Consider the following 57,671-nt stretch of genomic DNA (forward strand, 5'->3'; position numbering starts at 1 on the left):
TATCATTACTTTGAATAACAGCACCAGCTTCGATTGAAACGTGTATTGTATTAGGGTTGTTTGGATCAACTGTAATCCAGCGTACGTGATGGGTAAAAGGTCTAGGCGGGAAAGCCCACGTATAAGAAGATAATAATGATTTCATATTTTTAAGTTCAGTCCACGTTTCACCACCATTTTCAGAGCGAAATAAAGCGCTCGGTTCTGTGCCGACATAAATGACCCCATATCCGTTCACTTGTTCATTTGAGCTTATTGTTATGGAAGTGATAGAGGAGTGTAAAATACCATCTTCTTTAGGGAAATCAAAGTAACGATAAGAATCTCCAATTGGTCTCCATGAATCCCCGCTATAGTCACTTAACCATAGACCTCGTCCAAATGTTCCGCAATATACACGGTTTGGGTGGAACGGATCAACAGCGATACAGGTAGGTTGCATATTTTGTAAGTGGTAAGTCGTTTCATAGTTATCATATTGTTCTTTCACTACAACAAGTTCACGTTCCATACAGAGAAATAAACGTTTCATTTAAGTAACCTCCTTAAAATTCTTTCATTAGTAAACAATATGAAAATAAAAAAGAAGTAGTCTTGTTTTATTTGAGAAAAAGGGATTGTCTAAAAAATAGCGAAGTGTGTATACAGAGGAAGCGGGCGTTTACAATCAGTCGATTCGGGATAAAGATGGGGAGTTTGTTTCATACTAACATACAGATATTGTACTTAAAGGAGTATAAGTATGGGACATTCGCATGATCATGGTCATTCAAAAAATAAAAAGGCGTTACTAATTGCCTTCCTACTAACAACAAGTTTTATGATTGCAGAAGTTATTGGTGGATTTGTAACAAATAGCTTAGCACTACTATCTGACGCGGGGCATATGCTAAGTGATGCAGTATCTTTAGCTTTAAGTTTACTTGCGTTTAAGCTCGGAGAAAAAACAGCAACTACTGTGAAAACATATGGATATAAGCGAGTCGAAATGTTAGCAGCATTATGTAACGGTGTCGTTCTTATTGTCATTTCGGTATACATTTTTATTGAAGCAATCCGTCGTTTTAAAGAACCAGTTGAGATTGCTAGTAATGGGATGCTCATTATTGCAGTCCTTGGTCTGCTTATTAATATTTTATCAGCTTGGATATTAATGAGAGGCGGAGATGTGAAAGGTAATTTGAATTTAAGAAGTGCTTTCTTACACGTACTAGGCGATCTATTGGGTTCCGTCGGAGCGATTATTGCTGCGTTACTTATTAAATTTTTCGGATGGACTGCTGCAGATGCGATTGCTAGTATTCTTGTGTCTATTTTAGTCATTATTAGTGGATGGCGTGTAACACGTGATACGGTTCATATATTAATGGAAGGTGCACCACAGCACATAAATGTTGAAGAGGTAAAAAGTACGTTATTAAATATTCCGATTGTCAAAGAAGTTCATGATTTGCACATATGGTCTGTCACATCAGATTTTCAAGTATTAACATGTCATCTTATTATTAAAGGGAATGAAACGCAAAGTGTATTAAAAGAGGCTACGTATGTATTAAAGGAGAAATTTCATGTAAAACATGTCACCATTCAAGTAGAAATAGATGGTGAATTTCATCATGATGAGACAACTTGCAAAGTATGAAAGAAAAAGGATAAGAAAAAGTGTCATAACATTTTTTGCACGGCATACATATATATAATGTGGCCACAAATACTTTGCAAGGTAAATATTTCATGAAATTACTTTACTTATAAAGAGTCATCTTTTATAATCAAAAGTGGTAATTGATAAAGATTATCATTTTCAATGATCGTAGAAAGGAGTTTTTTAAAAGATGAGTAGTCAACTCCGTTTTGCTGTTGAAAATCGTAAGAGGCATTTAATTGATGAGTTAATTGGAGCAGGTGTGTTTAAGATTCGCGACCGACAATTATACGAGCTGTCTTTAGAGGAATTGGAAAAAGAGTACGAAGATATGGAAGATTATGCAAATATTCAGGCGTAGCTATATAGATTAGTAAAAGGAGAGCTGGTTACGATTTTGTGTAACCAGCTCTCTTTTTATTTCGTAGAAATTATTTTTTGTATTTCTTTCATGGGACGGAGCCAGTTTTGAGTCATTATTTGTTCCATTTGTTTTTCGTCCTGCTTCTGCAATGCTTGAATGATAGAGTGATGTTCTTCAATAGATTGACTTGCTGGAACAAAGTTTTGGAAAAACAAATATTCAAGACGTAAAACGTGAAGTTGCATATTTTCTAGAAAGGGTTCAATATATTGATTTTTAGCAATAGAAGAAATTGTATTGTGGAATTGTATATCTAATTCTAAAGCTTGTTTTGCGTTTTTTTTCTCTATAGAGTGCTGAAAATGATCATTTATTTCAGAAAGTAGTTGAATATCAACGTCTGTAATGTTTTGAAGAGCTTGCTTTCCTATAATAGAGTGAAGACCAGCCATCGTTTCATAAATGATAGATACGTCGTCTAACTTAATAGGAGCAATTTTCGTTTTTTGCCCTGGTACCATTTCCACTAATCCAGAAAGCTCTAATATTTGAAGTGCTTCCCTTACAGGTGTTCTGCTTACTCCTAGTGCCTCAGCCAATTCCCCATCATTAATTTTTTCATTGGGCTTCAGTACACCTTCAATAATCCAATTTTGTAGTTGATTTAAAACGAGTGATTTTGCTGAAATTCTTCCTGGTTTTTTATAATTTTGAGGGACAGGCATAGTGAATTCAATCCTTTCATTGTATATTTTCCTTTTTTGCATGAACAAGCTTTAATTTTTCTTTCCCTTCATCCGGCTTTTGGCTTAAGATGAGCACCATTACAATGACACAAAAAGCGCCTAATAACTGAAAAGATTGAAATGGCACGTGCAATATAAGTATAGAAGAAATAATAGCTGCGAGTGGTTCTGTGCAACCAAATAATGTTGTTTCTTTCGGAGTCAGGTATCTTATGCTGTCTAAGTATAAATAAAAGGCAATAAGTGTCCCGAAAATGACGACAAATGTGATGAGCGGTAGGGTACTTAGTTTTACATATTTCATAGTTGATAATAAAATGAATTCGTTTGTAGAAATAAAGTGTACAATCGTTACACCAATACCCCCAATAATCATGCCCCATCCAACGATAACGGAGGAAGACCATTTTTCTAACAATTCCTTTGAATATAAACTATAAAAAGCGAGAGATAATCCAGATAAAACACCCCAAATAATAGCTGGTGTAGAAACAGCCAAGTTATGAACAGACCCGTTTGTTAGTAAGAGAAAAGTGCCTACTAATGAAAGGGTAATTGAAATGAAATCAATTTTTGATGGACGAACGTTCCATTTGAAAAGTAAGTATACAGTGATGAATATAGGAGCTAAATATTGTAATAATGTTGCCACGGCAGCATTTCCTTCTTTAATTGAAGCGAAATACGTATACTGTACAGCAAGCATACCGAATAGACCAAACAAAATCATTTTAATAGCATCAGATTTTTGTTTCCAAATGCCAAATATCTCTTTTTTTCTCGTTCCGAATGAGGAAATAATGAGCAAAATAATTCCAGATATAAGTAAACGGATCGTAACTAACCATTCGGTTGAAACATTGTCATATTGAAAAAGTTGTTGTGCTACTGTACCAGACAAGCCCCATAAACAAGCACCGATTATGACCATTATAATTCCTTTTAATCGATTCGAATCCATATGATCTAAAATTCTCCTTTCTACAAATACAAATTGAATACAATATGCAATATATCACAGAATGACTTGTTAATAAACTGAAATTTCTCATTAAAAACTTTTTTATGTGCAGTAAAATATTGTAGAGGAGGGGAAGGAGATGTTAGCTGGATTTTTAGTTTGTTTATTTGTTGGGTTACTTATCATTTTTTTAGGGTATCAAATACATGTGAAAAAGAGGTTGTTTTTGCTAGCAGGATATCAAGAAGAAACGTTTGTTGGAGATAAAAATAAATTAGCGAAGCTTTCAGGAGCATTTTCTTATATAGTCGGAGTTGCTACTATAATATTACCGCTCGGCTTAGAAAAAATAGGTGATGTAGTTGGTATCGTATATGCTATATTAATTGTTTTAAGTACAGTTGTATTTATAATTAAAGCAAACCTATTAAATAAGAGTGCTATAAAATAAAAAGGCTTCATTCTACTGAAGCCTTTTATTAATTATTATGAAGTATAAGTAAAAGCCGGAATAGGATCAATAAATGTATTCCACTTTTGTTCCATTTCCTTTTCTGTTAATAGACAATCATCTAATGATTGTTCAATCACAGAACGATTCATATCAATACCGATAAATACGAGCTCAGTTATTCGATCTCCATATCGCTCGTCCCAGTTTTTTAATACTTCTGGTTCTTCTGCAATCATTTGATTTCTTTCAGTTTCAGGTAATGCGGCTATCCATTCACCGGCTCCTTGAATTGTAATAGAGGAACCTGCTTGAGATAGAAGCCCTATCATATTATTACGAGATGCGAGCCAGAAGAATCCTTTCGCTCTTACAACATCTAAAGGCCATTTTTCTAGCCAATTCATAAGGCGCTCGGGATGGAAAGGATATTTGCGACGGTAAACAAAGGAATTGATACCGTATTCTTCCGTTTCCGGTGTATGATGTTCACTATTTAATTCTTGTATCCAGCCGGCCGATTGACTAGCTTCTTCATAATTAAATAGATTTGTGTTTAAAATTTCTTGTAATGATACTTTGCTAAACGAAGCTTCAAGAATTTTTGCATTAGGATTTAATTTTTTTAGTAAATGATGAAGCTCTATCACATCTTCTTTTTCTAGCAAATCTATCTTATTAAGAATAATTACGTTTGCAAACTCAATTTGATCTATTAATAAATCAATAACTTCCCGGGTATCATTTTCATCGATTGCTTGTTTTCGGTCTAATAAACTTTCTCCGTCTGCAAAATCATCCCAAAATCTATTTGCATCTACAACTGTAACCATCGTATCGAGGCGGCAATTTTTCGTTAAATCAATGTTAAGAACTTCGTCTGTATAAGTAAACGTTTGAGCAACTGGAATAGGCTCACTTATGCCAGAAGATTCAATAATAATATAGTCAATATCACCATTTTCAACAAGACGATTCACTTCTATCATTAAATCTTCTCGTAGTGTACAACAAATACAGCCATTTTGAATTTCTACTAGTTTTTCCTCCGTACGTGAAAAACCACCCTTTTTTATAAGAGATGCATCAATGTTTACTTCGCTCATATCATTAACGATAACAGCTACTTTTAAGTTATTCTTATTAGTTAAAATATGATGTAGTAAGGTAGTTTTTCCAGATCCTAAAAAACCACTTAATACAGTGATAGGTACTTTTTTCATGAAATGATCTCTCCTTTAAATCGTAATCATTACGTTTTATAATAAATGATGGGAAAGGAAAAATCAATAATAAATCATAATGATTACGATTTAAGAATAGAAATAAACTATAAAATTTGTGCTGTAGTATGAAGCATTTGGACAAGCACATGCTTACATATAAATAAAATGGAGGCGAGAAGGTTGGTTTTTAATAGAGTTTCAAAAGAATTAGCAGGCATAGCTCTTATCACTATGTTTCTCTTTTTATTATTTTTTGTAGATTTTACAAGTCTAGTAAATTTGCACAAAAATATGCCGCAGGAATGGTTGAATGTGAATACGGTATTTTTAAGTATCATTTTTGAAGCAATACCTTTTATTTTATTAGGGGTAATTGTTTCTTCATTTATTCAAGTGTTTGTGACGGAAGATATGATTCAAAAAGTAATGCCGAAATCTCCAATTGTTGCAATGATTCCAGCAGTATTTGTGGGAGTTCTTTTTCCAATGTGTGAATGTGTCATTATACCAATTGTAAGAAGGCTCATTCAAAAGGGGTTACCACTTCATGTAGGCATTGTTATTTTACTGAGTGCACCCATTATGAATCCAGTCGTTTTTTTATCTACTGTATATGCGTTTCAAAAAAATGATTACGTTGTATATGCACGCTTTGGGATAACAATTCTAGTTGCTCTATTCATAGGTCTAATTGTGTATTATTGCTATCGCGAAAGAAATGTTTTAAAAGACGTAGAGGTTTCAGTTCAAACAAGCGAAAAAAAGAGTTGGAAAGATGTTATGAATCAAACTGTAGATGAGTTTTTTGATACTGGTAAGTATTTATTGATTGGTGCTTTTTTAGCAAGTGTATTTCAAACGTTTTTTGATCGGAATGTACTGGATGCAGTAGCACATAACGAAGTAATTGCTCCCGTTATTATGATGGGGTTTGGTTATGTTTTATCAATTTGCTCTGCAGCCGATGCTTTTATAGCGGCGTCTTTTGGACATGTTTTCTCGATAAAGGCACTTCTCGCATTTCTTGTGTTTGGGCCTATGCTTGATATGAAAAATACGTTAATGCTATTTGCATATTTTCAAAAGAGATTTGTATTCTTTTTGATGGGAATTGTGATTGTATCTGTGTATACCATCGTGCAAATCATAATGTTATAGGAGGTGAGAAAGAATGGAGAAAGAGGAGCAGAAGGCATATCATCGCTATATTCGTGGCATTATTTTAATTGGTTTAGCAATGCTCTTATTTAAGCTACTTGTAACAGGGAATATTTATAATTTTATCGCTCCAAAAATGATCAAATTTACGTATATAGCTTTTGTAGTAATTTTAATTTTTGGTACTGTGCAAGTTTGGGGAGATGGAAGAGAGAAACAGCATGATTGTAATTGTTGTAAACATCATACAACATCAAAATCAGGGATAAAAAGTTTCTTTGTATATGTTTTATTTGTTGTTCCGATAGTTAGTGCTTTTCTCTTTGGAAGTGTAACAATTGATGGAAGTTTAGCAGGAAAAAGGGGTATGAATCAAAGTGTACAGGCGAGAAGTCTAGAAAGGAACGAAAAAGAGGGGGAACAGGTTAAGTTTGATGGGCGAGAAGTATCCGTTGATCCAGAAGAAACATCAAATTTATCAACGACTTATAAAACGGAAGAGCAAGTAGTAAAAAGTATGTTAGGACAGCGTAAACTACAAGTAAAGGATAAGGACTATGTTCAAACAATGAATGTAATTGGTCAAAATGTTAATTGGTTTAAAGGGAAAGAAATTACATTCTTAGGGTTTATATATAAGGATAAAGATGTGACGGGTAATAAAGCAGTAGTGGCTCGATATGGTATAACTTGTTGTATTGCGGATGCATCAGTCTGGGGGATGATTGTTACCGGGAAAAATATTGAAAAAACTCCAGAAGAAACATGGGTGAAAATAACAGGATTATTAGATGAAACGACATATAAAGGAACAGTCTTTCCACTTGTAAAAGTAAACAAAATCGAGAAAATTAATAAGCCAACTGACCCATATGTATATGATGCTTTACCTTAATAGAAAAGAATAAATTCTTCATATTTTCATGAAATAGAATCATAATCAAGGCGATAAAAAAATAAAGATAAGAGTAATTTGGTTTGTTAAAAATATGTGCAGAAGGAGTTATGCGATGAACTGGGTTACTCATAAACCATCATTTGAATTTGAAACATTTAGTCCTATTATTCGGTCACAATCTGCGTGGAGTGGACATTTAGATTTTGCATATGACTTAGTACGATTTGAAAAACCAGAAACTTTAGTTGAGTTAGGTACACATCTAGGTGCTTCTTTCTTCAGTTTTTGTCAAGGAGTAAAAGATGGAGGGTTATCGACTAAATGCTTTGCAGTAGATACTTGGGCTGGAGATGGGCATACAGGTCCATATGGAGAAGGGGTTTTTCAAATAGTAGAAAAAGTAGTGAGCGATAACTACCTTAATATAGGAAATTTAATTCGATCTACTTTTGATGATGCTGTAGACCGGTTTCAAGATGAAACGATAAATCTTTTGCATATTGATGGCTATCATACGTATGAAGCTGTTTCTCACGATTATAACACTTGGCTACCGAAAGTCGCGAAAAACGGTATTGTATTATTTCATGATATTGAAGTTAGAAGTGGTGATTTCGGCGTATATAAGTTTTGGGATGAGGTAAAAGCGAAGTACCCTCATTTTCAATTTGCGCATTCATATGGACTGGGAGTGTTATTTCCGAAGGGTTGTAGTGATAAGTTTGAGGAAATACTTAAAAATAAAGAAGAAATACAAAATATGTATAAATAAAGGTAGGGCATGCATCATTTTAATGATGTGTGCCTTATTTTTTATGTAGAAAATAATGGTGTGAATTAAAAAGTTAAGATAGTTGTAAAAAGTTTTGTTGCAGCAAATATTAAAAAAGTTAGTATGGGATTGTTCTTTGTAAATAAAGTGAAGCTTTAATACGTTCATGTCAATCCGGGATTTTACAGTAGTTAATTTCTTAACTAGGTGCTTTGCACTTACTGAATTTTGATACAAGGGTCTTATTGACCGAAAATATCGGGATAAATAAAAATACAACATTTTTTATATTTTTCATTGCGAAAAACGTAATCTACTTTTACAATAGAAAGGGTTGTGAATATATTATACTGGAAAAATAAATCGAAATAATATGAAAATTTTGTTTTGTCTTCGCTAATTGTATATTACATACATGTAAGACGACATACGTCATGTTATCGACTTGTAAGGAGAGAAAAAAATGAAAAGTGTAAGATTACCATCGATGCTAGAAATCATAGTTCTTTTATTACTATTTCTTGCTGTTGTCTTTTCCTTCCAAACGATTTTTGATCTCCCAATTCAATTAGCGCTATTTATTTCATGGTTTTTAGTAATTGCGCTTGGATTAAGATTAGGATTTCGTTATCAAGAATTGCAAGATGCAATTACGAAAGGGATTTCTAACGGATTAGAAGCAATACTGATTTTAGTTGCAGTAGGTGCTTTAATTGGAACATGGATTGCTGGTGGGGTAGTACCAACATTAATCTATTATGGATTAGAATTTATTCACCCTAGCATATTCCTATTAGCAACATTAATTATTTGTTCTATAACTTCTATCGCAACAGGAACGTCTTGGGGAACAGTGGGAACAGCAGGTATTGCTATGATGGCGATTGGTGAAGGACTTGGTTTACCACTTCCGCTTGTTGCTGGTGCAGTTCTTTCAGGAGCTTATTTCGGCGACAAATTATCACCACTTTCTGATAGCACAGTTCTTGCAGCTTCTATGGCGAAAGTAGATGTTATTGCTCACGTTCGAGCTATGCTCGTATTAGATGTTCCGGCTTATATTATTACTAGTATTATGTTTACTGTAGCTGGTTGGATGTATGGCGGCGATAATGTAGATTTGAATCGAGTAGAATTTTTAAAAGAAGCTTTATTAAAGCAATTTGATATTAAAATATGGATGCTTGTTCCGGCGGTCATTGTTATCGTTCTATTAGCGATGAAGAAACCGTCTATGCCAACAATTGCAATGGGAGCTTTAATTGGTGCAATTTGGGCAACTCTTTTCCAAGGGATGAACTTTGGAGAGGCGATTGGAACAGCTTATAACGGATTCTCAATTCAATCTGGTGTTGAGTTTGTTGACAAGTTATTAAACCGTGGTGGAATTAACGGCATGCTTGGCTCAGTAGCCGTTATTATTTTCGGTTTAGGATTTGGTGGATTACTTGAAAAACTAGGTGTTTTAAAAGTAATCGTATCAAAATTCGAGAAGAAATTAAATTCTGCAGGTAATGTAACATTGTCTACATTAATCGTGGCATTCTTAGCTAATATATTTGGTTGTGCGATGTATGTATCACTAATTTTAACACCAAAAATTATGGAAGATAGCTATGATAAATTAAAAATAGACCGTCGTGTATTAGCGCGTAACTCAGAAGTAGGTGGAACATTAACTTCAGGTATGGTTCCATGGTCTGATAATGGTATTTTTATGGCTGGTATTTTAGGTGTAGCAACGTTCTCATACGTTCCGTTTATGTGGTTAAGCTTCGTATCGTTAATTTTAGCAGTTATTTACGGATATACAGGCAAATTCATCTGGTATGTAGATGATGCAGATAAAGGAAAGCAAGCATCATAAAATAAAAATCACCTTCTACAATATGTAGAAGGTGATTTTTATTTTTTAATAGCATTTGCTGAAGTTATTTCAATCTCATATTTAACAATTTTTTGTTGTATCTTTTTTAAGTTTTTTTCAGTGTCTTGAATGAGCTGTAAGACATTGGTCTCCTGTTGTTTCATTAATTCTAACCTTTGAAGGATGGTAGATTCTCCTTCCATAGACCAGTCGATAAATTGTTTTATTTTTTGAATTGGCATACCAGTGTTTTTTAAACACAAAATCATCTCTAAATATTTCAGTGCTTCTTCATCAAAAACTCGATCTCCTTTTTCGTTTCTTTGCAGAAAAGGAAACAGTCCTTGTTTATCGTAATAACGTATTTGAGAAATAGTTAAGTGTTGCATTTTGGCGACTTGCCCAATTGTATAATACATATCATTCATCCTTTTATTACCAAGGTATAATGCCATCTTTGTTAAATATTTTACCATTATAGTTTGTTTCACTTAATGCGTATTTAATAATAATTTTAGCACTTTCAGTGGTTGTATGGCCACCGGGGGAATTTCCATTAAGATCCGTAGTTGTAAAACCAGGAGTTACTCCAAATACTTCTGGACCGTTAGTGGAAAATTCTTTACTAAAAGCTAATGTTAAAGCATTAATAGCTGTTTTGGAAGAATTATATCCTAGTGTATTAATTGGATGTGTTTCACCATTAGCAAACATTGTTAGTGAGGCCATGTCAGTTGTTACATTTATGATTTTACTGTTGCTGGATTTCTTTAATAATGGTAAAAAGGCTTGCATCATTTGGAAAGTTCCAAAAAAGTTAACTTCAAATCCTTGGCGTAAAGTTTCAATATTTAATTCACTAGGTAGCGTATTGAAGTCTAGCGCTATGCCTGCGTTATTAATTAATAAATGTAAGTGGTCAGTCGTTTCGTAAATTTTCTTTGTTGCTTCTTGAATGGATTGTGAATTTGAAATATCTACTTGAATATAGGAAACGTTTGAAACATTTAAAGATTCTACGGCTTGTTGTCCAAGTTGTTCATTACGAGCACCTAAAAATACGTGATAATCTTTTTCTGCTAATTGACGAACAAGTTCATATCCAATTCCTTTATTCGCACCTGTTATAAAAGCATATTTTTTCATATTGAATTCCTCCAGTAGTGTTATAGTAGGTTACAATGGAAAGGATACAGCCTAAACTTAAGTTTAGGTCAAGAGGAATTTTTTAAAATAAATATAGAATATCTATATATAAGAGTGAGAATTCTTATCATTTAAGAGAAAGTCTGTTATTATAAGAGATGTAGGTATTATATTTTCAAGGGGATGAAAACATGGAGTACAGAATTGAAAGAGATACATTAGGAGAAATAAAAGTTCCAGCTGATAAATTATGGGCAGCACAAACACAACGTAGTAAAGAAAACTTTCCAATTGGAACAGAGCAAATGCCGCTTGAAATTGTAAAAGCATTTGCAATTTTAAAGAAGAGTGCAGCGCTTAGCAATCAAAAATTAGGAAAGCTATCAAAAGAAAAAGCAGAAGCAATTGTAGAAGCTGCGGATGAAGTGATTGCAGGGAAATGGAATGAACATTTTCCGCTTGTCGTATGGCAAACAGGTAGTGGTACACAGTCAAACATGAATGTGAATGAAGTAATTGCAAATCGTGGGAATCAAATTTTGAAAGAGAAGGGATCTGACGTACACATTCATCCGAATGATGATGTGAACATGTCACAAAGTTCAAATGATACATTTCCAACGGCGCTTCATGTAGCTTGTGTAATCGCAGTAGAAAATCACGTATTACCAGCAATTACGAAATTAAAAGAAACTTTAGCAGAAAAAGTAACTGCATTTGAACATATTATAAAAATTGGTCGTACACATTTACAAGATGCAACGCCGTTAACTTTAGGGCAAGAAATTAGCGGATGGCACCGTATGCTTGAAAAAACAGAGCGTATGATTGCAGAGAGCAATACATATATGAAAGAGTTAGCAATTGGTGGAACTGCGGTTGGAACAGGTATTAATGCTCATCCTAAATTTGGTGAGATGGTATCAGAGGAAATTAGTCAATTTACAGGTAAACAATTTGTTTCTGCACCAAATAAGTTCCATGCATTAACGAGCCATGATGAAGTTGTATATACTCACGGTGCATTAAAAGCATTAGCTGCAGATTTAATGAAGATCGCTAACGATGTGCGTTGGCTTGCAAGTGGTCCACGTAGTGGTCTTGGAGAAATTATTATTCCAGCAAATGAACCGGGAAGCTCTATTATGCCAGGTAAAGTAAATCCAACGCAAAGTGAAGCGTTAACGATGGTTGTAGCGCAAGTAATGGGGAATGATGCAACAATCGGATTTGCTGCGAGCCAAGGTAACTTTGAGTTAAATGTATTTAAACCTGTTATTGCTTATAACTTCTTACAATCAGCTCACTTATTAGCGGATGCAATTGTTTCGTTTAATGACAATTGTGCAGTTGGTATTGAAGCAGATGAAGAAGTAATTAATGAAAATGTGAATCGTTCACTAATGCTTGTAACAGCGCTAAACCCACATATCGGATATGAAAATGCAGCGAAAATTGCGAAGCATGCTCATAAAGAAGGGTTAACTTTAAAAGAAGCAGCATTGCAATCTGGGCTACTAACAGAAGAGCAATTTGATGAAATTGTAGATCCAAAGAAAATGATTGCTCCAAAAGAGTAATAGAGAAAGCCAAGGTTCTTAGTATAGAATCTTGGCTTTTTTGATGTTCATTTTTATGTTTCATCTACTTGCAATACTGCAAGCTTCAAAATATATTATTTGTTAGCAGGCGTATTCATTACTTTCATCTGTGGGCAGTTCTCTTTTAAGAGTGAAATGAATTTTTCTTCTTCTAGTGGTACGAAAGTGGTCACTGAGTCAAATAAATTGTAATGGATTTCTAATTGTTGTCTAGTCCATTTTTTTGAATGAAGTTTTTTGCCAGAGTACTTAATATGGCGAATGTCTTTAAATGGGATTTCAGTACGAAGTATGAAACCGTGTTTTACAACAAGAGATGATTCCGTTACGTTGTAGTGAGAGAAATAGAATGAAGAAAGATTCACGATATTTAGCAGCATCATGAGAGTGAAAAAAATAGAATTTTCATTTTGGAAGAATAACGAAACGAAAAAAATAATTATAAATAATGTAATGAAAATGACGTGGAATGGATTTTTTTTCGCTTTAAATTTCAAGTTAGTCACCTCGGTATACTTGTTTTTTAACTAAATTAAATCATAACATTGTGATAAAACGTGTGAATATGCAGAATTGCATATTCACACGTTTTATTATTCATGTAAAATTTCTTGATGGGATAAATTCAAAAGAAGTTTTGTAATAGTGGAGTGGCATGAAGTGACTTACAAGAATAGAAAGATAGCGTTAGTCATAATTAGTTGTATGATGATTATGAGTAGTTGTGCTAATAAATTTGTTGAAGATAGAAATCGAAAGCATACATTTGTACAAGCAAGTAAGGTTTTAGTAGAGACTGTAAATAGAATATATAAAAAGTAAAGGATGTTTTCTTATACGAAAACATCTTTTTTGTAGTTAAAATTGAATACTGAAGTTTTGGAATGAGTGAATACCAGTTCCATATTCACTAATCGCATATGTATTCTGTGCAATTTGTTTAACGGTAAACTAAGGGTCTTGAAGAATATTTATGTTCTATTTCACATCCTATAAAATGAATTTGTATAAACATATTCGCTTTTCGTTGTATTAAACCCTTTTGTTAGATGTTTTTATAAAAGTTTATAAAATGGGTAAACGAAACATTGAAATGTTTGTTTGCGTTGTGATAAGATGGTGAAGTGATAATAAACGTTATAGTGATTTGTTTGGTTTTAAATAAACATTTTAAAGGAGTGTTTAGTATGAGTGATATTTCAGAGAAGTTTTGGGATGCGTCAATAGAGGAATTAAAGAAAGGGTATGTGTTTGATGAAGAAAAAGAGGAGTACATTTGCTTAGCTTGTGGTGAAACATTTATTAAAGGTGTTATTTATCAAGATAATCAAATTTTGTATGAAGCAGAGAAGTTCGTCCAATTGCATATTCAAAATGAGCATACATCAATGTTCGATTATTTATTAAATATGGATAAGAAATTTACAGGTTTAACGAATTTACAAAAGAAAATGGTTCAGTTTTTCCATATGGGACTGAATGATAAAGAAATTGTAAAAGAAATGGATGGCGGAAGTACATCAACAATTCGTAATCATCGATTTACACTGCGAGAGAAAATGAAGCAAGCAAAAGTATTTTTAGCGCTAATGGAATTATCAGAAGAAAAATCAAAAGTACAAACGAAATTTGTGCCAATTCATAGAACAGCAACGATGGTGGATGATCGATACAATATTACGGAAGAAGAAAATGATGAAGTATTAAAAGCTCATTTTACAGAAGGATTAGATGGACCTCTCTCTAAATTTCCGAAGAAACAAAAGCGTAAATTAATTATATTGCGCCATTTAGTGAAGAAGTTTGATAGTAATAAAAAGTATACTGAAAAAGAAGTAAATACAGTGATAGCAAAAGTATATCCTGATTTTGTAACATTAAGAAGATATTTAATCGAATATGGATTTTTAGATCGAACAGCCGATGGAAGTCAATATTGGGTGAAGTTATAATCATACGAAAAGAAAATGAATAGAAGCACAGTATTATAACAACTATACAAAGAGATAGAGATTGAAAATAGATGTTTAATAAAAGGAGAAATGAAATTTGAAACCACCTGCAGATAACAATAAAGAAGGTGCGGAGTCACATAAGTTGGAAAGTGAGAGTAAACCGATTTGGAAATCGATGTCGATGTTTTTAGTACCGTTATTATTAAGTAATGTACTACAATCAGTTGGACAATTATTTGGTATGGTAGTAGTAGGAAGATGGCTTGGAGTTAATGATTTAGCGGCTATATCAGCATTCTTCCCATTATTTTTCTTGCTCGTTTCATTTGTAATTGGTATCGGTTCAGGGAGCTCTATTTTAATTGGTCAGGCGTTTGGTGCTAAAAACGAAGATCGTTTAAAAGCTATCGTTGGTACGACGTTGACGTTTACCTTTATTATTGGAGTTGTGTTGGCGATAATAGGCAGTATTTTTGCGATGGATATTATGCGTCTAATGGGAACGCCAGAAAATATTATTGAAATAAGTGTACATTATGCACGGATTTTATTTATATCGATGCCATTATTATTTTTATATTTCGCATATACAACATTTATGAGAGGTACAGGAGATTCTAAAACGCCATTTTACTTTTTAATTGTAAGTACAGCGCTAAATATGATCTTATTACCGATTCTTATTTTTGGATGGTTAGGAGCTCCGAAATTAGATGTGTATGGAGCGGCCTATGCTTCTGTTATATCTACAGTCATTACGTTTATTGTCATGCTTGTGTATTTAAAGAAGAAAAATCACCCATTACAACTAGATGGCACGGTTAGAAAATACCTTCGAATGGATGGGGAGTTATTAAAGCTATTGCTAAGGCTCGGTATACCAGCAAGTATAAATATGATATTAGTATCATTATCTGAGATTGCCGTAATCGCATTTGTAAATCGTTACGGTTCGGATGCAACAGCTGCTTACGGCGTTGTGAATCAAGTTGCAAGTTATGTACAAATGCCAGCAGTTAGCCTTGGTATTACAGTTTCCATTTTTGCGGCACAATCGATTGGTGCGAATCAATTTGATCGATTGCAGAAAGTTGTGAAGGCCGGAATTATTATGAACTACGTCATCGGTGGTGTGTTAATATCTCTTATTTACTTATTCTCAAGAGACATTCTATCACTATTTTTAACGAGTCAAACTACAATTGAAATTGCTCATAGCTTAGTTATGATTACGTTATGGAGTTATTTAATTTTCGGTCATGCACAAATTATTAGTGCGACAATGCGAGCGAGCGGTACAGTACTTTGGCCAACTGTTATTGGAGTTGTTTCAATTTGGCTTGTAGAAGTACCCGTAGCATATTATCTTTCTTACCATACAAGTCTTGGAATAGAAGGCATCTGGATCGGGTATCCAGCAGCATTTATTGTCAGCTTAATATTACAGTATGCATATTATAAGCTTTCATGGCAAAAGAAACGAATTACACGATTAGTTAGTTAAATAGAAAAAATGTCCCTAAGTTATTAGACTTAGGGACATTTTTTCGTAAGTGCAGGTTTACAAATAGCTTTTTAAAGTGATATCAAAATGTTGTCTAATGAGTGTTTTATCACTCATATAAAACTCCCACGCTTTTTCCGGTTCACCGATAATCTCAAAGGATTCTTCTGTAATATATAAAGCGCAATTATCCTCGAGTGCAATTCCTTCTATATTCCCTTGATGATTTTGTAAAAAGGAATGGAAGGCGTTCATTCTGTTTAATTGATTATAATGTGGACAAAATCTTTTATTAACAATCCCCCATCCGTTACTCTCTATATAACCAGAACCTTCATAATCTGATCGGATACTAGACGTGAACCAACACATAGCACCAGCGCTATAACCAGCAATAAGTGTTCCTTGCTGCAGAGCCAATAATAATTTTTCATCGAGTCTATGTTCTTTCCATTGCGTAAGCATGTGAATATAGTTCCCGCCACCTAGATAAATTAAATCGGCTGAATGAATCATCTCGTCTATTTCATACTTAGAAGGGGAATCTGTTGTAGTACGTAAAATTTGTACTTCACAATGTAATTGTTTTTCAAACGTGTCTAAAAATAATTTTATATAGCTTTCATCATCATGACTAGCCGTTGGAATAAACAATATTTTTGGGTACTGTTTATTTGTTAATTCTATAAGGCGTTCATTAATAGGCAAGTGATTTGAATCTTGTAAATCACCGCCACCAATGACAGCTAATTTCATAGTAAAGCACCACCTAATCATTTTTGTTATATAAAAATTCGATAGAAGAGAGTTACATTCCTTCCGTAATGTAATCAATAATTAGAAAATATAGCTTAAGTATATCGGAATAGTAAAGAAACTACTGACTATATATACCAATGTATTAGAAACCATTCATTGATATATAATATTTCATACTAATGTTTCAAAAAATGGAAAAAATATGTTTAAATAGATATAATGACGCATTAATTCATATTGAATTTATGCTTATATTTTAAAAGGGAATCGGAAATAGTAGCGATTTTCTAAAACAGTTTTTACTTTTAATAGGAAGTTGTATTACAATATGGTAAAATTATTTCAATATATTTATTTAATATGAAATACAAAGAAGGAGCGTGAAAAAAGTGGATTTTCGATTTGAATTTACAACGAAGCTAAAAGAATACTTAGACGATGAGAAGGATGAAAAAATAATAAAAGATGGACATAGAGATGTAATTTTTCACTATTTATATGCGTTAGAGACTGAAATTGGCGTTGTTAAAAATCCTAATTTTACTTTTTTTGCATCAGGAAGACGTTCACATATAGTGTTAGAAAACGTTGAATTTAAAACAGAAGTAAATGTAAAAAGTAATATAATTGAAATTACAAAAATCGTGGATAATGTAGCTATTCCATTAGATACTATCGTAGCGAAAGATCGGGAATTATTTGCCCTTGGGCGTAATGAGAAGTTTAGTGTACAAATATTAGAGCAGTACCTTTTTGATACATTTGGAGAAAAATTAGGTTTAAAATGAATGGAATAGCCTATGTATTTATAGGTAGTTAATTTTCGTATATATCATTTACGTTTGACCTTTCATTTAATTTATACTACAATTTGTAGTGTGAAAGGAGCCGTATAATGTTTACTCAAAACTATAAGTTAAATGAACACGGGTTAAATCATTTCTTTGGACCGCTTGAAGCGAAAATTATGGAGATTGTTTGGTCTAACGAAGGTATTACGATTAAAGAAGTGCAGCAGAAATTAAGTGAAGAATCACCTGTGAATTTTAACACTGTTATGACAGTTATGAACAGGTTAGTGGAGAAATTACACTTAGAAAAACAGACTGTAAAAAGAAGTGGCATATATCGTGCTGTACAAACAAAAGAAGAATTCTTATCCAATCAAACGAAGAAAATGACACAGGAATTGATGGGGGAATTTGGAGATTTAGTTGTAAATCATATGTTAGATGAGTTAGAGCAGGCTGATCCGGCTTTAATAAAAAAGTTAGAAGACAAATTAAGTCAGTTAAAAAAAGAGGATTAATGAAATGAAATGGCAAATGCGTAAAATCGTATTGTTAGCAGTAATTGTTAGTACCCTCTTTTTCAGTATGTTAGTGTATTACGTTACATATCCATTTCTGTTTCAAAATAAGATGTTCTTTCTTTCAAATTTTTGCTTGTTCCAGTTAGAAAAACATATGAAAGAATTATCGCTGATTCGTATTATAATCGCTGGATTATTATTACTTACTGTATTAATCGTGTGTAAAAGAATTTGGCGACAATTTTTTTATAGTAAAAAATTACAAAAAGTACTTATCCCTTTCATCCGAAAAGGAAAACAAATATATATATTGCCGACTACGGAAGTTGCGGCATTTACAGTTGGGCTATTTCGTCCGAAAGTTGTCATGTCAGAAGGGATGCTTCAGACATTTTCAGATGAAGAAATGGATGCAATTATTTTCCATGAAGAATATCATCAAAATAATCGTGATCCGTTAAAATTATTTTGTTTTACGCTATTAGCAGAAGGCATGATGTACATACCGATATTAAAAGGGTTGTTACAGCGATATCATACGTATCAGGAGCTAGCTGCTGATAAATATGCGATGCAAAAAATGGAATCTTCATTTGAGTTAGGTAGCGCGTTATTAAAATTAATTAAAATAAAGACAATGGAAAATCGATGTGTTACAGCTTCATTTGCAAAAACAGCAATAAATTTACGAATCGAGCAAGTGTTAAATGAAAAAGTTGTGAAATTTAATATCCCGTTACATACGAATTCGGTATATGTAACAGTAGGTTTATTCTGTATGTCGATTGTACTTATTGTCGGAGAGTGCATATAGCCTCTTTTTTTTTAGAATAAACACTACTTATTGTAGTGTTTTAGGGGGAATAAAATGAATGCAGCAGATTTAACAATTTGGCTTGTGGTGGGAGCGGGAGTATTGTCATTTATATCACCGTGCTCTTTACCGCTATATCCATCTTATTTATCTTATATTACAGGTGTGTCTATTCAAGATTTAAAAGAAAATCGTGGGATTATGCAAAAATCAGCGATTATACATACCATATTTTTTATGATCGGATTTTCCGTTATATTTTACGCGTTAGGTTTATCGGTAAGTTGGATTGGAATAACATTTTCATCTAACCAAAAATTAATTCAACAAATTGGTGGGATTTTTATTGTTTTAATGGGGCTATTTATGACGGGCTTGTTTCAGCCTAAGTGGCTTATGGGAGAGAAAAAGGTGCAGTATAGAAGTAAATCGACTGGATATATTCGCTCGATTTTAGTCGGTATGACATATGCAGCAGGTTGGACGCCATGTGTTGGACCGATATTTTCAGCTGTACTCATGCTTGGCGCGACGAATCCTGAAGGGGCACTTCTTTATATTACAGCGTATACTCTTGGATTTGCGGTTCCATTTTTCGTGATGGCATTCTTTATTGGGAAGGTAAAATGGATTGTTACATATGCCAATGTCATGATGAAAATTGGCGGTGGAATGATGATTGTAACAGGGATTTTATTGTATACAAATCAAATGACGAAAATTACAGCATTCTTTATTCGTCTATTCGGTGGATTTACAGGTTTTTAAAAATGAGGAGGAAGAAAAGTGAAGAAACTAATTGCTATTATACTAGTAGGTGCTCTCGTTTGGGCGGGGGTTAACTTTTATAATTCAAAGAAAGAAGAAAAGGAAAGAAAAGCGAAACAAGCAGAGCTACAGGAGAAAGAAGTATTACCACAAGTCGGTTTTAAAGCACCTAGCATCACATTAAAAGGATTAGACGGAAAGTTGCAGTCGTTAAATGATGCCAAGGGAAAACCATATATTATTAATTTTTGGGCATCATGGTGTGGGCCGTGTGAAATGGAGGCACCTGACTTAGTTCATATGTATGATAAATATAAAAAGGATGTTGAAATTTTTGCGGTGAATGCAACTGTTAGTGACCCAGTACAAGAAGCAAGCGCATTTGCTAATCGCTATGGGTTTGAGTTTCCTGTTCTATTAGATATGGACGGAGTAGCTGGACTAGATTATAAAGTATTCTCTTTACCGACGACATTTTTTGTTAATAAAGATGGAATTATAGTAGATCATGTACGAGGTGTATTACCACCAGATCAATTAGAAAAGAAATTTAAGAAATTGATTGAGAATTAAAAGGAGATTTCGTGACGATGGAGTGGATCGTGAGGTTACAACCCATATCTCTTATAATTGGAAGTCTATTTGGATTTATGTTGATGAAACGAAAGATGAGGCATCAAAATGTATCATATGAAAAAATGATGGATGCCGTAACAAATGCTTTTCTTATCATCGTATTTGTATGGAAGTTTGCACCAGCAATTTTAAATCCTGTATGGGCCTTTGGGGCGCCAGTGCAAGCAATATTAGCTGTTGGAAGTATGCAACATATTGTAGTAGGATGCGTGATTGCGAGTGTATACATTGTTTGGAAAAGTAAAAAGGAGCAATTTTCGCTTCGTATTTTACTGGATGCATTGCCTTTTGGTCTGTGTGTGAGTATTATCTTTTATTTTCTATTACATCATGAAGTAGGTGCACAAACGACACTACCATGGGGAATGAAAATATATGAATCTAAACTTTTATATCACCCTATATTCGTATACGAGATCATCTTTGCTCTTTGTATAATGGGCTTGTTATGGATGAAAAATGAAAGGCTCGGAAATGGAAAGAATATAAGTGTTTTTCTAATTATTGAGGGGTTTGCTCATATTATTATCTCGCTTGTTAGTGAACAAAATTCGGTTCTGTTTGGTTTATCGATGCAGCAAATACTAAGTTTTTGTGTTATGAGTTTAGGGATTTTGTACGTGCCGAAAAAATAAAAGATAGCCATGTACAGAGAGTATCTGTGTATGGCTATCTTTTATAAGCGTATTTCTTCATCATATGCTAAATCATTATATTGTAGAAATCTAAAAACCCCTTTATTAGGGGTTTTTAGATTTCTATAGGTCTGCATGTGTTTCTTGTTTATCTGTATCCCATTTTGGAAGTTGTTTTGCTTGTTGATTTTCAGTGAAATTATTAAAGCCAAAAGCAAGTATGCATGTAAAGGTTAAAATAGCTAAACTAATCTTTTTCATTATCTTAGTGCCTCCTTAGTTAATAATTTTTGTTTTGCTTCATAAGTTTTGAAAAAATATTTTTGAGATTTCTCTATTTTATTTACTTTATGAAATTCTACTGCTAATAATTCGTAATATTCTTGTGCATAATCGTATAATTCTTTACTGTTAAAATATGTAGTGCCTGCAATGATTGCGTTTTCTAAGTCGTCTAGAATACCAGTGTGTTGTGTTTTTAAGATAGTGAAATGGTGTTTATATTCTTGATTATTTAATTCATTACAAATTTCTAAGCCTTTTTGAACCCAATCGTTTGCAAGTTCTTTTTCATTTAAACTAAAATGTTCTTTGGCTTGTAGAAAATTGGCTTTTAGGTGTTTAGGTAATTTGTTTGTAACTATTGTAAGATGTCTAATAGCAAGGGTTGATAGATTTTGAGAAGAGTAGAGCCAACCTAAGTTATTTCGAACTTTTAAGATTAGTGTATCGTCTTTCAGCTTTTGTAAAATATTGATTGCTGAATTATAGTTCTCTTCGGCTTGTTCGAATTGTTTTAAATAAACAGAACATGAGCCTAAAATGTTTTCGCATAGAGCTATTTTAATTTCATAACGTGGATATTTTGAGAAAATCTCTTTAGCTTGATTTGCATAATTGATTGCTGTAAGTGGTTTGTTTGTATGGTGATTAAATATAGCAAATTTATATTTATATTCAGCTTCTTCTAGTTCGCCTGGTACATGTTTTAAAAGGGATTCAGCTTTTTCGTATTCTTTTTTTGCTTCATCATAATTTCCAATAATGGTAGCATGTTCAGCTTTAAAAAAGTGATAATAATAAGTAATAAAGTCTTCAGTTATTGGATTGTCTAAACGAACAATTTGACTAAAAGTATCATACTTAATGTTTGTCCAATCGGTTAGGACCTTATATTTAAAGTTTAGTAGGGAGTAGTAAAGCGATAGATTTTGATCAGCTTCAATTTTATTAATCTGTTTCTCTATTTTTTCTTTTAATTGTTTCGCTTCAATTAATTGCTCCGCTACCATTACTTGATATAAAATGTTTAGTTCGTTGACAATCTGTTCATGCCCTTTTAATAACACACTCATTATATATTCCCCCATCCGATAAAAGTATCCTAATTTAATTATTTCTATAATAGCAAAATAGAAGAAGTATAAGAGTCATTTTACCATATTTTTCAACAAAATTATGAAAAATCAATTATTTTTTCGTATTTCTTATTTTTATGTGAATATTACAAGTACCTCTGGTAGTGGTGGGATGAATCTGACTCATGATACGTTAGCATCAATGGGAGGGATAGTTTCACTTGTAAATATGTTTTTAGGAGGATTGTTCGGATTGGGTCCAACTGTTAAGTTTTTAACAAAAATTTCACTTTCTTATTTAATAAAAACAGGATAATCCTCATTTTATAAGAATCATCCTGTTTTTATTGATATATTAAAAAATCGGCGGAGTAACAGAAAATAAGACTATCGCGTTTTTTTCAAAATGATTCCCCCATTTATGCTTTAAATAAGCAGGTATCTTTACACTGTCGCCAGTTTCTAATACGTATTCTTCCTCATTTAAATATAATGTGATTTTCCCATCTAAGACAAATGCTAATTCTTCTCCTTTATGTTCTAGCACATTTTCTGATGAAGCTGTATTAGGCGGGACGGTCATAATTGCTGTTGCTAAATTTCCAGTGAAATCAGGTGAAAGCATTTCATATGATAAATTATCGATAATCATTTTCTTTCGTTTATGGGAACGTACAATTAAATCGTCTGTATTTGTATCTTCAAGTAAAAAGCTAAATGTTGGCACATCAAGAGCTTTAGCAAGCACTTTTAATGTTTGGATAGAAGGGTTAGCGGACCCGCGCTCAATTTGACTTAACATAGATGGTGTAATATCGGCCATCTTTGCTAGTTCTTTACTAGTTAAACCTTTTTTTTTTCTTTGTTTTTCAATTTTTTTACCAATATCTATATTTTCCATAATGAAAATCTCCTTAAGGGTTATTAAATTATATTTAAATAAATTAAATTTAAATTAACTAAAGTGAACAATTTGTGTTAAACTATATTAAAATTAATTTAATTATAATTTATTATATGGTGAGCTACAAGGATATAAGGAGGAAACAAAATGAAAGAAATAGGGGCATTACAAGCAGAATATCCATTAGTGAATAAACTTATTGCAACAGAAGAAGTACTTTGGATAAACCCAAACATAGAAAAGTATGAAACGGCGATAAAAGATACACCATTGAATGAAGAGGATGTAAAAGACGCGGAAGAGAGATTAAAGCGTTTTGCACCATATATTGCGAAAGTTTTTCCTGAAACGAAAGAGACGAACGGTATAATCGAATCACCTTTAGTGAAAATCCCTTCTATGAAAGAAGCTTTAGAGATAAATTATAAGCAACCTATTTTAGGAGAATTATTATTAAAATGTGATAGTCATCTTCCGATATCAGGATCAATTAAAGCTAGGGGCGGCATTTATGAAGTGTTGAAACATGCTGAACAACTAGCATTGCAGCACGGAATGTTAACAGAAGAAGATGATTATTCCATTTTAGATAGTGATACATGTAGAGAGTTTTTCGCGAAATATTCAATTGCGGTAGGTTCTACAGGGAACTTAGGACTTAGCATAGGGATTATGAGTGCGAATCTAGGTTTTAATGTAACTGTTCATATGTCAGCTGACGCAAAAGAATGGAAGAAAGATTTATTAACAAGTAAAGGTGTAAGCGTTATTGAATATGAAGATGATTATAGCAAAGCAGTAGAAGAAGGAAGAAGACAAGCGGATGCGGATCCTAGCTGTTATTTTGTAGACGATGAAAACTCACATGATTTATTTTTAGGATACGCAGTAGCAGCATCACGATTACAAAAGCAATTAGAAGAGTTAGAGGTTGTAGTAGATAAAGATCATCCTTTATTTGTTTACCTTCCGTGCGGAGTAGGAGGAGGACCTGGCGGAGTAGCATTCGGTTTAAAGTTATTGTATAAAGACAACGTTCATTGTTTCTTTGCAGAGCCAACACACTCACCATGTATGTTACTCGGCTTAATGACAGGCCTTCATGACAAAATTGCCGTTCAAGATATCGGAATTGATAATGTAACAGATGCGGATGGACTTGCGGTAGGAAGGCCATCTGGATTTGTCGGTAAAACGATGGAACCATTTTTGAGTGGGAATTACACAGTAAGCGATGAAGAGCTATATAGATTGTTAAAAGAACTAGCTGATACGGAGAATATTTATTTAGAGCCTTCTGCACTAGCAGGTATGATAGGGCCAGTGAAAGTATGTAAAGAAGATGAGTATTTACAAAAGCAACAGTTAACAGAGAAGGTGAAAAAAGGTACTCATATTGTGTGGGGAACGGGTGGAAGTATGGTTCCAAAAGATGTAATGAATGAATATTATAGGAAAGGTTTGGAATTAACGATATAAGAAAAATGAGGCTAGTTGTAGCCTCATTTTTTCATGTACATAAAAATCTTTGTTATTTTCCCAATAGTTCTTTATAGTATATATAAAGGATAACTAATATTGAATAAATACAACAAAAAAGCTTTATTTTACATAATAAGAGGATGTGTATACGATGTCATTACAGACTAAATATATAGCGGGTATTTCGCTTGGGGTTATGGGTGTCGGCTTTGCGGCTTCTATCCCTTTTCAAGGAACGGTAGCAGGAGAGATTATACAAGGGGGATTTGAAGCTGGATTGGTTGGTGGACTTGCGGATTGGTTTGCGGTTACTGCTTTATTCCGTCATCCGATGGGAATACCAATTCCGCATACAGCTTTGTTACCTAAAAACCGTAAACGGGTAACGAAAGGGCTCATTCATACGTTAGAAAATGAATGGCTGACAAAAGAAAGTATTACGAATAAAGTAAAAGAGATGCAGTTAGCACAAATGGTACTGCAAATTGCTGAGAGAGAGATGCAGTCTGATGCTGTGAAAAAGGGGATTGTAAAGATTGCTGAGAAAGCAATTGTTACAATAGATACAGAAAAGTTAGCTGTTATTATTGAAAAAGAATTAAAAACATATTTACATACAATTAATACAAGTAACATTTTACAAGTGCTTGTTGATCAATTAGTTGTGCAAGAATATGATGAAAAGACACTTGATTACATATTAGTAAAAGTGAAAGATTGGACAGCACAAGATGAAGCTCGTTACCAGCTCGGAAGCTTAGGTATGAAGGCAATGGAAAATATAAAAGTAGATGGATTCTTGCAGTTTACTTTGAAATCATTTATGAATATTGTAGATGAAGATAAAATTGGCGGCATTTTGCAGAAGTTTATTATTAGCAATATTAACAGCTTACAAGAGGCTGATAATAGCACAAGACAACTTATATTAGCGAAGATTCGTCAAGAAATTATAAATGTAAAAGAAAATGAAGCCTTATTAAAGGAATTAGAAAATTGGAAAGAAAAGTGGATTGCGAATTGGGATGCTACTGACAAAATAAAAGAGATGCTAGAGCAAGTACAACAAAGAGCAGTTACTTTTGTAAATAATGAAGAATTTGCTGATAAATATGTTATTCCATTTTTACAAAAACAAATGAATAAAATAAAAGAAGATGGACAGACAGTTCAAAAAATAGAAGAGTGGTTACAAAAACAAGTTGTGAATCTTGTTGAGAAGAACCATTCGAAAATTGGTAAGCTTGTACAAGAAAACCTTGATAAGTTAGATGATAAAACGTTAATCGAAATGATTGAAAATAATGTCGGTAAAGATTTGCAGTGGATCCGAGTGAACGGGGCGGTTTGCGGATTTATGATTGGATTAGTGTTAGAAGGAATTAAAGCGATTATATGAGAAAAACCTTCCGCAATTGCGGAAGGTTTTTCTTATTTTTCAATAACGCTCATATTTAAATTATAAGCTTTCTCAATATTTAACTTGTACGTGCCATTTCCAGTTTTAATCGAATTTTTATACCAATGTTCTTGGTTGTTTAATTCTGGATGTTCTTCTGAAGAAGTATTTTCGTTTTTCGTTAAATCTTCTACTTGTTCCCAAGGTGTGCTTCCGTGTGTTTCTTTTTGATTCGTTACTGCTGTTAAAGATACATCACTCTCTTTTGCAAGATGGACAGACACTCTTGAGCTTTCTTGTACAAACCAATTATTTTGTAATTGACCTGGATAAAGAGATAGTTCGTTATTTGAAGCACGGATTTCCACATTTTTATTTTGCGGAAGAACAAGCGTTGGTTTCACCTGTGGTGCTGAATTAAATAACGTATGCTGAACAGGTAATGATTTTAAAGTGATATACATCGTTTCTCCAGCCGTTTGAACTGAAAGGAAATCATCTTGTTTTAAATTGAGTTTTTCATTTGCTTTCGTCGTCATTTCATAAGTTCCCAAAAGATGAATTTGATTTGTATTATTTCCCTCTATCGTTAGAGGCTGATGTCCTGCATCTACTACGATTTTTTTGATAGATTCAGGTATATCAAATTGTCCGTCTGGAATATTACTCGTTTGCCTCGTTGTGTTAATAGAGTGACGAACTTCTTCTAGTAATCCAGTTGATAATAAACAGTAAAAAGCAATTCCGACGCTTCCTAAAACGCCGATAAAGAAAATACTAAAAATATCATATTTAATAAATGATTGTTCCTTCTTAGAAAATAGAAGGTATAGTAAAACTTCGGCTCCAAGTATGATTAGTAAAACTGGCCACCATGCAGTTAGTGTATCTAATACTTGAATTCCTTTTACGACTGAAAATAGTAAAAAGCATCCTAACGATATAATAGAAAGCCCCATTGAGAATGTTCCAACACGCCAAGTCCTCATTCGTTTGTCCCACCTTTGTTTTCTTTATTTCCAAGTAACAATTTAAAGCCGCCGCCAATTAAAAGGAGCGCAACGATAGATGTTTGGAAATAGCGATAATATAGTTCACTAAGATGAATATTAAATATAGTTACAAAATAATCATTCAAAATAGGAAGGACTGTTTGATTTAATAAATAATAACCACCGAGTGTAATTAATCCGATACCGATCCATCTTTGATGATTTATAAAATAATCGATAATGGGTTCGTCTTGAACTCGTTCTTTTCCGTATTTTGCTGTTTGCTGTAACGCATCAAAAAAGCTATAGAACCAAATGATTGGTACTAAAAATAAAAATGCAGAAAGTCGTAATAAATCGAGTAAATAAATAGATAGTAAAAAGGCTGCCATAAGCTGAAGACCACGGCGTTGTAAGCCTAAATACATATGACCTGCTCCAGGGAACATTGCTAAAATAGAAGCAAATGTTTTATTCTTCTTTCCTTGTTCACGATGCTCTTCAAACTCTTCGAAAATAGTACGATCATCTAGTTGCTCGCCACGTTCTTTTTTCTGGAGTTGCTGAACAACATCGAAGAAATTGTAAATCCATAAAACAGGTAATGTAATAAGGAAGATAAGAAAACTTTCTTGCGATGTTAAAAGTGCAACGAAAATAATCATACTTCCGATTCCTGTGCAAGCTACTAAAAATGTAAGTCCACGTTGCATAAGTCCTAATTGGAAATGGCCAAGTCCAGGGATGATGGATAGGAGAATGATATAAAATCGTTCGCTCTCTTTAGAGGATGTTGTCAATTCTCCAGCTTCTTGTTTTTTCGTTTGGTTTATAATGGTGATAACTAAATCTAGTAAGTTAATTACCCATAGAACAGCTAGTAAAAATAGAGAAAGAAAAGCAATATCACGTTCTCTTACTACTATTGTACAAAATACTGCAAAGGAGAATAGAAATAAAGATCCTCCGCTATATAAAATAAACCGTCCTAGCTTTTTTAAGTATAAATGTCCAAGCCCAGGAATTAGCCCTAATACAAGTGCTAAAAAGGGGTTTTTATTCATGCTTTAAACCTCCGTCCTTTTTTGATGTGTCTACCGATTTGTTTACAATTTGTTGTGAGATAGAAGACTCGTTATGTTTTGAAGATTTCTCGAAATTTGATGTCGCTGTAAAAATATATTGGAATAAACCACTTACCATAAAAATAATTGTAGCCGCAGTCGCAATTATGTAGTGAATGATTGTGCGCTTTAGTGAGTTTGTTTTTATATTTTCATTAGACTGTAGTGTTTCAAAATTAATTTGCGTCATAACTTCGTTCGTAAATGAATCATCATTTATCATTGGAAGGTTTTCATGTTGTTCATCAATACTTTCCATATAAAGTGCTAAACAATCATCACATTCATAAAGATGTTCTTCCATAGATTCACGTTCATTGCTTTCTATAAAATCTAATGTATAATTGCGCCAATCTTCTTTTGAATAATGCATCATAGAAACTCTTCCTCCTTCCAATGTTTTTTAATCCATTTTCGTGCCCGATACAGTTTCATTTCGACTGTTTTCACTTCGATGTTTTCCTGTAAAGCAATTTCTTGATAACTTTTTTCTTCTAAGTAATGTGCGAGAACGACGTCACGGTAATTTTCGGGAAGTTCTCTCAGTTTTTGAGCGATGAGTAATTTCTGCTCTTTCGTCAATAATAAAGCCTCAATATTATGAGAGGACTTTATATTTTCCTCAGCTTCTTTACATAAGGAGAGTTCTTCACTTTCTCTAGCTTTCTTTCTCTTATAATCAATAGCGTGATTGGTGGCAATACGCGCCATCCACGTTTTTAATCCGCGAAATTGATAATTAGGGAGAGAGGCGTGAATTTTTACGAATACTTCTTGTGTAACATCTTTCGCATCTTCTTCATGTCTTAAAATAGAAAAGATAACTTGGAAAATATAATGACGATATGTTTGCACAAGGATACGAAAAGCATGTTCGCTTCCTTGTTGTGCTTTTTCAATTAATTGTTTTTCCTCAATGGGTCTCTCCCTCCTTTTTGACGCATTCTATTATATAGACGTAAAGAATGATAAGTCACCCTACACATTTTATAAAAAAAGAATAATATATTTTTTGTAGGAGAGCTAGATGAAAAAAGGTGTGAAAAAATGGTAAAGAGAAGTATATAATGAGCAAGTAGGAAATGTTACACGGAGAAAGGATGTGAATGTTAGTAGGGGAAGGTCCATACTAACAAACATGAAAATTAAAATATTAATAGCAGATGATAACTCTTTTATTAGAGAGGGCATGAAAATTATTTTAAATACATACGAAGAGTTTGAAGTAGTAGATACAGTAAATGATGGGAAAGAAGCAGTGGAGTATTGCAAAAAGAACGACGTTGATATCGCTCTATTAGATGTTCGCATGCCAAATATGAACGGGGTAGAGGCGACGAAATTCATTTGTGAAGAGACGAAAACAAAACCGCTTATTTTAACGACGTTTGATGATGATGAATATATTTTGGATGCAGTAAAAAACGGAGCGAAAGGTTATTTATTAAAAAATAACGATCCGGAGCGTATTCGTGATGCGATAAAAGGAGTATATAACGGTCAAACTGTTATGCAAGATGTTGTCCTCGATAAAATTAAGTCTAATTTAATGGAAAGTAAAGAGGAAGAATGTAAAATTGATAAGAGTCTTTTCACAGAAAGGGAGCTTAGTATTATCGCATTAATTGCAAAAGGTTTCTCAAATAAAGAAATTTCGAAACAGCTTTTTATATCTGAAGGAACAATTGCAAATTATATTACGTCAGTTTTAGGGAAAACTGGACTTGAACATCGCACACAAATTGCGATTTATTACTTAACAGGGAAAGTAGATTAATGATATGGAATTTTGGCTAACTGTAAGTAAATTAATTGTCTTTTTATATATTGTGTTTAGTTATATTTACGCAAATGTAGTAAATTTACCGTGGGTTATATTTACTTTACTTATTTACCTCTCTGTAAACGTAATGATTTCTATATTTAAAAAAGATACGTATAAAAAAATATTAATTTGTATGTCAATTGGCGTAGTTATGTTATTTACATGGAGGGTTCATCCATTTTTTATTTTGTTTTTACCTTTGAATTTATACGAAATTACATTCCATTACATAGAAAAGAATTGGCCACGCTTTGTCATTATGATGCTCCCAATTACAATTGCAGATGAAAGTATTCGAATGACTTATGGATTAATTGTTGCATTTTCTTTTCTCGTTTTAACTATTGCAGATCGATATATATCGCGTGTAGTAAAGCTTGAATCGCAAAATGATAAGATGCGAAAAGATATGCAACGACTTACGAAAAGCTTACATGAAAATAAAGAGTACATAAGACAATCTGAATACACATTTAAGTTAGAAGAGAGAAATCGGTTATCACAAGAAATTCATGATAAAATTGGCCACTCGATGACGGGTGCACTAATTCAAATGGAAGCAGCAAAGAGATTAATGGGGATAGATAAAGAAAAATCTGCGGAGTTATTACAAAATGCAATTCATATTTCAAAAGATGGAATTGAAAGTATTCGCATTACATTAAAAAATATGAAGCCACCAACTGAGCAAATTGGCATTCACCGCATGAAATTATTCATAGAGGAATTTGCCGGTAAGAATGATGTGAATATTCCTTTCGTGTACAAAGGGAACCTAGATATGATTTCTCCCATTCAGTGGAAAATTATCGGTGAGAATGTTACAGAAGCACTAACAAATGCAATGAAATATGCTGATGCGACAGTTATTTCTATAGATATTCATGTGCTTAACAAGATGGTTAAGGTGCAAGTAAAGGATAACGGAAAAGGGGTAGCTCTTGTTAAAAAAGGTCTCGGTATTATGGGGATGGAGGAGCGAACGGCGTCTGTAAACGGAAAAATTATTGTAGATGGGACAAGTGGTTTTTCAGTAACGATGTTGTTGCCAATATAAAGAGAATGGTACGAGGATGAACCATCTCATATGAAAAAAGTGAATATTCTCATGTGAAAAGAATGAACTTCTGCACTGAGCAGGTTCATTCTTTTTGTTTATACTAAAAGCAGAGAAACCGAAATAGGGGTGAAAATGATGAATACATTAGAAATTAAAAATTTAACGAAAAAATTTGGTGATTTCATCGCAGTTGATAATATGTCTTTATCTATTAAAGAAGGAGAAATATTTGGCTTTTTAGGATCAAATGGTGCTGGTAAGAGTACAACGATAAATATGATTGCTGGTTTGTTAAGAAGTAATGAAGGTGAAATTAGCATACTAGGAAAAAATATAAAGAAACATAATCGATTTGCGAAAATGAATATCGGTATTGTTCCACAAGATATTGCGATTTATGAAGAGTTAACTGCCTATGAAAATGTGAAATTCTTTGCTGGATTGTACGGATTACGAGGAGCCGAATTAAAAGCTAGGGTAGAGGAAGCTCTTCAATTTGTAGGACTTAGTGATAAACAGAAAAGCTATCCGAAGAACTTTTCTGGTGGGATGAAGCGAAGACTGAATATCGCTTGTGCAATTGCTCATAGACCGAAGTTAATTATTATGGATGAGCCGACAGTTGGAATTGATCCACAGTCAAGAAACTACATTTTGCAGTCAGTACGTAAATTAAATGAAATGGGAAGTACAATTATTTATACGAGTCACTACATGGAAGAGGTAGAAGAGATTTGTACAAAAATAGCGATAGTAGATCACGGTAAAGTAATTGCAGAAGGAACGAAAGAACAGTTAAAAGCAATTATTACTGATACGAAAGATATTTGGATTGAAGTGAAGTCGGTGGAAAATTTAGACGTGGAAAAATTAAAAGAGATAAACGGTGTGAAAGCAGTTCAAATTGAAGAAAACGTAATTAAAGTGAATTCTGATGGGGGATTAAATAATTTAAATAAAATCATTCAATACTGTATCAATCATGATATTGAAATTCGTTCATTAGAGGAGCAGGCTCCCAACTTAGAAACAGTATTCCTTACATTGACGGGAAGAAACTTACGAGATAAATAAAAAGTAAATGAAGAAAAGGTAAAGGGAGGTTCATCAATTGAACATCTTCAATATTGCAATTATGCATATTAAAAGAGATTTCAGAGACGTAAGAACTTTAGTTTTTATGTTAGCATTTCCGATTGTGCTTATGCTTGTGTTAGGAACAGCGTTAACGAATGCATTTAATAGTGATAGTCATTCGATTAAAGATATACAAGTGCTATATAAAGATGAAGCGAGTAGCACGTTTTCTCAATCATTTGAAGCATTTACGAAAGAAGTGGATAAATCAGGTATTCATTTTAAAAAAGCTTCCGGCAGTATAGATGGGAAAGAAGAAGTGAAGAAAAATAAATATGCCGCTTATGTAGAGTTAAATAAAGATGGTGCAAAATTTTATGGAAGTGACAAAAGTAGTATTGAGGGAAGTATTGTGGAAGGAATGCTTACAACATTTGTTGATAAGTACAATGTAGCGGTCGAAGTTGCAAAAGTAGATCCTACTAAGGTTAGTACGGTTATTTCAAATGGAAATCATAATGATTATATAAAAGAAACATCTTTACAAGCTGCGAAAAAACCAGGTTCTATGGATTACTATGCGGTTGTAATGACAACGATGATTGCACTATATGCTGCGATGGGAGCGAGTTCTTTAATTCGAGGAGAACGAATACGTAAAACAGGAGATCGTCTCATTGCTGCACCTATAAGTAAAGCTGAAATATTCATTGGAAAAGTACTTGGTAGCCTAGTAGCAAATGCCCTGTGCATATTACTCGTCATGTTATTTAGTAAATTTGTTTTTCAAGCGAATTGGGGCGACCATCTTGGAATCATATTTCTTATTTTATTAACACAAGTCTTTCTAGCAATTAGCTTCGGTTTAGGAATCGGATATATTACGAAAACAGCTGAAGCGTCTAGGGCAATTATTATGGTTGTTGTGCAATTAGCTTCTATTTTTGGAGGTGCATATTTCGTAGTAGAAGAAAATTTTGTTACGAATTTATCGCCATTAACTTGGGCAAATACAGCTGTTATGAAAATTATTTATGCAAATGATGTAGGGGCAGCACTACCAGTCATTTCTTTAAACATTGGAATTTCAGCACTCTTTTTATTAATTGCAATTATTGCATTACGTAGACGGGAGGGGCTATAGTATGAAGGATATTTTATGGCTCATACAAAAAACGTTATCTGTGCTTTTGAAAAATAAAAAAAGTTTACTCATTATAATTAGCTTGCCGATAATAGGGACGCTCATTTCCTTCTCGATATACGGAAATGCAGGGCAAGGAACGTTAAATATCGGGATTGTAAATAAAGAAAATGAGCCAATAGCAAATGATACGATAAAGTTTTTAGAAGGATTAAATCATGTGAATGTGAGTAAGGTTAAGGAGTCTGAAGTAGAAGATAAACTCACTTCCAAAAAACTTGATGGAGTTATTACATTAGATTCTGGTTTTTCAAAAAGTGTTCGAGAAGGGGAACCAGAGCATATTGAAATTTCATCGATTAAAGGTGATCAAGTAACAGGATTTATAAAATCATATTTATATAATTATATTGATAATATAGCAGCTATTAGTAAAGTAGCAGGAACAGATCAAAGTACATTCGACAATATGTACGCAGGGTATCAAAAAAGTTCATTTAAAATGAAAACTGAGACGCTAGAAGATACTTCGAAAAATAAAGATATGACAAATCAAACGATGGGTTACCTTATTATGTTTATGCTGTTTTCAGCAGCGAACTTATCAGGTCATATTTTAAAAGAAAAAGAGAATAGAACGTACTTTAGACTATTATCAACGCCGATAGATGGGAAGAAGTTCATATTATCTAATGTCGGGGTAAATATGATAATACTAACAGTACAAATTTTGATTACAATCCTATTCCTAACGAATGTTTTTCATACGAATATCAATATGCCTTTCATAGTGATGATTGGTGTACTCATGCTATTTGCTTTAATAGCGATTGGAATATCGTTAGTCCTTGTCGCTTTTTCGAAAAACTCAGCATCAGCAAATGCACTGCAAAATATGATTATTGTACCGACATGTTTACTGGCTGGATGTTATTTTCCTTATGACATTATGCCAAAAGCGGTACAAAAAGTAGCTGATTTTCTTCCGCAGAGATGGCTATTAGACACAGTATCAAAACTACAACAAGGAATTCCAATTTCAGATTTGTATTTAAATATTTTAATCTTATTTGCCTTTGCGGTAGCATTCTTCTTAATTGCTATTTATAAGTTTGGAAGAAATAATGATGCGAGAAACTTTATTTAATATGAAAAGGGTGTGACGTTAAGTCGCATCCTTTTTTGTATGAAGCATGAAATCTAAATTTGAATGACAAAATAGAAAGGTGGAAAGAAAATGAGCGGAAGGAAATCAAAATGATTAAAAAAATATTGCGAGTTACTTCTATTGTAATTACTATTTTCGTTTTTGTTTTAATTTGGATGCATATTGACGTTACGCTCGGAAGAAAAATGGAAGTCGGGAAAAATATGCCGACAGAGTACGCTCCTCATTATAGTGATTTTCAATTATATGTAGAAGGAAAGTCATTTTATAAACAGTTATTTACTGATATAAGAGAGGCGAAGCAATCTATTTACACGTACTTTTTCATTTTGTCGGATGATAAAAGTAGCCATACTTTTTTAAACTTATTAAAAGAGAAGGCGAGAGAAGGAGTAAACGTATATTTATCTGTCGATTTACTTAACGATTTATCATTTGAAAGAAAGGTGAAAAAAGAATTACAGGAAAGTGGCGTGCATTTTACATATAGTAGAAAACAGGAATTACCATTCGGGTTTTATTCCCTACATCATCGTAATCATCGCCGTATTACGACGATTGATGGGGAGATTGGCTATACAGGCGGATTTAATATAGGAGATGAGTACTTAGGGAAAGATAAGCGATTTGGATATTGGCGTGATTATCATGTACGGCTTAAAGGAGAAGGAGCAAAAGATTTAGAAGAGCAGTTTGCTTTAGATTGGAAACGAGATACGAAAGAAGAGATAAAGAGGAGTACGAATAAAGCTAGTAAAGGGAATACATTACATACTATGACTAGTTACAATGGGCATTACGTTGCTGAAAAATATATAGAGCTCATAAAACAAGCTCAACACTCCATTGTAATTGCAACGCCGTATTTTATAGCAAAAAATAAAGAGTCCATGAATGCTTTAATCGCAGCACAAAAGCGTGGTGTTACAGTAAAAATACTTTGGTCATATAAACCAGATCTACCTCTTATAAAAGAAGCGGCGTATCCATACATACGTCAAGCTGTTAATAATGGGATTACTGTATATGGGTATAAAAAAGGAATGTTCCATGGTAAATTAATGCTTATTGATAATGAATTAACCGTTATTGGTACAACAAACTTTACTTCGCGTAGCTTCAATATAAATGATGAAATGAATTTTTATATTTATGGTGGTCCTATTGTAGGACAAGTTAATAAGGCGTTAACAGAGGATTTTCATGATTCGAAAGAAATGACGAAAGAGTTTTTTGAAAAGTTATCTTTTTGGGAGCGTTGTAAGGAGAAAGTGGCGGGATTGGTTGACTTCTATTTGTGATGATGAATTAGGAAAGGGTGCCTACAAAAGGCACCCTTTTTGGTGGGGAATTATTATTTTTCATGCACCAGCATCGTAACATCATCATTGATCAACGTCCCCACATGTTCGCCTAAACATATTTTCTTCATGACACCAGGCTCATCAAAGTTAAAGACGTGTGCTGGTAAATTGTAGTCCCGGGCAAGCAGTAATGCCGCTTGATCCATGACTTGTATATTTTGTCTAACGACATCATTATAGTTTAGTTTGCTGTACATTTTTGCTGATTTATTATGCTTTGGATCACTTGTAAAGACGCCATCGACCCCTTGTTTTGCGACTAATATGGCATCACTATTCATCTCGATGGCTCTTTGTACACTTGGATAATCTGTTGTCACGAACGGTTGGCCGTTTCCGCCTCCAAAGATAACGATATAACCGTTATCTAAATGGTGGACTGCACGCAAGCGAATGTATGGTTCAGCTACTGCATTAAATGGAATGGAAGTCATAACGCGTACTTCTCTATTTGTTTTACTTGTTAAAACACCGCGAAGCATTAAGCTGTTAATGATTGTACCTAGTGTACCGATATTATCAGCTTCTACGCGATCGATTCCCCATTCTTCAGCTAGATGCCCCCTAAAAATGTTACCGCCACCGATGACGATGGATACTTCGATACCTAAATCAACAATGGATAAAATTTCGTTTGCGATATGTTCTAATCGTTTGGAGTTAAAGCTATTTCCAGTTTGATCGGCAAGTGCACCGCCGCTTAATTTAATTAAGACACGTTTATATGGTCTCATAACAATTCCCCCTATATAGATCGCAATAAAAAAGGAACAAAGGCGAATGCCTTTGTTCCTTTTTAAGAAAATGAAAAAGAAAAGAAGAAGATAGGACGAATTGCTTTGTATAGTTTTTCATAACATCCACTCCTTTTCCTTTTGATTTGTTGTAAGTATATATCTTTTTGATTATACGAAATAATCTGATTGCTTATCAAGTTTATTTTATCGTTTTTTAACAAAATGGTGTCAATGAAAAAAAGAAGAAAAATATTTGAATTTTTTGTGACGAACTTGTAGGTTTTTGTATGATTTTGTAGGTTCGCTTATAAGATGTGTGAGTAGCTTTTATAAATTCAAATTGAAAGCGTTCGCATGAAGGGGATGAACATAAATGAAAAAATTCGGATTGGCAACACAAATTTTTGTCGCGCTTGTTTTAGGGATTGTAGTAGGGGCAGTCTTTTATGGCAATAAAACGGCGATTTCTTATATCACACCAATTGGGGATATATTTATTCACTTAATTAAGATGATTGTAGTACCAATTGTTATTTCAGCATTAATTGTTGCGGTAGCTGGTGTAGGAGATATGAAAAAGCTTGGGAAACTGGGCGGTAAGACAATTCTTTATTTCGAAATTATTACGACGATTGCTATTTTAATGGGATTACTTGCAGCGAATATATTCCAACCAGGTACTGGTGTTGATATGAGTAATTTACAGCAAAGTGATATTTCTTCTTATAAACAAACAGCAGATGCAACGGAGAAGAAAGGTTTTGCTGAGACAATTGTTCACATTGTACCAAAAAACGTATTTGAATCGATTGCACAAGGTGACCTATTACCGATTATATTCTTCTCAGTATTATTCGGCTTAGGAGTTGCGGCAATTGGGGAAAAAGGAAAGCCTGTTTTTAACTTCTTTGAAGGCGTACTCGAAGCAATGTTTTGGGTTACAAATCAAGTTATGAAATTTGCACCATTTGGTGTATTCGCATTAATTGCCGTTACAGTTGCAAAATTTGGTGTAGCAACATTACTTCCGCTAGGAAAACTAGTGCTAGCTGTATACGTAACTGTTATACTATTCGTTGTGATTGTATTAGGTATTAATGCACGAATGGTTGGAGTAAACATTTTTACATTAATAAAAATTTTAAAAGAAGAACTGATTCTTTCGTTTACGACAGCAAGTTCAGAAGCTGTTTTACCTAATATAATGAGAAAAATGGAAGAGTTCGGTTGTCCAAAGGCAGTTGCCTCTTTCGTAATTCCGACAGGTTATACATTTAACTTGACTGGATCGGCTATTTATCAAGCGTTAGCGGCATTGTTTGTTGCCCAAATGTACGGTGTGCACATGTCACTAACGGAGCAAATAACGTTATTATTCGTTCTCATGTTAACATCCAAAGGTATGGCGGGAGTTCCAGGTGCATCGTTCGTTGTTGTATTAGCAACGTTAGGTTCAATGGGGCTACCACTAGAAGGTATCGCGTTAATTGCGGGAATTGACCGCATTTTAGATATGATTCGCTCATCTGTCAATGTATTAGGAAATGCATTAGCGGCCATTGTTATGTCGAAGTGGGAAGGCGAATTCGATAATGAGAAAGCAAAACAATATGTAGAAACAGTCAAAGAAACAAAAGCAGCATAAGAAATCGTTAAGGAGTGAATAATCATGGCAACATTAACTGAAGTTAAAAATGGTGTTCGAATTGAAAAAGATTTTTTAGGTGAAAAAGAAGTACCAAACTATGCATACTATGGCGTACAAACAATGCGTGCAGTTGAAAACTTCCCAATTACAGGATACAAAATCCATGAAGGTTTAATTAGAGCATTCGCAATTGTAAAAAAAGCAGCAGCACTTGCGAATACAGATGTAGGAAGATTGGAATTGAACAAGGGTGGCGTGATCGCAGAAGCTGCTCAAGAAATTCTTGATGGAAAATGGCATGATCATTTCATCGTAGATCCAATTCAAGGCGGAGCAGGTACTTCAATGAACATGAATGCAAATGAAGTCATTGCCAATCGTGCTCTTGAATTATTAGGAATGGAAAAGGGAGACTATCACTATATTAGTCCAAATAGTCATGTAAATATGGCGCAATCAACAAACGATGCATTCCCAACGGCGATTCATATCGCAACATTAAATGCATTAGAAGGCTTATTACAAACGATGGGTTATATGCATGATGTATTTGAATTAAAAGCAGAACAGTTCGACCATGTTATTAAAATGGGTCGTACACATTTACAAGACGCTGTGCCAATTCGCCTTGGACAAGAATTTAAAGCGTATTCTCGCGTACTTGAACGTGATATGAAACGTATTAAGCAATCACGTCAACATTTATATGAAGTAAATATGGGAGCGACTGCAGTTGGTACAGGCTTAAATGCAGATCCAGAATATATTGAAGCAGTTGTAAAACATTTAGCTGCAATCAGTGAATTACCGCTTGTTGGTGCAGAAGATTTAGTAGATGCGACGCAAAATACGGATGCTTATACTGAAGTATCTGCAGCACTTAAAGTATGTATGATGAATATGTCTAAAGTTGCGAATGACCTTCGTCTAATGGCATCAGGTCCACGTGTTGGTTTAGCTGAAATTATGTTACCAGCTCGTCAACCAGGTTCTTCTATTATGCCAGGGAAAGTAAACCCTGTTATGCCAGAAGTTATTAACCAAATTGCGTTCCAAGTAATTGGTAATGACCATACGATTTGCCTTGCTTCAGAAGCAGGACAATTAGAATTAAATGTTATGGAACCAGTACTTGTTTTCAACTTACTGCAATCAATTAGCATTATGAATAACGGTTTCCGTGCCTTTACAGATAATTGCTTAAAAGGAATTGAAGCGAATGAAGATCGCTTAAAAGAGTATGTTGAGAAAAGTGTAGGAATTATTACAGCCGTGAACCCTCATATCGGTTATGAAGCTGCAGCTCGCGTTGCGAAAGAAGCAATTGCGACAGGGCAATCCGTTCGAGAACTTTGTGTGAAAAATGGTGTACTGTCACAAGAAGACTTAGAGTTAATTCTAGATCCATTCGAAATGACACATCCAGGGATTGCAGGAGCAACTCTTTTAAAGAAAAATTAAAAGAAGAGGGGGGACAAGCCCCTCTTTTTTGTTTACAATATAGAAATGCTATATATGAATAGAGGTAGGGATGTTATGAGCAAGTTTACAGTAGCTTCTAATGGTGCATTAGAAACAACATTAAGAGGAGCAGAAGTATTATCAACACCACTTTTAAATAAAGGGGTAGCTTTCACACAAAATGAAAGAGAAGAGTTAGGTTTAAAAGGGTTATTACCGCCAGCGGTTTTAACGTTAGAAGAACAGGCACGCCGAGCATACGAACAATTTAGTTCGCAGCCGGATGATTTATTAAAGAATGTATACTTAACTGCGTTACATGATCGAAATGAAGTATTATTTTATCGTATATTAACAGATCATTTACGTGAAATGTTACCGATTGTATATACACCAACTGTCGGTGTAGCAATTCAAAGGTATAGCCATGAATATCGTAAACCACGTGGTATTTACTTATCAATTAACGACCCATCAGGTATTGAAGAAGCGTTTGCCAATATCGGTGCAACAGCTGAAAATATTGATTTAGTCGTTGTAACAGATGGAGAAGGTATATTAGGAATTGGTGATTGGGGTGTTGGCGGTATTAATATCGCAATCGGAAAATTAGCTGTTTACACTGCCGCAGTTGGAATCGATCCTAGCCGCGTATTACCGGTAATATTAGATGTAGGTACAAACCGTGAGGAACTATTAAACAACCCATTTTATATTGGAAATCGTCACCCTCGTATAACAGGTGAATCTTACGATGAATTTATTGATACATTTGTTCAAGCGGTAAACAAACAATTCCCGAAAGCACTTTTACATTGGGAAGACTTTAGCTCTCGTAACGCACGAAAAATTTTAGATAAATATCGTCATGACGTATGTACGTTTAATGATGATATTCAAGGTACAGGTGCAGTTTCACTTGCTGCTGTATTATCAGCGGTGAAAGCTTCTGGTGTACCACTGAGTGAACACCGCGTTGTTGTGTTTGGCGCTGGTACAGCTGGAATCGGTATCGCAGATCAAGTAAGAGATGCAATGGTCCGTGCTGGCTTATCAGAAGAAGAGTCACATAATCGTTTCTGGTGTATTGACCGAAACGGATTAGTTACAGATAACATGGAAGATCTTCTTGATTTCCAAATTCCATATGCAAGAAAAGAAGCAGAAGTAAGTGAGTGGAAAGAAAATGATATAATCGGACTTGCTGAAGTTGTGAAACATGTACAACCGACAATTTTAATTGGTACATCTACTGTGGCGGGCGCATTTAAAGAAGAGATTATTAAAGAAATGGCTTCTCACGTAGAAAGACCAATCATTTTGCCAATGTCGAATCCGACGCCACTTGCTGAAGCAAAACCAGTAGATTTAATTGAATGGACAGAAGGAAGAGCGTTAGTTGCAACAGGAAGTCCATTTGAACCAGTTACGTATAACGGTGTAACGTACGTTATCGGGCAATCAAATAATGCACTTATTTTCCCAGGGCTTGGTCTTGGAACAATTGTAGTACGTGCAAGCGTTATGACGGATGGGATGTTCGCAGCAGCTGCTGAAGCAGTTGCAAGTATGGTAGATACAAGTCAGCCAGGCGCACCTATTTTACCAGAGGTCGAAGAATTACGTAATATCTCAGAAATGGTTGCAATTGAAGTAGCGAAAGTTGCAGTTGCAGAAGGTGTTGCAAGAGTGAACTTAAGTGATAACGATATCAAGATGGCAGTGAAAGAAGCAATGTGGAAGCCAGAGTATCGCCAAATAAAAGCGGTAGAAAAGGTTAGAATATAGAAAAAAAGCCCGTTTATAACAATAAGCGGGCTTTCGCTTTTACTACTGAAAAAAGTATAGGAAGTGGCACCTTTGAATTGGAATCAATTATGGAAGAAAGATATGTCCCTTTTAATTATATTAATGGTCGTTGTTCCGATTGCTGGGGAGCTGAACTTTCATCCCTTTAATGATACGTTTCGAGTTAGCTTCGGTACACCGCTATTCTTCTTTTTATTATTATTTTTAAGAAGAGTACCAGCAGGAGTTGCAGGTATTCTTGTTGGTATATCTGTAGTCTTATTTCGAGTATGTCTTGACTGGATCATGCAAGGTTCATTTCATATGACAGAATCATTTTATTTGCGTTATCCTGTGTTCTTCTATTATTTTATTTATGGCAGTCTTTTTTCGCTTTGCAGGGTAAATAAGTTCCATCAGAAACCAATCATTATTGGATGCCTTGGAATTTCAATTGAAATTGTTGCAAGTATGTCAGAACTTGCGTTTTATCACATGTTAGTACTCGGTACAACAATAACGATTTCTGAAGTAAATAAACTTATTATCATTGCTATTTTTCGTAGTTTCTTTGCACTTGGTTTTTTAAATATGATGAATTTATATGAAACGAAATTAAAAGAATCGCAAGTTCGAAAAGAAAATGAAAATATGTTAATGCATCTTTCTAATTTATATGTGGAATCTGTTCATTTGAAAAAGACGTTACAAAATGCGGAGTTAATTACACAAGAAGCATATCAACTATATCGAAATTTACAAGTAAGCGCTGATTCAAGTAGTAAAACAGCATTGAAAATAGCGGGGGAAGTGCATGAAATAAAAAAGGATAACCAAAGGATATTTGCAGGGTTATCTAAACTGTTATTAGATAAAAATGTGGCTGAATATGTAGAAGGACATGAGTTAGCAGAAATGATTGTTAGAATAAACGAGAAGTATGCTGAAATGCTAGAAAAGGATATACGTTTTTCTAAACATATAGAAGGTGAGCATGCTGCATACCACGTGTATACAGTTCTATCAATTTTTAATAACCTCGCTGCAAATGCAGTTGAAGCAATTGAAGATAAAGGTGTCGTTATTATTAAGCTATATAAAAGAGATCAACATATATTTTTTGAAGTAATTGACGATGGACCTGGTATTGCACAAAAGTATAAGAAATTAGTATTTAAGCCAGGATTTACTTCCAAGTATGATCAAACGGGAACACCGTCAACTGGTATTGGGCTTTCTTACATAAATGAAATGGTAACAGAGCTAGGCGGAGAAGTGAGATTAGAAGGCCGAGAAAATAAAAGAGGATGTAAGTTTATCGTTTGTTTACCAGAGGGTAGTTTAAAGCGGGAAGGTGAATAGATTTGTTTTATTATATCGTAGACGATGATGAAGTTTTCCGTTCGATGCTTTCGCAAATTATTGAAGATGGAGATCTTGGAGAAGTAATTGGTGAGGCGGATGACGGAGCTTTTATTGAAGCGGATCAACTAAATTTTAAAAAAGTAGATATTTTATTTATTGATTTGTTGATGCCGATGAGGGACGGAATTGAAACAGTTCGTCACATTGCGTCAACTTTCACGGGGAAAATCATTATGATTTCTCAAGTGGAATCGAAGCAGCTTATAGGTGAGGCATATACACTTGGTGTAGAATATTATATTACAAAACCATTAAATAAAATCGAAGTTGTATCTGTTGTACGCAAAGTGATGGAGCGTATTAGATTGGAGCGTTCTATACATGATATTCAAAAATCATTGAATAACGTGTTTCAGTGGGAAAAACCGCAATTGCGTACTGAACCAGTGCAAGAAGGAAAAAAGATAGGGGATTTAGGACGCTTTTTACTATCAGAACTCGGTATTGCGGGAGAGAATGGAAGTAAAGATTTACTTAGTATGCTGGAATATTTATATGGTCAAGAAAAGGCACAGACATTTGAGTTTGGCTTTCCTGCGTTAAAAGAAATTTTTCATCATATTACGATAAGGAAATTAGGGGATCTAGCTTTAGGTGCGGATATTGATAAAGAGAAAAAAGCGTCTGAACAAAGAGTACGTCGAGCTATTTATCAGTCGTTAAATCATTTGGCTTCTTTAGGACTAACAGACTTTTCAAATCCAAAATTTGAAAGCTATGCTCCAAAATTTTTCGATTTCACCGTAGTTAGAAAACGGATGACAGAAATGACGAAAGATGAACTCGCATCTTCTGGTCATACGCGAATTAATACGAAGAAGTTTATTCAAGTGTTGTATTTTGAGGCGAAGAGGTTGATGGAGATAGAGTGAAGAAGATGCTTATAAATAAGCATCTTTTTTTGTTAAATCAACATTTTATATTTTCTCGTGGAGCATGTAAAATGTTAAGTAAGAGAAAATGGTTTTATATTAAGGAAGTGTCAAAGCGATGAGTTTCACATTGAATAAATCGATTATTAAAGAAGTGTGCGGAGAGACCTCATATAAAAGAGGTGAAGCCTATTATAAATCAAATAAAGTGATAATAGATCATTACGATGAAAATAAAGAAATTTGTGAGGCGACAGTAAAAGGGAACGAGGATTTCCATGTTACAGTAGCAAAAGCCAAAAAGGGTGATGTTGTTGCAAAATGTAGTTGTCCTTCATTAGCGTCTTTTCAAACGTACTGTCAACATGTTGCAGCAGTATTAATACAAATAAACTATAATCAACAAACAGGTGGAATGAGCTCCACTAGTAACAGAAATGATCAATTGACAAGTGGTATGTTCCAGCTGTTTGCAGACAAACCACTGAGGCCAAAAAGTAAACAACACCGTTTTGATACACGTGAAATATTAGATATTGAGTTTATATGTACACCAGTTGCTACGAGAAGTGGTGGTGCTCTTCTTGGAATTCAATTGAAACTTGCCAAAGTGTATTTCATAAATCATATTAGAGAATTTCTTTCTAAGGTGGAGAAAAGAGAGTCTTTTCATTGTTCAAATGAATTTACATATACACCAGATGTACATAGTTTTAAACAAGAAACGGATGCAATTATTCAGCAGCTCATTAAAATGTATCATAACGAAAAAATGTATGAGGATGCGCTAGAAGTACATGCGAAACAAGATGAAAGTATGATATTTATACCACCAGCTTCATGGAAAGATATGCTCTCTTCACTTTCTAAAGTTGAATATGTACAGCTGAAACAAAATAAACAACTGTTTCAGGGATTACAAGTTTCAAAAGGTTTGTTGCCGTTACACTTTGAATTTACGAAGGGAAATAATGGCGGATTTACACTTCATATAGAGGGTTTAAATCGTGTACAAGTTATGGATATGTATAACAATGCACTTTACGAAGGGAAATTATATCACTTACACATTGAAGATTGTATGCGACTTATTGAATTACAAAAGATGATGAGTCGCTCAAATAGTAATCAGTTTTATATTCCAGAAAGTAAGATGGAACATTTCGTCGCGAAAGTTGTACCAGGATTAATGAAGCTTGGAACTGTACACATTGATGAAGTAATATCGGATCGTGTTGAAACACCTTCGCTAAAAGCGAAATTGTATTTAGACCGCGTGAAAAATCGCTTATTAGCAGGTCTTGAATTTCACTATGGGAACGTCATGATTAATCCGCTAGAAGAGGATGGACAGCCGTCTGTTTTTAATCGTGATGAGAAAAAGGAAAAAGAGATTTTAGACATTATGAGTGAAAGTGCTTTTGCAAAAACAGAAGGCGGTTACTTTATGCATAATGAAGAAGCTGAGTATAACTTTTTATATCACGTTGTGCCAACATTAAAAGGTTTAGTTGATATTTATGCGACGACAGCAATCAAATTGCGAATTAGTAAAGGGGATGCAGTTCCTCTTATTAGAGTGAGAAGAAAAGAAAGAATTGATTGGTTGTCATTTCGTTTTGATATAAAAGGAATACCAGAAGCAGAAATTAAAGGTGTATTAGCGGCCCTTGAAGAGAAACGTAAATATTATCGATTGGCGAATGGTTCGTTTTTATCGCTAGAGAGTAAAGAGTTTAATGAAATTAATCAGTTTATAAAAGAATCAGGTATTCGGAAAGAATTTTTACATGGAGAAGAGGTAAATGTTCCGCTTATTCGAAGTGTAAAATGGATGAACGGACTTCATGAAGGCAATGTTTTAAGTTTGGATGATTCTGTTCAAGAGTTAGTAGAAAACATTCAAAACCCGAAAAAATTAAAGTTTGCTGTGCCAAATACTTTAAATGCAGAAATGAGAAAGTATCAAGTATATGGGTTCGAATGGATGAAAACACTTGCTCATTACCGTTTTGGCGGTATTTTAGCAGATGATATGGGACTTGGAAAAACGTTGCAAAGCATTGCTTTTATAGATTCTGTTTTGCCTGAGATTCGAGAAAAGAAACTGCCTATATTAGTCGTTTCACCATCATCTCTTGTTTATAATTGGTTTAGTGAATTGAAAAAATTCGCCCCGCATATTAGAGCAGTTATTGCAGATGGAAACCAAGCAGAGCGCCGGAAAATTTTGAAAGATATAACGGAATTTGATGTCGTAATCACGTCATACCCATTACTGAGAAGAGATATAAGATTATATGCAAGACCATTTCATACACTATTTCTTGATGAAGCACAGGCGTTTAAAAACCCTACAACGCAAACGGCAAGAGCTGTGAAAACAATTCAAGCTGAATACCGTTTCGGACTAACTGGTACACCTGTAGAAAATTCATTAGAAGAGCTATGGTCTATCTTCCATGTCGTCTTCCCGGAATTATTACCAGGAAGAAAAGAGTTCGGTGATTTAAGGCGTGAAGATATAGCGAAGCGAGTGAAACCATTCGTATTAAGACGATTAAAAGGGGACGTATTAAATGAGTTGCCAGAGAAAATAGAGCACTTACAATCATCGGAGTTATTACCCGATCAAAAGAGTCTCTATGCTGCTTATTTAGCGAAGTTAAGGGAAGAAACGTTAAAGCATTTAGACAAAGACACGTTACGTAAAAATAAAATTAGAATTTTAGCTGGTTTAACGAGATTGCGACAAATTTGTTGTCATCCCGCTTTATTTGTTGATGATTACAAAGGAAGTTCAGCTAAATTTGAACAACTGTTAGAGATTTTAGAGGAATGTAGAAGTACAGGGAAGAGAATATTAATTTTTTCTCAATTTACGAAGATGCTTTCCATTATTGGTCGTGAGTTAAATCGACAAGCAATTCCATACTTTTATTTAGACGGGAGTACACCAGCGCAGGATCGTGTAGAGCTGTGCGATCGGTTTAACGAAGGAGAAGGAGATCTATTTCTCATTTCTTTAAAAGCTGGTGGTACCGGACTTAATTTAACTGGTGCAGATACAGTAATATTATATGATTTATGGTGGAATCCAGCTGTTGAACAACAAGCGGCCGATAGGGCGTATCGAATGGGACAAAAAAATACAGTGCAAGTTATAAAGCTAGTAGCTCAGGGAACAATTGAGGAGAAAATGCATGAACTGCAAGAAAGTAAGAAAAATTTAATCGCTGAAGTGATTGAGCCGGGAGAAGAGAAATTGTCCTCAATCACAGAGGAAGAAATTCGAGATATTTTAATGATTTAATATAAAAAAGCTATGCCTTCAAATTTATGAGGGCATAGCTTTTTTGTTGTAATAATTATATTTTGTTTTGTACAAAGTAAAGAAATCAAATGTTATTTAAATTACTTCTTTGTACCTTTACTTTTGTATGGTTTGGCAGCTGCCTTTTTCTTTGCACTTGATTGCCAACGGTTCCATCCTTTACTTCCTGTACCTTGTCCTACACCTTTTTTCGGTTTTGCTTTCGTTTTACTCATATGATCACTCCGTTATATAAAAATCTTATTTGATAATAGTCAATGATTTAGAAAATACTCTTTATAAATGACTATGATTGCTTTAAGTAAAAATAAACTGCTTGAATGCTATAGTATAACATGAATTTGCAAGTAAACTGAAAGGAATTATAAAGAAAATGAAAATAATAAGAAATACTGCAGATTCTATATTCCGAACGATCACATTAATTGTTGTGTATACGTTAGTTTCGGTCAGTGAAACATTTTTTGGATTGACGAGGCAGAAAAAGTAAAGATGTTAAATTAACAACAATCAATAAAGCCGTAAAATAAAGAATTGAAAAACATTTTAAAACTTTTTGTTGACTTTCTTTATTTTTTGTATAGAATAATCATTAATAAAATGTTTCAGAGATGTGACAACAAAACGACTATGAAAGGACGAGTAGTAGTAGGACGTAGTTTAAGCGAGTCAGGGGTGGTGTGAGCCTGATACGAAGCCTATTATGAAGAACCTCCTGGAGTTGCTAACCGAAATCCTTTATAGGAAAGTAGACTTAGCCGGGAACTTCGCCGTTACAAGAAGAACAGTATCGAGATATTTCATCTCCGTATTGTATAAGTGAGCAACCTCTGTTGCTAATTTGGGTGGTACCGCGGAACCAAAGCCTTTCGTCCCAGTTTTTTGGGAAAGAAGGGCTTTTTTTGTTGGCTTCTTTTCACAACATCCAAACATTTTAGGAGGAAACCACCATGTATCAATCATTAATGACAGTAAGAGAGACTCAAATCGCAATTAAGGAAGTTAAAACATTCTTCGAGGACCAATTAGCAAAACGCCTTGAACTATTCCGCGTATCTGCACCATTATTCGTAACGAAAAAATCAGGATTAAACGATCACCTAAACGGTGTAGAACGTCCAATTGAATTTGATATGTTACATTCAGGAGAAGAATTAGAAATTGTTCATTCACTAGCGAAATGGAAACGATTTGCATTACATGAATACGGATATGAAGCTGGTGAAGGTTTATATACAAACATGAACGCGATTCGTCGTGATGAAGAACTTGATGCAACGCATTCCATTTATGTTGACCAATGGGATTGGGAAAAAATCGTTCAAAAAGAATGGCGTACTGTTGAATACTTACAAAAAACAGTACAAACAATTTATGGAATATTCAAAGATTTAGAAGATCACTTATTTGAAAAATATCCGTTCCTTGGAAAGTATTTACCGGAAGAAATTGTTTTCGTTACTTCTCAAGAATTAGAAGATAAATATCCAGAATTAACACCGAAAGATCGTGAACATGCAATTGCAAAAGAACACGGTGCAGTCTTCATTATCGGAATTGGTGATGCACTTCGTTCAGGTGAAAAGCATGACGGACGCGCAGCTGATTATGACGATTGGAAATTAAACGGTGACATTTTATTCTGGCACCCAGTACTACAATCTTCATTTGAGTTATCATCAATGGGAATTCGTGTTGATAGTAAATCGCTTGATGAGCAGTTAACGAAAACTGGTGAAGACTTCAAACGTGAGTATGATTTCCATAAAGGTATATTAGAAGACGTACTACCATTAACAATCGGCGGTGGCATTGGACAATCAAGAATGTGCATGTACTTCTTACGTAAAGCACATATCGGTGAAGTTCAATCTTCTGTATGGCCTGACGATTTACGTGCAGCTTGTAAAAAAGAAAACATTCATCTGTTTTAATAGAAGTGAGGGAATAGCTTAAATATAGAGCTATTCCCTCTTTTTTTAATTGTGTAAACGAATGGTTTACAGAGAGTTTTACTAATGGTTTCTTTCATTTATATCTCTTTTTATGTAATAATTTGTTAAAGGAGGGGACGTTATGAGCATAGGAGAGCAGCTAAAAAAACTACGAGAATCAAAGGGGTTTTCGCAAGAGGATGTTGCTAAAAAGATTGGTGTGACGAGGCAAGCAGTGTACAAATGGGAAAATGATAAAAGTTATCCTGATATTGATAATCTAATTTTACTAAGCGAAATGTACAATGTTACGCTTGATGAGTTAATAAAAGGGAAACAGAATATTAAAGAAAAAATACATATTGATGAAGAAGATGAGGATTTTGAGAAAGAGAATGATTTTGGTTTTTATATTGGGTTTGGATTGCTAATTATGAGTGCATTCATTGATTATGAAGGAATACAAGTATTTGTATTAGGAGTTGCACTATTCATGATGGTTTTTTATTCGAATGTGAAGAAAGTTATTTTGAATGAATATAGATCGTTTTTTCAAGAGAAAGAGTGAAAAGATATATGTGATAAAAAGTGAGAAGAGTTAGTTATATTTCCTAGGAAAGGGTATAACGAATATTTTCATTGTATTATAATGATTTCGGGATATCGGTAATATGAAAGCTATTTGGGTAGATCCTTGAAATCTATATGTAAAATGATAATAAAGTTATTTAATTTTAAAAGCTCAAACAAGCATAACCCCGTTCTAAAGCTAGGACGGGGTTCAAAATATAATAATAAAATCGCTTAAGAGTCTACGTTTTATTCAATGATAGTGCCTTTTTATAAAACGTCACTTGCTTATTTATTACCGAGTTCTTCCGCTAAACCGATTAAAATTCCTTCGACTCCACGAATGTAGCAGAGACGATACGAGTTCTCGTACTGAACTACTTCGCCAACGAGCTCTGCACCATGCTTAGTGAGTCTCGATACCATTTCGTCAATATCTTGAACGGTGAACATGACGCGTAGATAACCGAGGGCGTTTACAGGAGCTTTTCGGTGATCTGCTATAGTAGGAGGGGTGAGAAATCGCGAAAGTTCAATTCGGTTGTGGCCATCTGGAGTGACCATCATAGCGATCTCTACGCACTGAGAACCGAGTCCAGTTACGCGACCAGCCCATTCACCTTCGACATTGGCTCGACCTTCGAGATTCAAGCCAATCTCCTCAAAGAAAGAGATTGCGTTATCAAGAGATTCTACAACGATGCTGACATTGTCCATTCGTAATAATTTGTTTTTTGCCATAGTCTTATCTCCTTATGTATAAAAGTTCATTATTTAATCATCCTCATAATTATACTACTAAGTAGTTACAAATTCCTTTCAGTCAAAAACACCTTGTCACAGTATAGGAAAAATTGACAAGGTGTTTTTTTATATGTCATATAGCATCTTGTTAACGAACAGCTTTTATTTAATAGGAAGGAAGTAGATTAATATGATTTTTTTATAAGTGTTACTGAGCATATCAAATTAGCTCATTTGTACTAAAGGCTCAATTTTCGCCATAAATGATTGATGTAGCGCCTCAACCCCTGTTACTAAATGAAGGCGGTCAATAACGACAGACACTTTAATTTCTGATGTACTTACCATTTTAATATGAATATCTTCTTCTTTTAAAGTAGTAAACATATTTGCAGCGACACCAGGGTTAGATACCATGCCAGATCCTACGATTGATACTTTTGCTAAGTGATTTTCATGTTCTACAGATTCGTAGTGAAGAGTTTCTTGATTTTGTTCCAAAACTTTTAAAGTTTCTCTTAAATCATTCGAGTGAATGGAGAAAGAGAGATGTACAGTTCCTTCATTTGTAATACTTTGAATGATGATATCTACATTAATATGTGCCGCTGCTAATGTAGAGAAAACTGTTGAAAGCGAGCCTTGTTCTAGTCCTTTAATTGTGACACGTGTAATGTTATCCTCAAATGCAATACCTTTAACGATTGATTGTTGTTCCATGTTACATTCTCCTTTTACAATTGTTCCGTTTTCTTGTTCCATACTTGAGCGAACTTCTAAAACTACGTTATGATTTTTAGCAAACTCAACAGCGCGCGGGTGTAATACGCCAGCACCGAGATTAGCAAGCTCTAACATTTCGTCATAAGAAGTTTCGTCTAATTTGTAAGCGTCTTTTACAACTCGTGGGTCCGTTGTATATACGCCTGTCACATCCGTATAAATATCACATTTTTTTGCTTTAAGTGCAGCGGCTAGTGCGACAGCAGTCGTATCAGAGCCACCACGGCCAAGCGTTGTAATTTCATTTTCTACACTTATACCTTGGAAACCAGCTACGATAACAATTGTGCCTTCAGCAAGATAAGATTGAATACGATCTGTATGAATGTCAGTAATCCGTGCACTACTATGTACAGATTCTGTCGTAAGACCAGCTTGCCACCCTGTTAATGAAATTGCACGATAGCCTTTTGCTTGCAGTGCCATTGTTAATAATGAAATAGTTACTTGTTCTCCTGTAGATAGAAGCATATCCATTTCACGTTTACTTGGATTTTCTGTAATAACGTTAGCGAGTGCGACAAGTTCATCCGTGCTTTTTCCCATTGCTGAAACGACAGAGACAACGCTATGACCTCGTTCATATTCTTCAATAATTAAATTTGCTACATGTTGAATGCGCTCGACGCTTCCGACAGAAGTGCCACCAAATTTTTGAACAATTGTTTCCATTACAAATTCCTTCTTTCGTCTATTTTTAAGAATAGATTAGGAAATATATAAATCCCAATACTCCTGTAGTTACCAGAAAGACAAACAAAAAACACCATCTCAAATAAGTGAGGATGGTGCTGTTACAGGAAAAGGGAAACAGAAAACGGAGCTAATAAAAAAACCGCCAAAAAAGGAATATCATAAAAAATGATATCTCTTTTTTGTAGATAGCTCTTCATACGTACACGTCTGTACATATGACAGTTCTGTTTCTATTCGAAAACAGCCCCAATTGATAAATGCAGAGAAACTTATCAATTTCGGCAATACTTCCTTTCATCTAAGTTCATAGACATCTCTGTGTCTCCATTAGAATACTCATAAGTATCGCAACCTCTATCTCACGTTTTAGGCGAGAGTGTTTGATTTATGAAGTTGTTGGTAACATTTGTTTTATAATAATTTAAATTTTTCGGGGAATCAAGTGTTTTATATATATTTTTAAAATTCTTTCTTTTTCCAGGAAAGTTTGTGAAAAATGTAGCAAAATAAATTCATTGCATGTACATTAAACTTATAGTGCATAGGAGGTGGGAGAATGAAAAGGAAACAGCCTATTTATGTTGCGACAAAAATGAACACGACGATGGGAAAATTATGGGAATATACGCAAGAACCAGATATACATACGGAGTGGGATGCTCGCTTTACTGAAATTTCGTATTTAGAGAAAAAAGAAGGAGAACCACAGAAGTTTTTGTATAAAACAAAGATTGGATTTGGGCTTGAAATAGCTGGAGAAGGGGAATCAATAGGTGAAATAAGAAAAGAAACTGGTGAAAGAATTTCTTCTTTAAAATTTTGGACGGATAATACATTATCTCTTATTCAAATAGGACGTGGTTATTGGAAGTATACGCCGAATAAAGAATACATCCATTTTGAGACACAATATGATTATGATACAAGATTTGGTCGTATAGGAAATGTGATAGATTCCTATATTTTTCGTCCGTTATTAGGTTGGGCGACTGCTTGGAGTTTTGATGCCTTAAAATTATGGTTAGAAAAGGGGCTTCATCCTAGGTTACTAATTAGAAGAACAATGACGTATTGGCTCGTATGTTTTTTATTTGCTTTTGTATGGATATATCAAGGGATAGTGCCAAAACTACTTTTTACTCATTTAGAAGAAGTAAAGATGCTTTCTGTATTAATCGGTTCAAATGAAAATAGTGTATATATACTTAAAATAATTGGGGTGTTAGAAATAATTTTCGGTGTTGTATGGCTGTTGCCAATAGCAAAACGAAAATTATTTATATTGCATATTATTGTATTACTAGTTTTAACATTAGCGGCAGGATTTACGAATATTGCAAGCTTTACAGGGCCGTTTAATCCGATTACATTAAATGTTCTTCTAATGGGGTTATCAATTGTCGGTTATATAAATAGTTTCGATTTACCAAGAGCGAAAAATTGCAATAGGGCGAGAAAGGGATAAGTGTATGGCTAATATATATGAACGATTATTAGGGGATACCTATAAAAATCTTCATCCTGAATTGCAGAAGCGTTATGCGATTACAGAAGAGAATAGTTTTACAGGTGAAGGAAAGATGGATGAAATTTACGGTGGCTCTTTTTTCGTGAAATTTATATTAAAAATTGCATCGAAGTTTCGAATGTTTTTCTCAGAAAGAGGAGAGGAAATTCCATTTACGATACAAAATACAGCTGAGCGAGATGAATATGGACAAGAATTAGTAAGGTGGAATCGTACTTTTTATTTTCATAATAAGAAAAGATATTTTAATGCAGTTATGCAATTGGATGAAAAAGAAAATGAAATTGTAGATTATTTTGGCGAACCACATTTACTCGTTTCTACAATGCATTTTCATATCGATGAGTTAGGTGCAATGCATATTTCTTCAAAGAAACAATGGTTTTATATGTTTGGAAGAAAAATTCCGTTACCAAAATTTTTGTATGGTGAAGCAAAAATTGTTGAAAGTTATGATGATGAACTACAATGTTTTCGAATTCATGTACAAGTACGAAACCCGTTAATTGGCTCGCTTTTTTCATATAAGGGAACATTTATGGAAAGGAACTAAATGATATGAAAAATATAATATTTGGGCTTGCTTGTTATGTTGTTTTTCTATTATGTGAGCGGTCGAATACAAATCCTGTTGAAGCAATTATATTATTATCTGTTTTATTATTTATACCAATGTCACTTTGTATTATTGATAAAAGAAAAAGAGATGGATCGTATTTATTATTTTATAAATTCGTATCGTTTTTATATCCAATCGCAGCAATTTGTGCAATGCTAGCTTTCGTCACAAATCACTATGTATTTGCGCTAGTTTGGTTTGTATATACAGGAATCGTTGCGTTATTTGGTGTAAGTAGATTGCTAGAAAGAGGATGGAAGCCGTTAGAAGAGATCGCCATAGATAGTGCGTTTATTTATTTGTTTTTAGGTGGTTTTTGGTTTTTTGCTTCAGCAGCAAAACTTTCAATTATGCATTTTAGCTCTGACATTGTTTTACTCACAGCTGCACATTTTCATTATTCGGCGTTTCTATTGCCATTATCAGCTGGTTTAATAGGGAGAAAAAGAGAAAAGAGAAGTAAAGTATATGATGCTATTATGTTTATAATCATGATTTCACCTATGACAGTTGCAATAGGAATTACATACTCGAGAATATTTGAATTTTTTGCAGTGCTCCTATATTTATGTGCGATTTATGGATATGGATTTTACGTTTGGAGAGCAAAATTTAATGCTATCAGTGCAAAGATTCTTTTAATCGTTTCGTCTAGTACACTCATGGTTACAATTATGTTCTCACTTATATACTCATACGGGAATTTGAAGCATGTAATGACGATTACAATTGCTCAAATGGTTTGGATTCACGGTGTTGTCAACGGAATTGGAGTAGCGTTACCGGCATTTGTCGGCTGGATGATCGAAAAGAGTGTTCCGAATTATAAATACTATGGGAAACCAATGAGTAAATTAAGAGGAAGTGTGGCAATTGGTGAGGCTTTTTTATATAGCGGCAATTTAGTAGGCAGTAAGGAATACAACGGTTTAGTTGATCAAATAACTGATTTTCATAGTGAGTCATTTGACGTGACGAAGGTACCTTTAAGTATTATTCGTTTTTATGAAAATACAACAGAGTATGAGTTGCAATCAAATATTAAATGGGCTCGTTGGTTCCGCCTATTTGCATTTTGTTATGAGAAAATGAGCAAGCATGTAGGACAAATACATTTAGGAATGGGCGACAAGTGGGAAACGATGCATGGCTCTATCATTGGTGTAATGGATGAGGAAGATGGAAGAGAGAATGTAAGGGCTTGGCTAAGGAAAAATGAAGCAGGTGAATCTATTTTTGTAGCTCTTTATTCAAAGCATACAGATAAGGATGAGACATATATGAATATCGCCTTGCCTTTACCTTATTCGAATATGACTGGTATTTTGAGGCTATGTAATGATAATCATGATTTAATCATTACTAGTAAGTTAAGAGAAAATGGCCAGGGAGATGAGGGGATTTATTTACATACTCGGTTCTTAACAATCCGTTTACCGTTAGCAGAGACTTTCATCATTACAGAGGGTAAGGATAAAATGTTAACAGCTCATCATAGCATGTGGCTATTTGGACTTGAATTTTTACATATTCATTATAAGATTGAAAAAATTGCACAGAAGTAAGAAAGGCTTGGATGGGTTTCCAAGCTTTTTTATGTATGGGTAATTGTCATAGAAATTTGTTTATTTAGCTCATTATCCCAAACACGTTGAATTTCAAAAGTGCCTGTTTCAAAAAATAATGGGAATCTTTCTTTAAACCAAGTTTGCATAGGTAGCTTTAGTGCTGTATCGATTGGTATCCATAAGAAAGAATAAGCCCTAAAGAAATTAGGACTTATTCTTCATTAAATACAAATGTTTGTTTCATTTTTTTACCTTCATTTACCGGATGGCCGTTATAAGAGAAATTCTTTTCTTCCCAAGTGATCACAACTTTAAAATTATGACTATTAAAGTCTAATGGGAATACCATGTAGTCAAAGCTTGTATGACTTTTAGAAATATTTTCATTAGGTGTAGTAGGTTTAAAGGTAGCCTTAGAGGTAGGATTGTTATCAAGTATTTCCACGGATACGTTTGATACATCATGACCGATGTTTTTTACGAGTAAACTATACGTATCAAATACACCTTGTTTCGGCTGGATTGCTTGCTTGTTTGAGTTATGAGATTTATCAATTTCGACATACCATTGTTTAGACTTTGATGCAATCGGTAGTGACTGAAATGTGTAAGCACTAGCTTGCATTGGTAGTGCTAAACATATAAGCGTAAAGAGAGTTAATATTTTTCGTTTCATTTTTTGAGAGCTCCCATTCTTTAATGGATTTACTTGTTATTATCTTCTTTTTACGAGTGAATATACCATATAATGTAAAGTGGTTATTGTGAGTAGTGAATTAATATCTTATTCACTACTCTTATAGCTGGCATAATTACGTATGTAGTAAGAAAGAATAAATTTATTTTTTCTTTCTATACTTAGATTGCCGCCCTTTTTAAAAGGGCTATTTTTACGTTTTAATAAAAAGAATATCCTAAGAGTTCCGTATAAATTATTTATTTTAATGTAGTTAAATGTGCTTATATATGTGAAATTAGAGAAGGAAGCTGTGTAGAGATGTTTCTACACAGCTTTTTAGGATATGAAAAAATTTCCAAAAATATGTTAAAATAACATTGTCATACAACAAGGGGGATTTGTTTTATGGAAAATGGACATCTTGCTAAAGTAGACTTAACGAAAAAAATTGAATCAAAATCTAAGTACAACAAGAAACTCGAAAAATATCAAAGGCGCTTATTAGCATTACAACAAATTTTGAAAGAAGAAAAAATCGCGGTTATGCTTGTTATGGAAGGATGGGATGCGGCTGGTAAAGGTGGGGCAATTAAGCGGGTGACGGAACATCTTGACCCACGTGGGTTCCAAGTAAATCCAATTGGAGCACCTGCACCTCATGAAAAACGTTACCATTATTTGCAACGTTTCTGGCGCAAAATTCCACAGTACGGGCAAATCACCATTTTTGATCGCTCATGGTACGGTCGTGTGTTAGTTGAGCGTGTTGAAGGATTTGCTACAAAGGAAGAGTGGATGAGAGCATATGATGAGATTAATGATTTTGAAAAACTACTAACAGATGACCATTACATAATAGGGAAGTTCTTCTACCATATAAGTAAAGAGGAACAGTTAAAGAGATTTAAAGATAGAGAGAAAAATCCTTTGAAAAGATGGAAAATTACAGACGAAGATTGGCGTAATCGTGAAAAATGGGATGAATATGTTGAAGCAATGGAAGACATGTTTGAAAAAACAAGTAAGCCAAATGCGAAGTGGCATATTATTGAAAGTAACGATAAATTGTATGCCCGTGTGAAAACGTTAAAAATCATTATTTCATTCATTGAGGATTATTTCTTAGAACATGGTATAGAATTGCCTTCTTATTATTATGAAATGAAAGAG

General features: G+C 34.0%; 58 protein-coding genes, 1 pseudogene, 1 riboswitch and 1 other annotated feature (2 of these 61 cut by a window edge). Of the genes and pseudogenes, 38 read left to right on the plus strand and 21 right to left on the minus strand.

Going from position 1 to position 57,671, the window contains the following annotated elements; translation table 11 throughout:
- A protein-coding gene (locus ACO6VI_RS10380) for a WD40/YVTN/BNR-like repeat-containing protein (protein ID WP_161519774.1) crosses the window boundary here: on the minus strand, nt 1–532 show its 5' portion. 542 nt of this gene lie to the left of the window's left edge; the window shows 532 of its 1,074 coding nt (coding positions 1–532); it begins with the start codon at nt 530–532; its stop codon lies off the left edge, out of view.
- Between the two features lie 210 nt (nt 533–742).
- Here ACO6VI_RS10380 and ACO6VI_RS10385 point away from each other — a divergent pair, with 210 nt between their 5' ends.
- Both ACO6VI_RS10385 and fbpA read left to right on the plus strand, forming a co-directional pair.
- Complete coding sequence (locus ACO6VI_RS10385) at nt 743–1,642, plus strand: cation diffusion facilitator family transporter (protein ID WP_063546998.1); 900 nt, start codon at nt 743–745, stop codon at nt 1,640–1,642.
- Nucleotides 1,643–1,835: 193 nt separating this feature from the next.
- Nucleotides 1,836–2,006 carry a Fur-regulated basic protein FbpA gene (gene fbpA, locus ACO6VI_RS10390; protein ID WP_000098302.1) on the plus strand — a complete coding sequence of 57 codons (171 nt, stop codon included), beginning with the start codon at nt 1,836–1,838 and terminating at the stop codon, nt 2,004–2,006.
- 56 nt (nt 2,007–2,062) lie between these two features.
- Here the strand turns inward: fbpA and ACO6VI_RS10395 are convergent, their stop codons facing one another.
- Both ACO6VI_RS10395 and ACO6VI_RS10400 read right to left on the minus strand, forming a co-directional pair.
- Complete coding sequence (locus ACO6VI_RS10395) at nt 2,063–2,734, minus strand: GntR family transcriptional regulator (protein ID WP_063549272.1); 672 nt, start codon at nt 2,732–2,734, stop codon at nt 2,063–2,065.
- A gap of 16 nt (nt 2,735–2,750) precedes the next feature.
- The gene (locus tag ACO6VI_RS10400; protein ID WP_063546999.1) at nt 2,751–3,716 is read right to left on the minus strand and encodes a DMT family transporter; all 966 of its coding nucleotides are present in this window, start codon (nt 3,714–3,716) and stop codon (nt 2,751–2,753) included.
- Between the two features lie 139 nt (nt 3,717–3,855).
- Here ACO6VI_RS10400 and ACO6VI_RS10405 point away from each other — a divergent pair, with 139 nt between their 5' ends.
- A complete protein-coding gene (locus tag ACO6VI_RS10405) occupies nt 3,856–4,167 on the plus strand; it encodes a DUF3784 domain-containing protein (protein ID WP_063547000.1) in 312 nt (103 codons plus the stop codon).
- 35 nt (nt 4,168–4,202) lie between these two features.
- On the opposite strand, the gene ACO6VI_RS10410 is transcribed toward ACO6VI_RS10405, so the two are convergent.
- Nucleotides 4,203–5,390 carry a GTP-binding protein gene (locus tag ACO6VI_RS10410; RefSeq protein ID WP_098834546.1) on the minus strand — a complete coding sequence of 396 codons (1,188 nt, stop codon included), beginning with the start codon at nt 5,388–5,390 and terminating at the stop codon, nt 4,203–4,205.
- Nucleotides 5,391–5,558: 168 nt separating this feature from the next.
- On the opposite strand from ACO6VI_RS10410, the gene ACO6VI_RS10415 reads away from it, so the two are divergent.
- From ACO6VI_RS10415 to nhaC, 4 genes are all read left to right on the plus strand, one after another.
- Nucleotides 5,559–6,551, plus strand: coding sequence for a permease (locus ACO6VI_RS10415; protein ID WP_422423287.1), 993 nt, complete (start codon nt 5,559–5,561; stop codon nt 6,549–6,551).
- 13 nt (nt 6,552–6,564) lie between these two features.
- Entirely contained in the window at nt 6,565–7,446 is an 882-nt protein-coding gene (locus ACO6VI_RS10420) for a TIGR03943 family putative permease subunit (protein ID WP_063547003.1), read from the plus strand.
- Between the two features lie 115 nt (nt 7,447–7,561).
- Nucleotides 7,562–8,221 carry a class I SAM-dependent methyltransferase gene (locus ACO6VI_RS10425; protein WP_001104670.1) on the plus strand — a complete coding sequence of 220 codons (660 nt, stop codon included), beginning with the start codon at nt 7,562–7,564 and terminating at the stop codon, nt 8,219–8,221.
- Between the two features lie 463 nt (nt 8,222–8,684).
- Nucleotides 8,685–10,088, plus strand: a complete 1,404-nt coding sequence (gene nhaC / locus ACO6VI_RS10430; protein ID WP_000843992.1) for a Na+/H+ antiporter NhaC — start codon at nt 8,685–8,687, stop codon at nt 10,086–10,088.
- 38 nt (nt 10,089–10,126) lie between these two features.
- On the opposite strand, the gene ACO6VI_RS10435 is transcribed toward nhaC, so the two are convergent.
- Both ACO6VI_RS10435 and ACO6VI_RS10440 read right to left on the minus strand, forming a co-directional pair.
- Entirely contained in the window at nt 10,127–10,507 is a 381-nt protein-coding gene (locus tag ACO6VI_RS10435; RefSeq protein WP_063549274.1) for a MerR family transcriptional regulator, read from the minus strand.
- 16 nt (nt 10,508–10,523) lie between these two features.
- On the minus strand, nt 10,524–11,234 hold the full coding sequence (locus tag ACO6VI_RS10440; protein WP_000759553.1) for an SDR family NAD(P)-dependent oxidoreductase: 711 nt from the start codon (nt 11,232–11,234) through the stop codon (nt 10,524–10,526).
- 191 nt (nt 11,235–11,425) lie between these two features.
- On the opposite strand from ACO6VI_RS10440, the gene fumC reads away from it, so the two are divergent.
- Nucleotides 11,426–12,814 (plus strand): class II fumarate hydratase, encoded by a 1,389-nt coding sequence (gene fumC / locus ACO6VI_RS10445; RefSeq protein ID WP_098818554.1) that lies wholly within the window; start codon nt 11,426–11,428, stop codon nt 12,812–12,814.
- Between the two features lie 95 nt (nt 12,815–12,909).
- Here the strand turns inward: fumC and ACO6VI_RS10450 are convergent, their stop codons facing one another.
- Entirely contained in the window at nt 12,910–13,332 is a 423-nt protein-coding gene (locus tag ACO6VI_RS10450) for a PH domain-containing protein (protein ID WP_098840475.1), read from the minus strand.
- A 163-nt stretch (nt 13,333–13,495) separates the two neighbouring features.
- On the opposite strand from ACO6VI_RS10450, the gene ACO6VI_RS10455 reads away from it, so the two are divergent.
- The 3 genes from ACO6VI_RS10455 (at nt 13,496) to ACO6VI_RS10465 (ending at nt 16,294) form a co-directional block, all read left to right on the plus strand.
- Nucleotides 13,496–13,657, plus strand: a complete 162-nt coding sequence (locus ACO6VI_RS10455) for a hypothetical protein (RefSeq protein WP_000221432.1) — start codon at nt 13,496–13,498, stop codon at nt 13,655–13,657.
- A 365-nt stretch (nt 13,658–14,022) separates the two neighbouring features.
- Nucleotides 14,023–14,787: a DUF2087 domain-containing protein gene (locus ACO6VI_RS10460; RefSeq protein ID WP_098840476.1), complete on the plus strand. Its 765-nt coding sequence runs from the start codon at nt 14,023–14,025 to the stop codon at nt 14,785–14,787.
- Between the two features lie 97 nt (nt 14,788–14,884).
- Nucleotides 14,885–16,294, plus strand: coding sequence for an MATE family efflux transporter (locus ACO6VI_RS10465; protein WP_422423292.1), 1,410 nt, complete (start codon nt 14,885–14,887; stop codon nt 16,292–16,294).
- A gap of 57 nt (nt 16,295–16,351) precedes the next feature.
- On the opposite strand, the gene ACO6VI_RS10470 is transcribed toward ACO6VI_RS10465, so the two are convergent.
- Nucleotides 16,352–17,050 (minus strand): peptidase E, encoded by a 699-nt coding sequence (locus ACO6VI_RS10470; RefSeq protein ID WP_000762116.1) that lies wholly within the window; start codon nt 17,048–17,050, stop codon nt 16,352–16,354.
- A 392-nt stretch (nt 17,051–17,442) separates the two neighbouring features.
- Here ACO6VI_RS10470 and ACO6VI_RS10475 point away from each other — a divergent pair, with 392 nt between their 5' ends.
- The 6 genes from ACO6VI_RS10475 (at nt 17,443) to ACO6VI_RS10500 (ending at nt 21,218) form a co-directional block, all read left to right on the plus strand.
- Nucleotides 17,443–17,841, plus strand: a complete 399-nt coding sequence (locus ACO6VI_RS10475) for a DUF3942 family protein (protein ID WP_000347525.1) — start codon at nt 17,443–17,445, stop codon at nt 17,839–17,841.
- 107 nt (nt 17,842–17,948) lie between these two features.
- On the plus strand, nt 17,949–18,362 hold the full coding sequence (locus ACO6VI_RS10480) for a BlaI/MecI/CopY family transcriptional regulator (RefSeq protein ID WP_422423293.1): 414 nt from the start codon (nt 17,949–17,951) through the stop codon (nt 18,360–18,362).
- 4 nt (nt 18,363–18,366) lie between these two features.
- Complete coding sequence (locus ACO6VI_RS10485) at nt 18,367–19,179, plus strand: M56 family metallopeptidase (protein WP_422423295.1); 813 nt, start codon at nt 18,367–18,369, stop codon at nt 19,177–19,179.
- Nucleotides 19,180–19,233: 54 nt separating this feature from the next.
- Nucleotides 19,234–19,947 carry a cytochrome c-type biogenesis protein CcdA gene (gene ccdA / locus ACO6VI_RS10490; RefSeq protein WP_422423297.1) on the plus strand — a complete coding sequence of 238 codons (714 nt, stop codon included), beginning with the start codon at nt 19,234–19,236 and terminating at the stop codon, nt 19,945–19,947.
- An 18-nt stretch (nt 19,948–19,965) separates the two neighbouring features.
- Nucleotides 19,966–20,520 carry a TlpA family protein disulfide reductase gene (locus ACO6VI_RS10495; protein ID WP_000733187.1) on the plus strand — a complete coding sequence of 185 codons (555 nt, stop codon included), beginning with the start codon at nt 19,966–19,968 and terminating at the stop codon, nt 20,518–20,520.
- 17 nt (nt 20,521–20,537) lie between these two features.
- Nucleotides 20,538–21,218, plus strand: a complete 681-nt coding sequence (locus ACO6VI_RS10500) for a prolipoprotein diacylglyceryl transferase family protein (protein WP_422423298.1) — start codon at nt 20,538–20,540, stop codon at nt 21,216–21,218.
- Nucleotides 21,219–21,341: 123 nt separating this feature from the next.
- On the opposite strand, the gene ACO6VI_RS10505 is transcribed toward ACO6VI_RS10500, so the two are convergent.
- Both ACO6VI_RS10505 and ACO6VI_RS10510 read right to left on the minus strand, forming a co-directional pair.
- Nucleotides 21,342–21,479, minus strand: a complete 138-nt coding sequence (locus ACO6VI_RS10505) for a hypothetical protein (RefSeq protein WP_000724010.1) — start codon at nt 21,477–21,479, stop codon at nt 21,342–21,344.
- A complete protein-coding gene (locus ACO6VI_RS10510; protein WP_000114846.1) occupies nt 21,479–22,573 on the minus strand; it encodes a tetratricopeptide repeat protein in 1,095 nt (364 codons plus the stop codon). Before ACO6VI_RS10510 ends, ACO6VI_RS10505 begins: the two co-directional genes overlap by 1 nt.
- Nucleotides 22,574–22,715: 142 nt before the next feature.
- Between ACO6VI_RS10510 and ACO6VI_RS10515 the strand changes: the two genes are divergently transcribed.
- Complete coding sequence (locus ACO6VI_RS10515; RefSeq protein WP_422423300.1) at nt 22,716–22,892, plus strand: ATPase; 177 nt, start codon at nt 22,716–22,718, stop codon at nt 22,890–22,892.
- A 39-nt stretch (nt 22,893–22,931) separates the two neighbouring features.
- Here ACO6VI_RS10515 and ACO6VI_RS10520 read toward each other — a convergent pair whose 3' ends face one another.
- A complete protein-coding gene (locus tag ACO6VI_RS10520) occupies nt 22,932–23,477 on the minus strand; it encodes a helix-turn-helix domain-containing protein (protein ID WP_422423301.1) in 546 nt (181 codons plus the stop codon).
- Between the two features lie 150 nt (nt 23,478–23,627).
- Between ACO6VI_RS10520 and ACO6VI_RS10525 the strand changes: the two genes are divergently transcribed.
- Entirely contained in the window at nt 23,628–24,959 is a 1,332-nt protein-coding gene (locus ACO6VI_RS10525; RefSeq protein WP_422423303.1) for a D-serine ammonia-lyase, read from the plus strand.
- 154 nt (nt 24,960–25,113) lie between these two features.
- Nucleotides 25,114–26,361 carry a DUF445 domain-containing protein gene (locus tag ACO6VI_RS10530; protein WP_422423304.1) on the plus strand — a complete coding sequence of 416 codons (1,248 nt, stop codon included), beginning with the start codon at nt 25,114–25,116 and terminating at the stop codon, nt 26,359–26,361.
- A 32-nt stretch (nt 26,362–26,393) separates the two neighbouring features.
- Here the strand turns inward: ACO6VI_RS10530 and exsE are convergent, their stop codons facing one another.
- The 4 genes from exsE to ACO6VI_RS10550 are packed head-to-tail and all read right to left on the minus strand — an operon-like array spanning nt 26,394 to nt 29,332.
- Nucleotides 26,394–27,350, minus strand: a complete 957-nt coding sequence (gene exsE, locus ACO6VI_RS10535; protein ID WP_071757405.1) for an exosporium protein ExsE — start codon at nt 27,348–27,350, stop codon at nt 26,394–26,396.
- Nucleotides 27,347–28,417, minus strand: coding sequence for a hypothetical protein (locus ACO6VI_RS10540; protein WP_063547009.1), 1,071 nt, complete (start codon nt 28,415–28,417; stop codon nt 27,347–27,349). The genes exsE and ACO6VI_RS10540 overlap by 4 nt, the downstream gene beginning before the upstream one ends.
- On the minus strand, nt 28,410–28,853 hold the full coding sequence (locus ACO6VI_RS10545; RefSeq protein ID WP_063547010.1) for a hypothetical protein: 444 nt from the start codon (nt 28,851–28,853) through the stop codon (nt 28,410–28,412). The genes ACO6VI_RS10540 and ACO6VI_RS10545 overlap by 8 nt, the downstream gene beginning before the upstream one ends.
- Nucleotides 28,850–29,332, minus strand: coding sequence for an RNA polymerase sigma factor (locus tag ACO6VI_RS10550; protein WP_230387339.1), 483 nt, complete (start codon nt 29,330–29,332; stop codon nt 28,850–28,852). The genes ACO6VI_RS10545 and ACO6VI_RS10550 overlap by 4 nt, the downstream gene beginning before the upstream one ends.
- 283 nt (nt 29,333–29,615) lie before the next feature.
- On the opposite strand from ACO6VI_RS10550, the gene ACO6VI_RS10555 reads away from it, so the two are divergent.
- From ACO6VI_RS10555 to ACO6VI_RS10580, 6 genes are all read left to right on the plus strand, one after another.
- Nucleotides 29,616–30,254: a response regulator transcription factor gene (locus tag ACO6VI_RS10555; protein WP_000694106.1), complete on the plus strand. Its 639-nt coding sequence runs from the start codon at nt 29,616–29,618 to the stop codon at nt 30,252–30,254.
- Nucleotides 30,255–30,258: 4 nt separating this feature from the next.
- The gene (locus ACO6VI_RS10560) at nt 30,259–31,359 is read left to right on the plus strand and encodes a sensor histidine kinase (RefSeq protein WP_063547011.1); all 1,101 of its coding nucleotides are present in this window, start codon (nt 30,259–30,261) and stop codon (nt 31,357–31,359) included.
- A gap of 138 nt (nt 31,360–31,497) precedes the next feature.
- Nucleotides 31,498–32,436 (plus strand): ABC transporter ATP-binding protein, encoded by a 939-nt coding sequence (locus ACO6VI_RS10565; RefSeq protein ID WP_063547012.1) that lies wholly within the window; start codon nt 31,498–31,500, stop codon nt 32,434–32,436.
- Nucleotides 32,437–32,473: 37 nt separating this feature from the next.
- On the plus strand, nt 32,474–33,583 hold the full coding sequence (locus ACO6VI_RS10570) for an ABC transporter permease (protein WP_001020154.1): 1,110 nt from the start codon (nt 32,474–32,476) through the stop codon (nt 33,581–33,583).
- Nucleotide 33,584: 1 nt separating this feature from the next.
- Nucleotides 33,585–34,730: an ABC transporter permease gene (locus ACO6VI_RS10575; protein WP_063547013.1), complete on the plus strand. Its 1,146-nt coding sequence runs from the start codon at nt 33,585–33,587 to the stop codon at nt 34,728–34,730.
- Between the two features lie 110 nt (nt 34,731–34,840).
- Entirely contained in the window at nt 34,841–36,052 is a 1,212-nt protein-coding gene (locus ACO6VI_RS10580) for a phospholipase D-like domain-containing protein (protein WP_063547014.1), read from the plus strand.
- 53 nt (nt 36,053–36,105) lie between these two features.
- On the opposite strand, the gene pyrH is transcribed toward ACO6VI_RS10580, so the two are convergent.
- Nucleotides 36,106–36,849 (minus strand): UMP kinase, encoded by a 744-nt coding sequence (pyrH, locus tag ACO6VI_RS10585; RefSeq protein WP_001248059.1) that lies wholly within the window; start codon nt 36,847–36,849, stop codon nt 36,106–36,108.
- Nucleotides 36,850–37,225: 376 nt separating this feature from the next.
- Here pyrH and ACO6VI_RS10590 point away from each other — a divergent pair, with 376 nt between their 5' ends.
- The 6 genes from ACO6VI_RS10590 (at nt 37,226) to ACO6VI_RS10615 (ending at nt 47,359) form a co-directional block, all read left to right on the plus strand.
- Nucleotides 37,226–38,497 (plus strand): cation:dicarboxylate symporter family transporter, encoded by a 1,272-nt coding sequence (locus ACO6VI_RS10590; protein WP_000713291.1) that lies wholly within the window; start codon nt 37,226–37,228, stop codon nt 38,495–38,497.
- A 24-nt stretch (nt 38,498–38,521) separates the two neighbouring features.
- Nucleotides 38,522–39,961, plus strand: a complete 1,440-nt coding sequence (gene aspA / locus ACO6VI_RS10595) for an aspartate ammonia-lyase (RefSeq protein ID WP_000224199.1) — start codon at nt 38,522–38,524, stop codon at nt 39,959–39,961.
- Nucleotides 39,962–40,036: 75 nt separating this feature from the next.
- Entirely contained in the window at nt 40,037–41,749 is a 1,713-nt protein-coding gene (gene malS, locus ACO6VI_RS10600) for an oxaloacetate-decarboxylating malate dehydrogenase (RefSeq protein ID WP_422423308.1), read from the plus strand.
- A 63-nt stretch (nt 41,750–41,812) separates the two neighbouring features.
- Entirely contained in the window at nt 41,813–43,111 is a 1,299-nt protein-coding gene (locus ACO6VI_RS10605; RefSeq protein WP_080469767.1) for a sensor histidine kinase, read from the plus strand.
- Nucleotides 43,112–43,113: 2 nt separating this feature from the next.
- Entirely contained in the window at nt 43,114–44,046 is a 933-nt protein-coding gene (locus tag ACO6VI_RS10610) for a response regulator (RefSeq protein ID WP_006918521.1), read from the plus strand.
- 118 nt (nt 44,047–44,164) lie between these two features.
- Complete coding sequence (locus ACO6VI_RS10615; protein WP_063547017.1) at nt 44,165–47,359, plus strand: DEAD/DEAH box helicase; 3,195 nt, start codon at nt 44,165–44,167, stop codon at nt 47,357–47,359.
- A 101-nt stretch (nt 47,360–47,460) separates the two neighbouring features.
- Here the strand turns inward: ACO6VI_RS10615 and ACO6VI_RS10620 are convergent, their stop codons facing one another.
- Nucleotides 47,461–47,595, minus strand: a complete 135-nt coding sequence (locus ACO6VI_RS10620; protein WP_000047588.1) for a DUF3934 domain-containing protein — start codon at nt 47,593–47,595, stop codon at nt 47,461–47,463.
- 406 nt (nt 47,596–48,001) lie between these two features.
- Nucleotides 48,002–48,260, plus strand: a binding site (T-box leader).
- A 70-nt stretch (nt 48,261–48,330) separates the two neighbouring features.
- Here ACO6VI_RS10620 and asnA point away from each other — a divergent pair.
- Nucleotides 48,331–49,314 carry an aspartate--ammonia ligase gene (gene asnA / locus ACO6VI_RS10625; RefSeq protein WP_000284916.1) on the plus strand — a complete coding sequence of 328 codons (984 nt, stop codon included), beginning with the start codon at nt 48,331–48,333 and terminating at the stop codon, nt 49,312–49,314.
- 142 nt (nt 49,315–49,456) lie between these two features.
- Nucleotides 49,457–49,882, plus strand: coding sequence for a helix-turn-helix domain-containing protein (locus ACO6VI_RS10630; RefSeq protein ID WP_063547018.1), 426 nt, complete (start codon nt 49,457–49,459; stop codon nt 49,880–49,882).
- Between the two features lie 290 nt (nt 49,883–50,172).
- On the opposite strand, the gene ACO6VI_RS10635 is transcribed toward ACO6VI_RS10630, so the two are convergent.
- Together ACO6VI_RS10635 and ACO6VI_RS10640 are read right to left on the minus strand one after the other, a co-directional pair.
- A complete protein-coding gene (locus tag ACO6VI_RS10635; RefSeq protein ID WP_001107258.1) occupies nt 50,173–50,625 on the minus strand; it encodes a VOC family protein in 453 nt (150 codons plus the stop codon).
- A gap of 228 nt (nt 50,626–50,853) precedes the next feature.
- On the minus strand, nt 50,854–52,083 hold the full coding sequence (locus tag ACO6VI_RS10640) for an aspartate kinase (protein WP_063547019.1): 1,230 nt from the start codon (nt 52,081–52,083) through the stop codon (nt 50,854–50,856).
- Between the two features lie 202 nt (nt 52,084–52,285).
- Nucleotides 52,286–52,472: riboswitch (Lysine riboswitch) on the minus strand.
- 191 nt (nt 52,473–52,663) lie between these two features.
- On the opposite strand from ACO6VI_RS10640, the gene ACO6VI_RS10645 reads away from it, so the two are divergent.
- From ACO6VI_RS10645 to ACO6VI_RS10655, 3 genes are read left to right on the plus strand one after another with little or no spacing between them, the layout of a single operon-like run.
- Nucleotides 52,664–53,572: a DoxX-like family protein gene (locus ACO6VI_RS10645; protein ID WP_098033408.1), complete on the plus strand. Its 909-nt coding sequence runs from the start codon at nt 52,664–52,666 to the stop codon at nt 53,570–53,572.
- A gap of 4 nt (nt 53,573–53,576) precedes the next feature.
- Nucleotides 53,577–54,188 (plus strand): DUF4166 domain-containing protein, encoded by a 612-nt coding sequence (locus ACO6VI_RS10650; protein ID WP_422423310.1) that lies wholly within the window; start codon nt 53,577–53,579, stop codon nt 54,186–54,188.
- Nucleotides 54,189–54,193: 5 nt separating this feature from the next.
- Nucleotides 54,194–55,819, plus strand: a complete 1,626-nt coding sequence (locus ACO6VI_RS10655; RefSeq protein ID WP_069355386.1) for a YndJ family protein — start codon at nt 54,194–54,196, stop codon at nt 55,817–55,819.
- Nucleotides 55,820–55,848: 29 nt separating this feature from the next.
- Here the strand turns inward: ACO6VI_RS10655 and ACO6VI_RS10660 are convergent.
- A pseudogene (locus tag ACO6VI_RS10660) lies at nt 55,849–56,004 on the minus strand (DNA mismatch repair protein MutT); the annotation flags it as partial.
- Nucleotides 56,005–56,033: 29 nt separating this feature from the next.
- A complete protein-coding gene (locus ACO6VI_RS10665) occupies nt 56,034–56,498 on the minus strand; it encodes a hypothetical protein (RefSeq protein WP_000823337.1) in 465 nt (154 codons plus the stop codon).
- Between the two features lie 408 nt (nt 56,499–56,906).
- On the opposite strand from ACO6VI_RS10665, the gene ACO6VI_RS10670 reads away from it, so the two are divergent.
- Nucleotides 56,907–57,671, plus strand: the 5' portion of a protein-coding gene (locus tag ACO6VI_RS10670; protein ID WP_000427319.1) for a polyphosphate kinase 2 family protein. 39 nt of this gene lie beyond the right edge of the window; only the first 765 of its 804 coding nucleotides appear in the window; the start codon lies at nt 56,907–56,909; its stop codon lies beyond the right edge, outside the window.

The organism is Bacillus sp. PSXD-155 (genome assembly GCF_049310765.1).
GTDB lineage: Bacteria > Bacillota > Bacilli > Bacillales > Bacillaceae_G > Bacillus_A > Bacillus_A cereus.

Excerpts from the sequence above, each read along its gene's own strand:
- ACO6VI_RS10385 (WP_063546998.1), top strand. The coding sequence starts at position 743 with ATGGGACATTCGCATGATCATGGTCATTCAAAAAATAAAAAGGCGTTA.
- fbpA (WP_000098302.1), top strand. The coding sequence starts at position 1,836 with ATGAGTAGTCAACTCCGTTTTGCTGTTGAAAATCGTAAGAGGCATTTA.
- ACO6VI_RS10395 (WP_063549272.1), bottom strand. The coding sequence starts at position 2,734 with ATGCCTGTCCCTCAAAATTATAAAAAACCAGGAAGAATTTCAGCAAAA.
- ACO6VI_RS10400 (WP_063546999.1), bottom strand. The coding sequence starts at position 3,716 with ATGGATTCGAATCGATTAAAAGGAATTATAATGGTCATAATCGGTGCT.
- ACO6VI_RS10405 (WP_063547000.1), top strand. The coding sequence starts at position 3,856 with ATGTTAGCTGGATTTTTAGTTTGTTTATTTGTTGGGTTACTTATCATT.
- ACO6VI_RS10410 (WP_098834546.1), bottom strand. The coding sequence starts at position 5,390 with ATGAAAAAAGTACCTATCACTGTATTAAGTGGTTTTTTAGGATCTGGA.
- ACO6VI_RS10415 (WP_422423287.1), top strand. The coding sequence starts at position 5,559 with ATGGAGGCGAGAAGGTTGGTTTTTAATAGAGTTTCAAAAGAATTAGCA.
- ACO6VI_RS10420 (WP_063547003.1), top strand. The coding sequence starts at position 6,565 with ATGGAGAAAGAGGAGCAGAAGGCATATCATCGCTATATTCGTGGCATT.
- ACO6VI_RS10425 (WP_001104670.1), top strand. The coding sequence starts at position 7,562 with ATGAACTGGGTTACTCATAAACCATCATTTGAATTTGAAACATTTAGT.
- nhaC (WP_000843992.1), top strand. The coding sequence starts at position 8,685 with ATGAAAAGTGTAAGATTACCATCGATGCTAGAAATCATAGTTCTTTTA.
- ACO6VI_RS10435 (WP_063549274.1), bottom strand. The coding sequence starts at position 10,507 with ATGTATTATACAATTGGGCAAGTCGCCAAAATGCAACACTTAACTATT.
- ACO6VI_RS10440 (WP_000759553.1), bottom strand. The coding sequence starts at position 11,234 with ATGAAAAAATATGCTTTTATAACAGGTGCGAATAAAGGAATTGGATAT.
- fumC (WP_098818554.1), top strand. The coding sequence starts at position 11,426 with ATGGAGTACAGAATTGAAAGAGATACATTAGGAGAAATAAAAGTTCCA.
- ACO6VI_RS10460 (WP_098840476.1), top strand. The coding sequence starts at position 14,023 with ATGAGTGATATTTCAGAGAAGTTTTGGGATGCGTCAATAGAGGAATTA.
- ACO6VI_RS10470 (WP_000762116.1), bottom strand. The coding sequence starts at position 17,050 with ATGAAATTAGCTGTCATTGGTGGCGGTGATTTACAAGATTCAAATCAC.
- ACO6VI_RS10480 (WP_422423293.1), top strand. The coding sequence starts at position 17,949 with ATGTTTACTCAAAACTATAAGTTAAATGAACACGGGTTAAATCATTTC.
- ACO6VI_RS10485 (WP_422423295.1), top strand. The coding sequence starts at position 18,367 with ATGAAATGGCAAATGCGTAAAATCGTATTGTTAGCAGTAATTGTTAGT.
- ccdA (WP_422423297.1), top strand. The coding sequence starts at position 19,234 with ATGAATGCAGCAGATTTAACAATTTGGCTTGTGGTGGGAGCGGGAGTA.
- ACO6VI_RS10500 (WP_422423298.1), top strand. The coding sequence starts at position 20,538 with ATGGAGTGGATCGTGAGGTTACAACCCATATCTCTTATAATTGGAAGT.
- ACO6VI_RS10505 (WP_000724010.1), bottom strand. The coding sequence starts at position 21,479 with ATGAAAAAGATTAGTTTAGCTATTTTAACCTTTACATGCATACTTGCT.
- ACO6VI_RS10510 (WP_000114846.1), bottom strand. The coding sequence starts at position 22,573 with ATGAGTGTGTTATTAAAAGGGCATGAACAGATTGTCAACGAACTAAAC.
- ACO6VI_RS10520 (WP_422423301.1), bottom strand. The coding sequence starts at position 23,477 with ATGGAAAATATAGATATTGGTAAAAAAATTGAAAAACAAAGAAAAAAA.
- ACO6VI_RS10525 (WP_422423303.1), top strand. The coding sequence starts at position 23,628 with ATGAAAGAAATAGGGGCATTACAAGCAGAATATCCATTAGTGAATAAA.
- ACO6VI_RS10530 (WP_422423304.1), top strand. The coding sequence starts at position 25,114 with ATGTCATTACAGACTAAATATATAGCGGGTATTTCGCTTGGGGTTATG.
- exsE (WP_071757405.1), bottom strand. The coding sequence starts at position 27,350 with ATGAGGACTTGGCGTGTTGGAACATTCTCAATGGGGCTTTCTATTATA.
- ACO6VI_RS10540 (WP_063547009.1), bottom strand. The coding sequence starts at position 28,417 with ATGAATAAAAACCCCTTTTTAGCACTTGTATTAGGGCTAATTCCTGGG.
- ACO6VI_RS10545 (WP_063547010.1), bottom strand. The coding sequence starts at position 28,853 with ATGATGCATTATTCAAAAGAAGATTGGCGCAATTATACATTAGATTTT.
- ACO6VI_RS10555 (WP_000694106.1), top strand. The coding sequence starts at position 29,616 with ATGAAAATTAAAATATTAATAGCAGATGATAACTCTTTTATTAGAGAG.
- ACO6VI_RS10560 (WP_063547011.1), top strand. The coding sequence starts at position 30,259 with ATGGAATTTTGGCTAACTGTAAGTAAATTAATTGTCTTTTTATATATT.
- ACO6VI_RS10565 (WP_063547012.1), top strand. The coding sequence starts at position 31,498 with ATGAATACATTAGAAATTAAAAATTTAACGAAAAAATTTGGTGATTTC.
- ACO6VI_RS10575 (WP_063547013.1), top strand. The coding sequence starts at position 33,585 with ATGAAGGATATTTTATGGCTCATACAAAAAACGTTATCTGTGCTTTTG.
- ACO6VI_RS10580 (WP_063547014.1), top strand. The coding sequence starts at position 34,841 with ATGATTAAAAAAATATTGCGAGTTACTTCTATTGTAATTACTATTTTC.
- pyrH (WP_001248059.1), bottom strand. The coding sequence starts at position 36,849 with ATGAGACCATATAAACGTGTCTTAATTAAATTAAGCGGCGGTGCACTT.
- ACO6VI_RS10590 (WP_000713291.1), top strand. The coding sequence starts at position 37,226 with ATGAAAAAATTCGGATTGGCAACACAAATTTTTGTCGCGCTTGTTTTA.
- aspA (WP_000224199.1), top strand. The coding sequence starts at position 38,522 with ATGGCAACATTAACTGAAGTTAAAAATGGTGTTCGAATTGAAAAAGAT.
- malS (WP_422423308.1), top strand. The coding sequence starts at position 40,037 with ATGAGCAAGTTTACAGTAGCTTCTAATGGTGCATTAGAAACAACATTA.
- ACO6VI_RS10615 (WP_063547017.1), top strand. The coding sequence starts at position 44,165 with ATGAGTTTCACATTGAATAAATCGATTATTAAAGAAGTGTGCGGAGAG.
- ACO6VI_RS10620 (WP_000047588.1), bottom strand. The coding sequence starts at position 47,595 with ATGAGTAAAACGAAAGCAAAACCGAAAAAAGGTGTAGGACAAGGTACA.
- asnA (WP_000284916.1), top strand. The coding sequence starts at position 48,331 with ATGTATCAATCATTAATGACAGTAAGAGAGACTCAAATCGCAATTAAG.
- ACO6VI_RS10630 (WP_063547018.1), top strand. The coding sequence starts at position 49,457 with ATGAGCATAGGAGAGCAGCTAAAAAAACTACGAGAATCAAAGGGGTTT.
- ACO6VI_RS10635 (WP_001107258.1), bottom strand. The coding sequence starts at position 50,625 with ATGGCAAAAAACAAATTATTACGAATGGACAATGTCAGCATCGTTGTA.
- ACO6VI_RS10640 (WP_063547019.1), bottom strand. The coding sequence starts at position 52,083 with ATGGAAACAATTGTTCAAAAATTTGGTGGCACTTCTGTCGGAAGCGTC.
- ACO6VI_RS10645 (WP_098033408.1), top strand. The coding sequence starts at position 52,664 with ATGAAAAGGAAACAGCCTATTTATGTTGCGACAAAAATGAACACGACG.
- ACO6VI_RS10650 (WP_422423310.1), top strand. The coding sequence starts at position 53,577 with ATGGCTAATATATATGAACGATTATTAGGGGATACCTATAAAAATCTT.
- ACO6VI_RS10655 (WP_069355386.1), top strand. The coding sequence starts at position 54,194 with ATGAAAAATATAATATTTGGGCTTGCTTGTTATGTTGTTTTTCTATTA.
- ACO6VI_RS10665 (WP_000823337.1), bottom strand. The coding sequence starts at position 56,498 with ATGAAACGAAAAATATTAACTCTCTTTACGCTTATATGTTTAGCACTA.